This is a genomic window from Cellulomonas sp. PS-H5, from assembly GCF_019265565.1.
GTDB lineage: Bacteria > Actinomycetota > Actinomycetes > Actinomycetales > Cellulomonadaceae > Cellulomonas.
Map to the genome: position 1 here is coordinate 1 of NZ_JAHVCI010000038.1, position 41,904 is coordinate 41,904.

Below are 41,904 nucleotides of genomic sequence, written 5' to 3' on the forward strand. Positions count from 1 at the left end.
GGGCCGGCACCGCGCCCGCGAGCGCCGGCAGCAGCGCCGCCCAGCGGCGGGCCAGCGCGAGGACCCCGCGGTCGGTCGCCACGAGCAGCAGCACCGTGGCCGCCATCGCGGCGGCGTGGGCGGCGAGCATCAGCCCGCCGGCGCCGTGCGGCTCGGCGACCACGGCGTCGACCGGGACCCCGGCGCCGGACCCGACGAGGGCGGGCACCGCCGCCCCCGGCAGCACGGCCCCGTGCCCCGCGTGCGCCGCGCCCGGGAGCACGGCACCGGCGCCGGGCGCGAGCCAGGTGAGCGCCGCGTGCACCCCGAGCTGACCGGCCACCGCGGCCGGCAGCAGGACCCGCACGGTCAGGGGCCGGCGCGCGAGCGCCGCCGAACCGACCAGGACGAGCGACCCGATGAGGGCGAGCGCACCGCCGGACGGGGCGTGGCCGCCGCCGAGCACGTGCGCACCGGACCCGAGCGCGAGCACGGTCGCCGCGACGCCGAGCAGGCGCCCCACGACGAGCGCACGCTGCACGGACGGGTCCACGGCGCCGACGCTACGGCATCGCCGGGACGAAGGTCCCACCGGCGCCGGGTGACCGGCGCACCGGCGCGCGCGGGCCGGTCACCCGGCGGGTCGCCGGCGCCCGCCCGCCCGCGCGCGGCGGGTGTCAGACGGCCGGGTACCCGCCGTCGACCTGGTGCAGGCTGCCCGTGATGAACGACGCCTCGTCGCTCAGGAGGAAGGCCACGAGCGCGGCGACCTCGTCCGGCCGGCCGATCCGGCCGATCGGGTGCTTCGCCGTGATGGCGTCGATCTGGTCCTGCGGGAGCTGCGCCATCAGCGGCGTCCAGATGTTGCCCGGCGCGACCGCGTTGACCCGGACGCCGCGCGTTCCGTACTCGACGGCGGCGTTCTTGGTCAGGCCGTTGATCGCGTGCTTGGACGCGACGTAGGCGGAGTTGCCCGGCGCGGCGACGAGCGCGTGCATCGACGCCATGTTGACGACCGCGCCGCCGCCCGCGGCCTCGATGGCAGGCAGCTCGTACCGCAGGCCGTACAGCACGCCGTTGAGGTTGATGTCGATGACGCGGCGCCAGTCGGCGTCGAGGTCGAGCTCGCCGGTCGGCAGCTGGTTCCGGGCCGCGATGCCGGCGTTGTTCACCGCGAGGTGCAGGGCGCCGTAGGTCGCGACCGCGAACTCGACGGCGGCGCGCGAGCTCTCGGCGTCGGCGGTGTCCTGCTGGAACGCGGACGCGGTGCCGCCCGCCGCGACGATCTCGTCGGCCACCCGCTGCGCCGCCTCGAGCCGGATGTCGGTGAGCACGACCGACGCGCCCTCCGCGGCGAGCCGCTGCGCGACGGCCTCCCCGATCCCGCTGCCGCCACCCGTCACCAGGGCCACCTTGCCGTCGAACCGCGCCATCACGCGTCACTCCTCGCTCAGATCTCGTGGGCCGCGGCACGCGGCCCGTCCGAGTCAACACCGACCGACTGGTCGGCGATGGCCGTCCACGGTGTCGGGACGGTCACACCGGGACCGACGGCCCTTGACAGCGCCATCCGGGGTGCGGACTGCACGGGCCGGGCGCCACGGCGCGCAGCCCCGTAGCCTGCTCGTCGGGGACGGACGACATCCGGGAGGGCGCGTGACGACGGAGCCGCAGCGCGGCGCGACCACCGCCGGGACCCCGCGGCTCCCTCGCGCGCCCCGCCGGCCGACCGCCCGCGACCTGCGCCTCGTGGCGCTGTTCACGCTGCTCAACGCCGCCGCCTGCCTCCTCGGCCGGGCGAACCGGGTGCCCGACGCGGACGTCAGCCTGGTCTGGCCCGCCGCGGGGGTCTCGGTGCTCTGGCTGGTGGCGCGGGCCCGCCGGCCGTGGCCGTGGCTGGACCCGCTGCTGCTCGCGCTGTCGACCGGGGCGGTCGTGGCCGCGACCGGGTCGTCCGCGCCGTCGGCCGCGATCGGCGCGCTCGCCGCGACCGTGCAGGCCGTGGTGTGCGCGTGGGTGCTCGCCCGGCGCGCGCCGTACGTCTGGGCCGCGCGCGGCACCCAGCAGCTGCGGCGGGTGCCCGACCTCTGGTGGTTCGTGCTCGGCGCCGCGCTGAGCTCCGTGGTCTCGGCCCCGCTGGTCGAGCTGGCCGTGGTCCTCGGCGGCGAGCCGTGGACGTGGCGCACGGCGCTGCTCTGGTGCGCGCGGAACACCGTCGCGATCGTCGGCATCGGCACGCTCGGCTTCACCCTCGGCGCGTGGCTGCGCGGCCGCCGGTCGCGCACGGTGCCCGAACGCATCGAGTGGTGGACGGAGGGCAGAGGGGCCGACTACCTCGCGGCGCTGCTGCTCGCCCCGCTGCTCTACGTGGTGTGGTTCGTCGAGATCGACTGGCTCGCGGTGGTGTTCCCGCTGATCGGCCTCACGGTGTGGGCGGGCTCCCGGCTGCCGACGCGGTCGGTCGTGCTGCACACCACGCTGTGCGGCGTCGTCGCGATCCAGCTCACGCTCGCCGGGTCGGGCCCGTTCGCGGAGCTGCCCGACCCGACGGCCCAGGTCGCGATCGCCCAGCTCTACGTCGGGCTGGTCGCGGTGATCGGGCTCGCCCTCGCCATCGCCCGCGACGAGCGGGCGCTCCTGGTCGCGGACCTGCAGGCCGCCCGGGACCGCGCGCAGGAGCAGGCGACGCTGCTGGCGACGGTCGTGGACACCATGTCGGAGGGCGTCCGGGTGGTCGACGCAGCCGGTCGCGTGGTGGTGCGCAACCCCACCGCGGGCCTGCTGCTCACCGGCCGCACCGCGCCCGACGGTGCGGGCGACGCGGACCTGGCCCACCTCGCGCGCCTCGACGGCAGCCCGGTGCCGGACGCGGAGCTGCCGTTCCGCCGGGCGCTGGCGGGCGAGCAGGTGCGCGAGGCGGACCTGCTCGTGCGGGTGCCGGGTGCGACGGAGCCGCGCATCGTCACGTTCTCGGCCTCCCCCCTGCCCGCCGCGGCCGGCGGCGGCGCGGTCACGGTGCTGCGGGACGTCACGGCCGAGCGCACGGAGCTGCGCCGGGCGGCCCAGGTGCAGGCGAGCCTGCTGCCGTCGCGCACGCTCGACGTGCCGGGCCTGGACCTCGCGGCGCGGTTCGTGCCCGCGGGGTCGGTCGGCGGCGACTTCTACGACTGGCAGCCCGTCGCGGACGGCCTGGTGCTCACCCTCGCGGACGTGATGGGCAAGGGTCCGGCCGCGGCGATCCTGGCCGCCACCACCCGCTCGGTGCTGCACGCTCAGCTCGCGCTGCACGACGTGGCCGGCACGCTGGCGGCGACCGAGCGGGCGATGACGGCCGACCTCGCGAACGCCGGCGCGTTCGTCACGATGTTCCGCGCCTACGTCGACGCGGCGGACGGGCAGGTGTCGTACACGGACGCGGGGCACGGCCTGTCCCTGATCGTCGGCCCGGACGGCACGGCACGCCGGCTCTCGGCGACCGGCCTGCCCCTCGGGATCGCCCCCGGGCCCGACCGGGTGAGCGCCCGCGCCCGGCTGGCCCCGGGCGAGCTGCTGGTGACGTTCTCCGACGGCGTGCTCGACGCGCTCGGCGGGTCGCTCGACGACCTGGACCAGGTGGGGCGCGCGGTGCGCGGCACGCGCACCGCCGAGCAGGCCGCCGACGCGGTGCTGTCGCTGGTCGACCCCCGGCACCCCGAGGACGACCTCACGGTCGTCGCGCTGCGCCGCGCCGCCTGACCGGGACGACCCCGCCCACCCCGCCCGACACCGCCCGACACCGGAGGCCCCGTGGACCTGCTGCTCCTCGCCGACACCCACGTCCCGCGCCGCGCCCGCGACCTGCCCCCGGTGGTGTGGGACGCGGTCGACGCCGCCGACGTCGTGCTGCACGCGGGCGACTGGGTCGACGTGGCGCTCCTGGACGCCCTGGAGGCCCGGGCGCGGCGGCTCGTCGGCTGCTGGGGCAACAACGACGGGCCCGACCTGCGCGCCCGGCTGCCGGAGGTGGCCCGCGCGGAGCTCGGCGGGCTGCGGTTCGCGGTCGTGCACGAGACCGGGCAGGCGGCGGGACGGGAGGCGCGGTGCGCCGCGGCGTACCCCGACGCCGACGTGCTGGTGTTCGGCCACAGCCACATCCCGTGGGACACCGTCGCCCCCGGCGGGCTGCGCCTGCTGAACCCGGGCTCGCCGACCGACCGCCGCCGGCAGCCGGCGGGGACCTACCTGACGGCCCGGGCCGAGGGCGGGGCGCTGCACGACGTGGTGCTGCACCCGGTGCCGCGGCGCGCCTGAGCGCACGCGCCGCGCCGGGCGCCACCGCCGGGCGCCGCGAGTCAGCCCGCCCGGCGCACCGTCACGACCGTGATGTCGTCCGGCCGCTCGGCCGCTCCCGCCGCGAGGCGCAGCACCGCGTCGACCGCCGCGTCCGCGGACCCGGCGCCCCGGACGGCGTCGACCACCGGCGGCAGCCCCGCGAGCGTGCCGTCGACCAGGTCCAGCAGCCCGTCGGAGAACGTCAGCAGCAGGTCGCCCGGACCGAGGTGCACGACCCGCTGCTCGCGGGCCTCCTCGTCCAGGACGCCGAGCGGGAGCCCGGTCGCCGGCAGCCGCTCGTCGGACCCGTCGGCGCGGACGACGACGGTGAGCCCGTGGCCGGCGTCCGCGTAGCAGAGGTCGCCGGTCGCGGCGTCGAGGGAGGCGTGGAACGCGGTGGCGAACACCCCGGCGCCGGACAGGTCGGAGTGCAGGATCGCGCCGGCGTACAGCAGGGACTGCGCGACGTCGGCGCCGTGGGCGGAGCCGCGCAGCACCGCGCGGATCGAGGCCGCCATGATCCCGGCGCCCGCGCCCTTGCCCATGACGTCGACCAGGCTGAGGACGACGCCGCCAGGCGTGGCCGTCCAGTCGTAGAAGTCGCCGCCCACGGCCCGGCTCGGCAGGCAGGCGCCCGCGACCTCGTACCCCGGGACGTCCGGCGCGGACCGCGGCAGCAGCCCGGCCTGCACCTGGGCGGCGCGCTCGAGCTCGGAGTCGATCACGAGCTCCTTCTCGACCCATGCGGCGAGGTCGCGCAGCAGCGAGGCGCTGTCCGCGTCGAACTGCCGGGGCTGCTGGTCGGCGATGCACAGCGTGCCGACGCGGTAGCCGCCCGGCGCGACGAGCGGCTGCCCGGCGTAGAACCGGAGGCCGTCCGGGCCCACGACGAACGGCTTGTCCCGGAACCGCTCGTCCTGGGCGGCGTCGGGGACGACGAGCATCCGGTCCTGCTGGACCGTCGTGCCGCAGAACGACTCCTCGCGGGGGACGACCGGCTCGTCGAAGCCCACCATCGCCTTGTGCACGACGACCTGGCGGTCGACGAGCGAGACGATCGCGGTCGACACGCCGAACAGCTGGCGCGCGAGCCGGACGACGCGGTCGAACCGGTCCTCGGCGGGGGTCTCCAGGACGCCGAGGCGGTGCAGTGCCGCGACCCGGTCGTCCTCCAGGTGCGTGGTGTCGGTGGCCATCCCCACGACCGTACGTCACGGCCGCCGACCTGCGCACGGACGGCGGCGCTCAGGCCGAGCGGTCCCGGGCCAGCCGCCACGTGTTGCGCCCGCCCTCGCGCGCGAGGCTCAGGCTGTCCACCGCCCGCAGCACCAGGGCGATCCCCCGCCCGCTCTCGGCGAAGTCGTCCACCGGGGCCGGGTCGAGGTCGACCCGCACGGGCGCGCCGTCGTCGGTGAGCTCGGCCTCCAGCCGCGCCGGGTCCGCGCGCAGCAGCACGCTCGCCCGGACGGGACCGTCGCCGACCGGGACAGTGTGCCGCACGACGTTCGTCGCGATCTCGATGACCGCGGTCTCGAACCGCAGCCGGTCGAGGTCGGGCACCTCGGGCGCGGCGTCCCACAGGCGCGCCTCGCGCAGCTCGGCACCGCCATGGCGGGCGTGCGCCTGGTGCTGCCGTCCGAGGCCCGGGAGCGGCTCGACGCGGCCTGGTGAGCGTGCGCCGGTCGCGGGTCGGGTGCACGCGCGATCGGTAATGAGACTGAGTATCAGTTGTGTTAGCGTGACCGCGCTGATCATCCGACCCGCGACCGGAGAGGAGACGGCGGCGAGGGCACCCGTGCGCCCGCACGGGCCCCGCGACCGCCGGCCCCCCACATGACCCTTTCGACCCGTACCCGCCCCCGACTCGCCGGGGCGCTCGGCCTCGGCGTGGCCGCCGCGCTGCTCGCCGCCTGCGGCTCCGGCGACGCCGCCGCGGAGCCCTCCGCGACCACCGAGGAGACGGCCGCCCCCGCCGCCACCGAGGTCGCCACCGCGAAGCCCCGCCTCGCGCTCACCTACGACGGCGGCATCCAGGTGCTCGACGCCGACACGCTCGAGGTCGTCTCCGACATCGAGCTGGCGGGCTTCAACCGCCTGAACGCCGCCGGCGACGAGCGGCACGTCCTCGTGTCCACCACCGGCGGCTTCCAGGTGCTCGACGCCGGCACCTGGACCGAGCCGCACGGCGACCACACCCACTCGTTCACCGGCGACCCGGTCCTCACCGACGTGCTGTGGCCCGCCGAGAAGCCCGGCCACGCCGTCCGGCACGAGGGGCGGACCGCCCTGTTCGACGACGGCACCGGCCAGGTCACCGTCGTCGACTCCGACGCGCTCGCCGACCCGGAGGCCGCGACCCGCGAGTACACCACCCCGTCCGCGCACCACGGCGTCGCGGTCGAGCTGACCGACGGCACCCTCGTCGTGTCCGAGGGCGACGAGGACGCGCGCACCGGCGTGCGGGTGCTCGACGCGGAGAACACCGAGATCGCCGCGATCGACACCTGCCCCGGCGTGCACGGCGAGGCGGTCGCCGCCGACGAGGCCGTCGTCATCGGCTGCGAGGACGGGGCCGTGGTCTGGGCCGGCGGCGCGCTGACCAAGGTCACCGCCCCCGACGCCTACGGCCGCATCGGCAACCAGGCCGGCTCCGAGGCCTCCCCGTACGTGCTCGGCGACTACAAGTCCGACCCGGACGCCGACCTGGAGCGCCCGACCCGGGTCTCGCTGATCGACACCCGCGACGCGTCGATCCGCCTGGTCGACCTGCCGGCGTCCTACACGTTCCGCTCGCTCGCCCGCGGCGACGCCGGGGAGGCCCTGGTGCTCGGCACCGACGGCGCGCTCCACGTCATCGACCCGGAGTCCGGCACCGTCGTGCGGTCCGTCCCGGTGATCGACGCCTGGGAGGAGCCCGAGGAGTGGCAGCAGCCGCGCCCGGCGATCACGGTCCTGGACGGCTCGGCGTACATCACCGACCCGGCGACGAACAGCGTGCACGCGGTCGACGTCGAGACCGGCGAGGTCTGGCTGTCGGCCGAGCTCGAGGTGACGCCGAACGAGATCGCGGGCGTCTCGGGCGCCGTGGCGGAGCACGGGGCGCACGAGGACGAGCACGAGGACCACGACCACGCGCACGAGGACGAGCACGACCACGCGCACGACGAGGAGACCACCCAGGGCTGACCCCCTGGGCCACCCCTCGCACCCCCGGAGTGGAGCGTGCTGCCGGGACACGCCGCGCGTGTCGGGCAGGGCGCTCCACTCCGGCGCACCCCGACCCGGAAGGACGGAACCCCGTGGCCCGCAGCACGACCCGCCCCCGCCTCACCCGCACCCTCGCCGCCGCGGCCGCCGTCGCCCTCGCCGCCGGCCTCGCCGCCTGCTCCCCCGCCGACGCCGACGACCGGCACGACGTCGTCGCCGCGTTCTACCCGCTGCAGTTCGTGGCCGAGCGGGTCGGGGGCGAGCACGTCGCCGTCACCTCGCTGACCCCGCCCGGCGGCGAGTCGCACGACCTGGAGCTGTCGCCGAGCGCGGTGTCGGGCCTGGGTGCCGCCGACCTCGTCGTCTACCTGTCCGGGTTCCAGGCCGCGACCGACGCCGCCGTCGCCGCCACCTCCCCCGCGCACGTGGTCGACGCCGCCGAGGCCGCGGGGCTCGAGGTCGCGCCGGACGGCGTCGCGCCGGGCGCCGGCGACAGCCTCGACCCGCACTTCTGGCTCGACCCGACCCGGCTCGCCGACGTCGCGCACCAGGTGGCGGACGCGCTCGCGGAGGTCGACCCGGCGCACGCGGACGAGTTCGCCGCCGCGGCGGACGACCTGGTCGCCGACCTGGACGCCCTGGACGCCGAGCTCGCCGACGGGCTGGCCGCCTGCCGGGGCGCCACGCTCGTCGCGTCGCACGAGGCGTTCGGCTACCTCGCGCAGCGGTACGGGCTGCACCAGGTGGGGCTGAGCGGCATCGACCCCGAGGTCGAGCCGTCGCCCGCCCGCCTGCGCGACGTCGCCGCGACGGTCGAGGCCGAGGGCGTGCGGACGCTGTTCTTCGAGACGCTCACCAGCCCCAAGGTCACGCAGACGCTCGCCGACGACCTCGGCGTCGCCACGGCCGTGCTCGACCCGCTGGAGGGGCTGGCCGAGGACGACGAGCGGGACTACCTCGACGTCATGCGGGACAACCTGGCGGCGCTGACGGGCGGGCTGACCTGCGAGGCGTGAGCCCGGGACGACGGGCCACCCCCGCGTCCAGTGGAAGGTTGTGACCGACTCGCCGTCGGCGTGTCCGTCACGACCTTCCACCGACGGGGCTGTGCGCGCCCGTCAGTGCGAGCGCAGCGCGTCCACCAGGTCGGCCTTCTTCATGGACGACCGGCCCTCGATGCCGATCTCGGCCGCGCGCTTGCGCAGGTCCTCGACGGTCCAGTCCTCGTAGGACCCGGACTCGCCGCCCTTCTTCCCGACGGACGACCGCCCGCGCGCTGCCGCGGCGTTGGCGATGCGCGCGGACTTCTCCTTGCTGTTGCCCTCGTCGCGGAGCTCTTCGTAGAGCCCCTTGTCCTTCACGCTCGGGCCCGGGTCACGGCGCGGCATGGCGACCTCCTCGATCTGGACGACGTCCGACCCTGACGACCATCCCCCCTGCCCGCCGCGCCCGCATCCGGACGCCGATCACGCCGCGCGGTCCCCCAGCCACGGCGCCAGCACGTCGTCCGCACCGAGCCACGGGTGCAGGCCCCGCGCGTGCTCGTCGGCGGTCAGCAGCACGTCGTCGAACGCCGCCAGCAGGTCGGCCCGCACGTCCTCCACCCCCGTGAACACCAGGCGCGTCCCCGCCGCGCGCCGGCCCCAGGTGCCGAGCGCCCCGACGCTGAGCTGCCCGCCCGCGCCGTCCCACACGCACACCGAGTCCGGCCGGCTCGGCACCCAGAAGTGCCCGCGGCTGCGGTGCCGGCCCTGCCCGAGCCGGGCGACCTCGGCCACCAGCCGCTCGGGGTGCAGCGGCCGGTCGGCGCTCAGCTCGAGCGTCCACACCCCGTGCTCGGTCGGCGCACCCGGCACCGGCGCGGCGAGCCGCGGGTCGAGCCGCCGGTCACCGGCGCGCACGTCGTGCTGCCCGGCGAGCAGCGCCGCGACGTCCGCGGCGTACACCCCGTCCACCCGGCGACCGTCGGCCGCCCGCACGTGGTCGAGCAGGTCGGACGCGACCGGGTGCTCCGCCGGGTCGCCCGCCACCAGCACGACGTCGGCGTGCCCGACCTGGGCCGCGAGCGCCTCGCCGACCGCACGGCCGTCGTCCTGGGTCAGCGCGAGCCCGCGCTCGTCGAGCAGGTCGTCACCGAGCAGGTCGCGGGAGAACGTCGCGAGGTCGAGCGCCGCGACGACCCCGGCGAGGCGCAGCGACCGCAGCCCGCCCCCGCGGCGGACCGCCCAGCCGAGCGCGCGGGTCACGGGCAACGACTCCGCCGACACCGGGAGCGCGAGCAGCACGGCGTCCCAGCGCGGGTCGCGCGCGAGCCGCTCCAGCGTGGGTACCGCGTCCTCGCGCACCGAGCAGCTGAGGCAGGCGTGCTCGAGCGGGACCAGCACGTCCTCGACGACGCCGGACGCGTCCGCGACCACCCGGCGGATGCCCCCGCCGTCGGGTCCGTCGACGATGTCGTGCCGCAGCACGACGGTCCGGGGCCGGTCGACGACGACGCCGAACGCGACGGCGTCGCGGAGCAGCGGGTCGACGGTGGCGAGCACGAGCAGGGGCGTCAGGTCGCGTCGGGACATGCGGCTCAGCCTAGCGCTTGTCGCGAACGATTCTCATTACCTATGATGGCTCGCATGTCCGCTCACTGCCAGGTCCTCGGCACGTCGCCCGGGTTCGGCCACTCGATCTCCCACTCGCACCGGCGCACCAAGCGCCGGTTCGACCCGAACATCCAGCGCAAGCGCTACTGGGTCCCCTCGCTCGGCCGGCACGTGACGCTGACCGTCTCGGCCCGGGGCATCAAGACGGTCGACAAGCTCGGCATCGAGGTCGTCGTGGCCCGGATCCGCGCCCGCGGGGAGCGCCTCTGATGGCCCGGGCCGCCGACGTCCGCCCGATCATCAAGCTGCGCTCCACCGCGGGGACCGGCTTCACCTACGTCACCCGCAAGAACCGCCGCAACGACCCCGACCGCCTCGTGCTGAAGAAGTACGACCCCGTGGTGCGGCGGCACGTCGACTTCAAGGAAGAGCGCTGATGGCCAAGAAGAGCAAGATCGCGAGGAACGAGCAGCGCCGGGCCGTCGTGGCCCGGTACGCCGAGCGGCGCCTGGAGCTGAAGGCCGCCGCGGTGGACCCGCACCGGTCCGAGGCCGAGCGGGTCGCGGCGCGCACCGCGCTGCAGGCGCTCCCCCGCGACGCCAGCCCCACCCGCGTCCGCAACCGGGACGTCGCCGACGGCCGGCCCCGCGGGTACGTGGGGAAGTTCGGGCTGTCCCGCGTGCGGATGCGGCAGATGGCGCACCGCGGCGAGCTGCCCGGTGTCACGAAGTCCAGCTGGTGAAGGAGATCGGCATGAAGCAGGGCATCCACCCCGAGTACCGACCCGTGGTGTTCCGGGACGTCAGCGCGGACTTCGCGTTCCTGACCCGGTCGACGATCACGTCCGAGAAGACGGTCGAGTGGGAGGACGGGAGGACGTACCCCGTCGTCGACGTCGACGTCTCCTCCGCCTCGCACCCGTTCTACACGGGCAGGTCCCGCGTCCTGGACACCGCGGGCCGCGTCGAGAAGTTCCGGCAGCGCTACGGCCTGAGCACCCCCGAGGAGACCCGGTGAAGGTGCGCGCGTCGCTCGCGTCGCTCAAGAAGAAGGAGGGCTCGATCGTGGTGCGCCGCCACGGGAAGACCTTCGTGATCAACAAGAAGAACCCGCGCTGGAAGGCGAGGCAGGGCTGATGGCGGTCCCGAAGCGGAAGCTCTCCCGGAGCAACACCCGCGCACGACGATCCCAGTGGAAGGCGACCCCGGTGCCGCTGGTCACGGCACGCACCCCGGACGGTCGCGTGGTCGAGGTCCCGCGCCGCCTGCTCCGCGCGGTCGAGCGCGGCCTGGTCGACCCGTGCTGACCGCCCCCGGCCGTGAGGTCGTCACGCACGAGTGACGACCTCACCCCGGCCGCGTCGCCGCGCCGGCCGCGGGTACCGTGCCGGGCGTGAGCCCCGACGTCCCGAGCCTCGACATCGACACCCCGCAGGGGCCCGCGCGGGCGCACCTGCACCTGCCCGCCGGGGCCGCGCCCGGCGCGGACGGGCGGGTGCGCGTGCCCGGCGCGCTCGTGCTCGGGCACGGGGCCGGCGGCGGGGTCGACGCCCCGGACCTCCGCGCGGTGACGGCGGCCGCCACGGCGCTGGGCCTGGCGGTGGCGCTCGTCGAGCAGCCCTACCGCGTCGCCGGCAAGCGGGTAGGCCCCCGCGGCCCCGCGCTGGACGAGGCATGGGCCGCCGTCGTGGCGGACCTGCGGGCCCGCGCCCTGGACGCCCCGCTGGTCACGGGCGGCCGGTCGGCGGGCGCCCGCACCGCGTGCCGGACGGCGCTCGCCACCGGCGCCGCCGGCGTGCTCTGCCTGGCGTTCCCGACGCAGCCGCCGGGACGGCCGGACGCCCCGAGCCGGCTCCCCGAGCTCGACGCCGCGGGGGTTCCCGTGCTGGTCGTCCAGGGCACGACCGACCCCTACGGCACCCCGCCGACGTCGCCGACCCGCACGGTGGTCCCGGTCCCGGGCGACCACTCCCTGAAGAAGGCCCCGCCGGCGGTCGCCGCGGCGGTGACCGCCTGGCTCCCCACGGTCCTTCCCGGGCTCTGACGCCGAGGTCGAGGGTCTCCCGCCGGAGCCCCCGCGGAACCGCTCGACCTCGCCGGGAACCCTCGACCTCGCCGGCGCGGGTCAGCCGTCGAGGAAGGTCCGCACCGCCTCCGTCACCAGGGCGTGGTCGTCGGCCTGCGGCAGGCCCGAGACCGTCACCACGCCCACGACCCCGACTCCCTCGACGTGCACCGGGAACGCCCCGCCGTGCGCGGCGTACTCCTGCAGCGGCAGCTCGTGCACCGCGCCGAACGTCGTCCCCTTCGCGCGCGCCCGCAGCCCCTGCAGGTACGACGACGTGCCGAACCGCTCGACGACCCGGACCTTGCGCTGGATCCAGGAGTCGTTGTCCGCGACCGTCCCGGGCCGCGCGGCGTGGAACAGCTGCTGCGCGCCGCGCCGGATGTCGACGGTCACGGGCAGCCCGCGCTCGGTGGCCAGCCGGACCAGCAGCGTCCCGAGCTCCCACGCGTCGTCGTTGGTGAAGGTGGCGAAGCGCAGGTCGCGCTCCTGCCGCTCGACCTCGGCGATCAGGGCCCGGACCTCGGTGTCGTCGCTCATGGGCGCGATCCTGCCACCCGCCGGCGCCGGCGGGTGGCAGCGACCGCGCCGCCGGGCGTCAGCCCCGGCGCACCGCCCGCACGACCGTGTCCCGGATCGTGATCTCCCGGCCGTCCGGGTCGGTCGCCGTGCGGGGTCGCGCCTCCGCCACCGGCACCTCCCAGCCCGCGGGGTCGAGCGCCGCGACGACGTCCTCGGGGTCGAAGAACAGCTCCGGCAGGTCCGGGCGCCCGATGGTGGTGCGCAGGTCGCTCGCGTGGTGCGCGACGACCAGCAGCGTGCCGCCGGGGGCCACCGCGCGCGCCATCCGGGCGAACGCCACGGCCCGGACCTCCGGCGGCAGGTGCAGGAAGTGCGTCGTCACCAGGTCGTAGGCGCCGTCCCCGGCGTCCCAGGTCGCGATGTCGACCCGCTCCGTCCGGACCCGGTCGGCGACCTCCGGCCCCGCCTCCGCGGCGGCGGCCGTGACCCGGTCGAGCGCGGTCTGCGCGAGGTCGACCGCCGTGACCGCCCAGCCGCGGCCGGCCAGCCAGAGCGCGTCCCCGCCCTCGCCGCACGCGACGTCGAGCGCCCGCCCCGGCGCCAGGTCGGCGACCTCGTCGACCAGCTGCGGGTTCGGCCGGCCGCTCCACACCCGCGGCGCCGAGCGGTACCGGTCCTCCCAGAACTCCCGGTCGTGCCGCACCTCGCCCGGGTCCCCGCCGTGCCCGTGCGCGTGCCCGTGCGTGCCGGCGTCCTCGGCCCCGTCGTGCTGCTGCCCCATGCCCCGCTCCTCCTCGTCGTCCCCGCCGCGGGACCACCCCGCGGCGACCTCGTCGCGCGCGTTCACAGCCCGATCGCCCCGGCGCCCGCGCGGCGCGCGGCCACCTCGCGCTCCGCGCGCCCCGAGAACGGCGCCACCTGCTCCGCCCGGTACCGCGCCACGGCGGCGTCGGCGTCCTCGGCGGCGAGCTCGGCGACCAGCGCGGCCCCCGCGGTGAGCCCGGCCGCCGCGGCGACCTGCACCTGCGCCCGCAGGTCGGTGACGTTGCCCGCGACCCGGACCCCCGGCACGGTCGTCGAGCCGTCGGGCGCAGCGGCGACCCGGGTGCCGATCACGCGGTCGCCCATCGTCACCGGCTCGGTCGGCAGGCCCAGGCCCGCCAGCCCGTCGAGCCGGGCCCCCAGGCCGGTGGCGACGACCACGGCGTCGCACGCCAGCACCGTCCCGGTCGCCAGCCGCACGCCGGTCAGCACGTCGTCCGCCACCTCCAGCCCCGCCACGGGGCCCTCGACCACCCGCACGCCCAGCGCGGCGAGCCGCTCCCAGTCGTCGTCGGACAGCCCGTCCCCGCCAGGCCCGCCGGCGCGGCCCAGGAACAGCGTCACGTCGCCGGTCCAGCCGCGCCACAGCTGTGCCTGGTGCACCGCCACCGGCCCGGACCCGAGGACCGCGACGGCCCGGTCCCGGACCTCCCAGCCGTGGCAGAACGGGCAGTGCAGCACGTCCCGGCCCCAGCGTGCGGCGAGCCCGGGCACGTCCGGCAGCGCGTCGACGAGCCCGGTCGCGACGAGCACCCGGCGCGACCGGACGACGCGGCCGCCCGCGAGCGCCGCGCGGAACCCCTCTCCGTCGCGCCGGACGTCGACGACCCGGTCCTCGACGACCTCGGCGCCGTAGCCCTCGACCTCGGCCCGCCCGCGCGCCAGCAGCTCGGCCGGCGGCAGGCCGTCCAGCCCGAGGTAGGCGTGCATGTGCGCCGCGGGCGCGTTCCGGGGGGCACCGTCGTGCACCACGAGCACGCTGCGCCGCGCGCGGGCCAGGGTGAGCGCGCCGCCCAGCCCCGCCGCGCCGCCGCCGACCACCAGCACGTCGTACCGCTCCGTCACCATCGGGTCCTCCACCCTCTCGTCCGTGGTGACCACCGTGCGCGCGGCGCGACCGGCTTGACAAACATCGTTGCCGGATCGGCAAATGGGGGCATGGTCGAGTCCCGTCGCCCCCGCACCGTCCCGCCGACGCCGCCGCCCGCCGAGGACGCCCCCGCCGACCTGGAGCCCGTCCTCGAGGCCGTCGGCCCCCGGCTGCGCGACCTCCGGCAGCGCCGCGGCGCCACGCTGGCCGACCTGTCCCGCAGCACCGGGATCTCGGTCAGCACGCTGTCGCGCCTGGAGTCCGGGCAGCGCCGCCCCACCCTGGAGCTGCTGCTGCCGCTGGCCCGGGCGCACCAGGTCCCGCTCGACGAGCTGGTCGGCGCCCCCGAGACCGGCGACCCGCGGGTGCACCTGTCCCCCGTCGAGCGGCACGGGGTCACCTTCGTCCCGCTGAGCCGGCGGCAGGGCGGGTTGCAGGCCTACAAGCAGGTGTTCCCAGCGGGGCACAACCCGGGGCCCGTCGACCCCCGCACCCACGAGGGCTACGAGTGGATGTACGTGCTGTCCGGCCGGATGCGGCTGGTGCTCGGCGACCACGACCTGATGATCGAGCCGGGCGAGGCCGTCGAGTTCGACACCCGGATCCCGCACTGGTTCACCAACCCGGGGCCCGGCGCCGCCGAGGTGCTGACGCTCTGGGGGCCGCAGGGCGAGCGCATGCACGTCCGCGCCCGCTCGACCAGGAAGTCCTGACCGCTCCGGTCGAGGTCCCGCGTCAGGCCGCCGCGACCAGCGCCAGCACCGACGCCGCGACGCACAGCGGCGCGAGCCACAGCCCCTGCACCACGAACGCGCGCACCGGCACGTGCACCATCGCCTGCCGGCACCGGCGCCACCACAGCACGGTCGCGAGGGAGGCCCACGGGGTCAGCAGCGGGCCGACGCCCGTGCCGATCAGCACGGCCGCGAGCCGCCGGACGTCCTCGCCGGCGACCGGCTCGAGCAGCAGGTACGCGGGCAGGTTGTTCACCACGTTCGCGACGGCGGCGGACAGCCCGGCGACCCCGAGCAGCGCCCCCGCGTCCGCGCCGGCCGGCGCCGCGTCGAGGACCCAGTCGCCGAGGCCGCGCACGTGCAGGGTCTCGACGACCACGAACAGCGCGCCGACGACGAGGATCATCCGCCACGGCACCAGGTCGCGGGCCCGCCCGGGCACCGGCCGCCGCCGCACCGCGAACGCCACCAGCAGCACGGCCGCCGCCCCCAGCGCCACCGCCCACACCGGCAGCCCGGCGACGAACCCGACCGCCATCACCGCGACCGTGGCCCCGGTCGCGACCAGCAGCGCCCGGTCCGGCGGGACGTACCGCTCGCCCGGCTCGAACCGGCCCCGCAGGTCCCGCCGCCCGCGCACCGCGAGCACCGCGACGGTCACGACGACGGACGCGAGCGCGGGCGCCCACATCACGCCCAGGTAGCCGACGCCCTGCTCCGCGAACCGGTGGTCGGCCAGCAGGTTCGTGAGGTTGGAGACCGGGAGCAGCAGCGACGCGGTGTTCGCCAGCGCCACGACCGTCAGCACCAGCAGCAGCGGCGACGTGCGGGTGCGCCGGGCGAGGGTGATCGCCAGCGGCGTCAGCAGCACGGCCGTGGTGTCGAGCGACAGCAGCACGGTCGACGCGACCGCGATCGCGACCAGCAGCAGCCACAGCAGCCAGCGCCGGCCGCCGGAGGCGCGCGCGGCGGCGTCCGTCGCGACGTCGAACAGCCCGGCCGCCCCGCACAGCTCCGCCACGACGGTCAGCGCCGCGACGAAGAGCAGCACCGGGCCGACGCGCTCCGCGAGCGCCGCCGCGTCCGTCCGCGGCAGGGCGCCCGTGAGCACCGCGGCGGCGGCCGGCACCACGGCCACCGCCCACCACGGGACGGCACGCCGGAGCCTGGGCACGGCGGAACTCTAGGTCCCGGGCCTGTTCCCCGCGCGACGGCGGCCGCCGGGTGGGCGGCGCGGGCGGCCGCGCACCGCCGCCCGCGCCACCGCCGGGGTCAGTCCAGCAGCCCCTGCGCCAGCGCCGGGGCGAGCACGGGCGCGAGCGGCAGCCGCGGGATCAGCGTCGCCTGCACCGCGTGGTAGAGGTCGGCCTTGCCCTCCCAGACCGTGCGCGACACCCGGTTGTCGGTGCCGAGCTCATGCCACCAGGAGCCGCCCTCGTGGTCGAGCAGGTGCTCGGCGGCGTAGTCCCACCAGGTCGCGTACCAGTCGTCGAACCGCTGCTCGCCGGTGGCGGCGTGCAGGGCGGCGGCCGCGGCGATGCCCTCGGCGGCCACCCAGTGCATCCGCTCGCGCACGACCGGCTTCCCGGACCAGTCGACGGTGTAGACGAACCCGGGTGCGCCGTCGACCGACCAGCCCTCGCGGACGGACGCGTCGAACAGCGCCGTGGCGTCCTCGACCATCCAGGCGGGGGCGACGTCGCCGGCCGCGGTGAGCGAGGCCCGGGCGTGCAGGGTGAGCCGCGCCCACTCCAGCCAGTGCCCCACGGTCGCGCCGTACGGCCGGAACGGGTGCGCCGGGGAGTCGGCGTTGTACTCCAGGTCCGCGTTCCACCCGGCGTCGAAGTGCTCGGGGATCCGCCAGGCGTTGTCCCGCGCGAAGCCGTGCACCACGCGGGTGAGGATCCGCACGGCGCGGTCGAGCCACACCCGCTCGCCGGTCACGCCGTGCGCGGCGAGGTACGCCTCGACCGTGTGCATGTTGGCGTTGACGCCGCGGTAGGTGTCGAGCTCGGTGAACGTCCGGTCCCAGGACTCGACGGCCATCCCGGCCTCCTCGTCCCAGAACCGCCGCTCGGAGACGTCGAGCGCCTCGCGCAGCAGCGCCTGGGCGCCGGGCCGGCCCGCCGCGACCGCGGAGGACGTCGCGAGCACGACGAACGCGTGCGGGTACGCCGCCTTCGCGTCGTCGCGCGGAGTCGCGTCGGCGTCCACCTCGGCGTACCAGCCGCCGTGCTCGGCGTCCCGGAACAGCCCGTCGAGCGCGGCCAGGCCGTGGTCGACCAGCGCCGCGGAGCCCGGCCGCCCGAGCAGGTGGGCCAGCGCGTACACGTGCGTCATCCGGCAGGTGATCCACAGCTCGGCGGGCCCCGGCAGCGGCCGGCCCACGTCGTCCAGGCGGAGGAACCCGCCGGACGGGGCGGCGGCGGCCTTCCCGAAGGCGAGCAGGCGGTCGGTCTCGGTCTCGAGCCAGCGGGCGTGCGCGGGCGTCGTCAGCCACGTCATGGGTGTCACCCTAGTCACACCCGGCCCACGGCACCGCCGCGCTCCGGTGCCGCGCGGCACCCACGCCCGGCCCCGCGCGGACCGCCCCGCCAGGCGTCCCCGCAGCGCACGGCGCCGGGACCGACCACGCGGTCGCGAAGTGCACGAACGTGCAGGCCAGGCAGCGCGGGTCCGGTTCGTCCGGGTCGTCCTGGGCCTTTGACACCGCGCCCCTGACGCGACCAGAATCGTCGCGGATTTGACCGGTCAAAGTGGCTCCGTCGGACCCGCACCCCATCCGCACCCCGCCCCGCACGGACGCCACGAGGACCGCCGCATGCCCACCGCCGACGCCCCGCGCGCCGCCGCCGCGCCCGCAGCCGCCGCTGCGCGCGCCGCCGCGGGGGCACGCCCGGCTGCCGCGCGCGCACCGCGGGTGACCATCCGGGCGGTCGCGGAGCACGCCGGGGTCTCGCGGCAGACGGTGTCGAACGCGTTGAACGCCCCGGACCGGCTGTCGCCCGGCACCCTGGAGCGCGTCCGCCGCGCGGTGGCCGCGCTCGGCTACCGACCGGACCACGCCGCCCGGGCCCTGACCTCGCGCCGCTCGGGCCTCATCGGCATCCGGGTCGGGTCGACGGCGCACCGCACGGCGGCGCACCCCGACCGGCTGCTGCACGAGCTCGTCGCGGCGGCCCGGCCGTACGGCTACCGGTTCCTCGCGTTCGACGCCCCGTACGGGGACGACGCCGCGGAGATCGCCGCCTACGGCGAGCTGCTCGCCGCCGGCGACGTGGACGCCGTGGTCGTCGCGGACACCCACCCGGGGGACGCGCGACCGGCCTGGCTGGCGGACCGCGGCGCGGCGTTCGTCGCGCACGGCCGGCCGTGGGGCGACCCCGACGCCGCGCACCCGTGGGTCGACGTCGACGGCGCCCTCGGCGTGCGGCTCGTGGTCGAGCACCTGCGCGCCCGGGGCCACCGCCGGATCGGGTTCGTCGGCTGGCCCGCCGACGGCGCGGGCGGCGACGCCCGGCGGGCGGCCTGGAGCGCGGCGACAGCAGAGGCCGACGGCACCCGCGGACCCGAGGTCACGGCCCGCGAGGACGACCCCGACGCGGCCGCCGCGGTCGTCGCCCCGCTGCTCGGGCGGCCGGACGCCGCCCCGACCGCCCTGGTCTGCGCGTCGGACGCGCTGGCGCTCGGCGCGCTCACCGCGGTCGCGGACGCCGGCGCCACGCCCGGCCGGGACGTCGCGATCACCGGCTACGACGACTCCGACCTGGCCGCGTTCGCGCGCCCGGGGCTGACGAGCGTGCGGCAACCGATCAGACTGGTGGCGCAGACCCTCGTCGAGCAGGTGCTGGACCGGCTCGGCGTCGACCTCGGGCACCGGCCGGCCCCGGCCGGGCTGGTCCCGCCCGAGCTCGTCGTCCGGGCGTCCAGCGCCGGGCCCGCACCGTTCGACGCCGCCCCGGGCCCGGCCGGCGCCCGCGCCACCGCCGCATGACGCACGACCCCGCACCCCCCGCACCCGCACACCACGCCCCTGGGAGCTCCACCGTGGCAACCGCACCCGACCGCCCCACCGCGGTCCTCGACGGCCTCGACGCCGTCCTGTTCGACCTCGACGGGGTCCTCACCCCCACCGCCGTCGTGCACATGCACGCCTGGGCGCGGCTGTTCGCGCCGCTGCTCGACGCCCGCGGGGCCGCGCCGTACACCGACGCGGACTACTTCGCGCACATCGACGGCAAGCCACGCTACGAGGGCGTGCGGTCCCTCCTGGCGTCCCGCGGGATCGAGCTGCCCTGGGGCGACCCGACCGACTCCCCCGACACCGAGACGGTCTGCGGCCTCGGCAACCGGAAGAACGCCGTCTTCACCCAGGTGCTCGAGACCGAGGGCGTCACGCCCTACCCGGGCTCGGTCCGCCTGGTCGACGCGCTGCTCGCGCAGGGCCGGAAGGTCGCCGTGGTGTCGAGCAGCCGGAACGCGGTGCCCGTGCTGGCCGCCGCGGGCCTCACCGACCGGTTCCCGCTCGTCGTCGACGGCCTGGTGGCCGCGGCGCAGGGCCTGGCGGGCAAGCCGGACCCGGCGACGTACCTGTACGCCGCCGAGCAGCTCGGCGTCCCGCGCGAGCGCGCGGTCGTCGTCGAGGACGCCGAGTCCGGCGTCGCCTCCGGCCGTGCCGGGGCGTTCGGGCTCGTGATCGGCGTGGACCGCGGCGCGGGCGCCGACGTGCTGCGCGAGCAGGGGGCAGACCTGGTGGTGGACGACCTCGCGGAGCTCGTCACCCCGACCGACGACACCGACGAGCACGAGAGCACCCTGCCGTGAACCCCACCTCCCTGTTCACCCCGGACCCCCTGGACCGCAACCGGTTCCCGAAGGACGAGTGGCGGCTGCGCGACACGCGCCACGACGCGTCCGACCTGGGCCGGACCGAGACCCTGTTCGCCGTCGGCAACGGGTACCTCGGCATGCGCGGCAACGTCGAGGAGGGCCGGGACAGCCACAGCCACGGCACCTTCATCAACGGGTTCCACGAGACCTGGCCGATCCGGCACGCCGAGGAGGCGTACGGCTTCGCCCGCGTCGGCCAGACGATCGTCAACGTCCCGGACGCCAAGATCATGCGGCTCTACGTGGACGACGAGCCGCTGCTGCTGACGGTCGCGGACCTGCACTCCTACGAGCGCAGCCTCGACTTCCGCAGCGGCGTGCTCGAGCGTGCCCTGGTCTGGCAGACCCCGTCCGGCAAGCGCGTCCAGGTGCGCACCCGGCGCATGGTGTCGTTCGCCGAGCGGCACCTGGCCGTCATGACGTACGAGCTGACGATGCTCGACGCCGACGCCCCGGTCGTGCTCAGCAGCCAGATCCTCAACCGGCAGGACGGCCAGGACGAGTACCACGTCCGCGCCGCCGCGATGGGCGAGGGCTTCGACCCCCGCAAGTCCGAGACGCTGACCGCGCGCGTCCTCGAGCCGAAGACGCACTGGGGCTCCGAGGGCCGGTACGTCATGTCCTACCGGGCCGCCGCGTCCGGCATGACGCTCGCCGTGGCCGCCGACCACGCCATCGAGACGGACAACGCCTACGAGGAGCTGTCGCTCGTCGAGGAGGACCTGGCGAAGCACGTCTACCGGATCGACGCGAAGCAGGGCCAGACGGTCCGGATCACCAAGGTCGTCACCTACCACTCGTCCCGCGGCGTCCCCGCGCGCGAGCTCGCGGACCGCTGCCGCCGGACGCTCGACCGGGCCGAGGCGGCCGGCGTCGACCGGCTGTTCGCCGACCAGCGCGCCTGGCTCGACGACTTCTGGGCGCGCAGCGACGTCGAGGTCCCCGGGCAGCCCGACCTGCAGCAGGCGATCCGGTGGAACCTGTTCCAGCTCGCGCAGGCGACGGCGCGCGCCGAGGGCAACGGCATCGCCGCCAAGGGCCTCACCGGCTCCGGGTACAGCGGGCACTACTTCTGGGACACCGAGGTCTACGTCCTGCCGTTCCTGACCTACACCTCGCCGCGGATCGCGCGGAACGCGCTGCGGTTCCGCTACACGATGCTCGACGCCGCGCGCCGCCGCGCCGCCGAGCTGAACCAGAACGGCGCGCTGTTCCCGTGGCGCACGATCAACGGCGAGGAGGCCTCCGCCTACTACGCGGCCGGCACCGCGCAGTACCACATCGACGCCGACATCGCGCACGCCGTGCGGCAGTACGTCGCGGCGACCGGCGACGACGACTTCCTCGCCCGCGAGGCCGTCGACATCCTGGTGGAGACCGCGCGCATGTGGGCCGACCTGGGCTTCTGGCGCGGGACGAACGGCGACGCGTCGTTCCACATCCACGGCGTCACCGGCCCGGACGAGTACACGACCGTCGTGAACGACAACCTGTTCACCAACGTGATGGCCCGCGCCAACCTGCGCGGCGCCGTCGAGGCCGTGGACCGCCTGGCGCACGAGCACCCGGCCGAGCACGCCGCGCTCGTCGCCCGGCTGCACCTGACCCAGGACGAGCTGGACGAGTGGGCGCACGCCGCCGAGCGGATGCACATCCCGTACGACGAGCGCCTGGGCATCCACCCGCAGGACGCGAACTTCCTCGAGAAGGAGCTCTGGGACCTGGCCAACACCGACCCGGCCAAGCGCCCCCTGCTGCTCTACTACCACCCGCTGGTCATCTACCGGTTCCAGGTGCTCAAGCAGGCGGACGTCGTGCTGGCGCTGTTCCTGCAGGGCGACCAGTTCACCGCCGAGGAGAAGCTGGCCGACTTCGACTACTACGACCCGCTGACCACCGGCGACTCGACGCTGTCCGGCGTCGTGCAGTCGATCGTGGCGTCCGAGGTCGGGTACCAGGAGCTCGCGCTGCGCTACTTCACGTCGGCGCTGTACGTCGACCTGGCCGACCTGCACCACAACACCGCGGACGGCGTGCACGTCGCGTCGGCCGGCGGCGTGTGGAGCGCGCTGGCCTGCGGCTTCGGCGGCATGCGGGACCACGAGGGCGTCGTGTCCCTCGACCCGCGGCTGCCCGAGGTCTGGGACGGGCTGACGTTCCGGCTCACGCTGCGCGGCAGCCGGGTCCGGGTCGACGTCCGGCACACCGAGCTGCGGCTCACCGTCGAGGAGGGCGACGCCGCGGACCTGGTCGTGCGCGGCGAGCCGGTCAAGGTCACCGCGGGCGACCCCGTCGTGCTGCCGCTGGCGCCCGCGCCGCGGCTGATCGGCACCCCGACGGTCCGGGACATCGAGGGGACCCGCCGCGCCGACGGCACCCTGATGACCGCGAGCGTGCCGGACCACCCGACGGTGCTCACGCCGCCGCCGGTCTCGCACGACTGAGCGCGGCGCGGGGCGCTCGCGGGATCAGCCCGTGAGCGCCTCGCGGAGCTGCCGGAGGACCTCGACGTCCTCCGGCTCGTAGCGGAAGTCGGTGACCCGGGCGGCCGGCGCGCGGCGCGGCAGGGCGGGCACCGGACACTCGGCGCCGGGCGCCGCGACGGCATCGGCACCGGTCCCGGTGGGCCCGCCGGGGGCGTCGTCGGCACCGCGCGGCTCGCCGTCCGCGAGCGCCGTGCGGACCAGCCGTCGGACCAGCGCCAGGTTGAGGTCCGGCCCCGCCACCACCACGAGCGTGCCGTGGCCGCCGAGCCGGTGCGCGAGCAGCGTCCGCGCCGGCGACTCGACCAGCAGGCTGCTGCTGTCCCCGGCGAGGTCGCCCCCGTCCCGGGCGACCGCGGCGGCGAGGGCCGCGACCAGCGCCGCGATGCCCGGCTCGGGCGCCGCCACCCCGGGGGCGGCGGCGCCGTCCGGCGCGAGCCAGGAGGCCGCGGCCCCGGGCGGCAGCGCGCGGGTGAGGGTGTCGAGCACCTGCGCGGCGTCCACGCGCACCTCCTGGGTCGTCGGCGGAGCCGGTTCAGCTCTCGATCTCGATGCCGGCCTGGGTCAGGTCGCGCAGCCGCCGACGGGCGAGCGCGAGGTTGCCCCGCTGCCGGTCGAGCACCAGGTACGAGAACAGGCCGGCGTAGCGCGGGTCGTCGCTCAGGGTGATGAGGTGCAGCTCGTCCGACAGCGAGATGAGGATGTCGTCGATGGACTGCCCGCCGCCCAGCTGGTCGATCGCGCGTATCTGCGCGCGCACCACCTCGGTGGCGACGGCCGCGGCGAGCTCGATGTCGAACGGCTTCACGACGGTGGACATGATCGTCATGCCGCTCGTGTAGTCGACGCCCGCGAGCGCGATCGCGCCGTCCAGCGCCATCACCTGGGCCGTTGCTTCCTCCATGCTGATCATGCGTCACTCCTCGTCGTCCGGTGGAACGGGAGCGACGCTGCCACCGGGAGGCACCACCCCAATCGCCGTTCCGCGCCCCCGAACGCGATTCGGGGGCGCGGCGCCGGGTCCGGCTCCGCCTAGAGCTCGACGGACCCGCCGAGAGCGCGCAGCGTGCGCCGCGCGAGCGCGAGGTTGCCGCGCCGGCGGTCGAGGGCGAGGTAGCCGAACACGCCCTGGAGGCGCGGGTGGTCGCACACCAGCGTCAGGTGCAGCTCGTCCTCCAGCGTGACGAGGATGTCCTCGACCGCGCCGCCGCGGCCCATCTGCTCGACCGCGCGCAGCTTGGCGCGGACGAACTCGGTGGCGACGGCCGCGGCGAGCTCGATGTCGTACGGCACCGAGGTGGCGGACGCGAGCACGAGCCCGTTGGTGTGGTCGACGAACGCGAACGCGATCGCGCCGTCGAGGTCCATCAGGTCCTGGGCGACGTCCTGGAGCGTGGGCACGGGGGCCTCCTCGGCTGCGGCCGGCCGGGGGTCCGGCCGCGGGTCGGTGGTCGCGGACGGCGGGGGCCGACGCGCGGTGCGCCGCACGCTACCGACATTCCGACTCGATGTCAGCAACGCTCTGACCAGCAGAGCAAATGCGGGCAATCGATCCCAGATCCGCATTTGTGCGCACTTTCGTGACATATCGCGCGCCGCGCCCAGGCCCGGCGGGCCGCCCGCCGAGGCAGGACCGAGGTCCCCGGGACTCCGGTCCCAGACTTTGTGAAACTTTTCTCGATACCGTTCTGGTCGTGAGGTCGACGGAGCCCTCCGCACCCCAACCCACCACCCTCGGGAGAGTCCCCGTGACCACCACGACGACGAGCACCGACACCGCCGCGGCCATCGACCAGCTGGTCGCCGGCGCGACCAAGGCGCTGGCCGAGTACGCCCGCTTCACCCAGGAGGACGTGGACCGCCTGGTCAAGAAGGCCGCCGTCGCGGCGCTGGACCAGCACGGGCAGCTCGCCGAGCTGGCCGTCGAGGAGACCGGCCGCGGCGTCTTCGAGGACAAGGCCGTCAAGAACATCTTCGCCTGCGAGCACGTCACCAACTCGATGGCGGCGCTCAAGACCGTGGGCGTCATCTCCCGCGACGAGATCAACGGCATCACCGAGATCGCCGAGCCGGTCGGCGTCATCTGCGCCATGACCCCGGTGACCAACCCGACGTCGACGGCCATCTTCAAGGCGCTCATCGCGCTGAAGACCCGCAACCCGATCATCTTCGCGTTCCACCCGAACGCGCAGAAGTCGTCCGTGGCGGCCGCCCGCGTCGTGCGGGACGCCGCGATCGCCGCCGGCGCCCCCGAGCACTGCATCCAGTGGGTCGAGACCCCCTCGATGGAGGCCACCGGCCTGCTGATGAACCACCCCGGCGTCTCGACGATCCTCGCGACCGGCGGCAACGCGATGGTCCGGGCCGCGTACTCCTGCGGCAAGCCGGCCCTCGGCGTCGGCGCGGGCAACGTCCCCGCCTACATCGAGAAGACCGCCAAGCTCAAGCGGGCCGTCAACGACGTGGTGCTGTCCAAGTCCTTCGACAACGGCATGATCTGCGCCTCCGAGCAGGCCGTCATCCTGGACGACGAGATCTACGACGCCGCGCTGGCCGAGTTCGCCGTGCTGCACGCGTACCGCGCCACCAAGAAGGAGAAGGCGCTCCTCGAGAAGTTCATCTTCGGGGTCGAGGCCAAGGGCAAGAACTGCGGCGACGCCAAGCTGAACCCGACCGTCGTCGGCAAGTCCCCGCAGTGGATCGCCGAGCAGGCCGGCTTCACCGTCCCCGCCGACACCTCGATCATCCTGGCCGAGGTCGGCTCGGTCGGCCCGAACGAGCCGCTGACCCGCGAGAAGCTCTGCCCGGTCCTCGCCGTGCTGCGCGCCACCTCGACCGAGCAGGGCATCCAGCTCGCCGAGCAGATGGTCGAGTTCGACGGCCTCGGCCACTCCGCCGCGATCCACACCCAGGACGAGGCGCTCACCGAGGAGTACGGCAACCGGGTCAAGGCGATCCGCGTCATCGCGAACGCGCCCTCCTCGCTCGGCGGCATCGGCGACATCTACAACGCGTTCATCCCGTCGCTGACCCTGGGCTGCGGCTCCTACGGCCACAACTCGGTGTCGAACAACGTCTCGGCGATCAACCTCGTCAACATCAAGCGCGTGGGCCGGAGGAACAACAACTTGCAGTGGTTCAAGGTCCCGGCCAAGACGTACTTCGAGCCGAACGCCATCCGCTACCTGTCCGACATGGCCGACGTCGAGCGCGTCACCATCGTCACCGACGCCACGATGACGACCCTCGGCTTCGTCGACCGGGTCCTCGACGTCCTGCACCGCCGCGGCAACAACGTGTCCGTGCAGATCATCGACCAGGTCGAGCCCGAGCCCAGCGTCAAGACCGTCCAGGCGGGCGCCGCGCAGATGCGCCACTTCCGCCCCGACACGATCATCGCCCTCGGCGGCGGGTCGCCCATGGACGCCGCGAAGGTCATGTGGCTGCTGTACGAGCACCCGGAGATCGTCTTCTCCGACCTCAAGCAGAAGTTCTTCGACGTCCGCAAGCGCGCGTTCAAGTTCCCGACCCTGGGCGAGCTCGCCAAGCTGGTGTGCATCCCGACCACCTCGGGCACCGGCGCGGAGGTCACCCCGTTCGCCGTCATCTCCGACCCCGACGCGGGCAAGAAGTACCCGCTGGCGGACTACGCGCTGACCCCGACGGTCGCGATCATCGACCCGGTCCTCACCTCGAAGATGCCGCGCTCGCTGGCCGCCGACTCCGGGTTCGACGCCCTGACCCACGCCACCGAGGCGTTCGTCGCCGTCTACGCGAACGACTTCACCGACGGCATGGCGCTGCAGGCGATCCGCCTGATCTTCGACAACCTGGCGCAGTCCGTGAACGGCGACCCGGCCGACCCGGCCACCAAGGACGCCCGCGAGAAGATGCACAACGCGGGCACCATCGCCGGCATGGCGTTCGGCAACGCGTTCCTCGGGATCGTGCACGCGATGGCGCACGTCATCGGCTCGACGTTCCACCTGGTGCACGGCCGGACCAACGCCACGCTGCTGCCGCACGTGATCCGGTACAACGGCCAGATCCCGACCAAGCTCACCAGCTGGCCGAAGTACGAGCACTACGTGGCCCCGGAGCGGTTCCAGCAGATCGCCCAGATGCTGGGCCTGCCGGCCGAGACCCCGGAGCAGGGCGTCGAGTCCTACGCCCTGGCGATCGAGGCGCTGCGCGCCAAGGTCGGCATCCCGTCGTCCTTCCAGGCGCAGGGCGTCGACGAGCAGGACTTCCTGTCCCGGCTCGACGAGGTCGCCATGGGTGCGTACGAGGACCAGTGCGCGCCCGCCAACCCCCGCATGCCGATGCGGGCGGACATGAAGGACATCATGACCGCGGCCTACTACGGCACCTCCGTCGCGGAGGTGCGGGGCCGCCGCGAGCAGCAGCAGGGCGCCGAGAGCGCGCCCGCCGGGGCGGGGGCCCCGGCGGAGGCCGACGCCTGAGCGTCCCTCCGACCTGACCCAGGTCGCTGCTCGCCCGAGCGCCCCGCCCGCGACCACCCGTCGCGGGCGGGGCGTTCCTCTGCGTCCGCTCCCAGGTACGGCTGGCACACTGGGCGGTCCACCGACGAGGAGGCCCGCCGATGACCACCCGCCGCACCGCACGTCCCGCCCGCCGCGCCGCGGCCGCCCTGCCGCTCGCGCTCGCCGCCGCGCTCGCGCTCGGCGCCTGCTCCCAGGCCGAGGAGATCGCGTCCCAGGCGCAGTCGGTCGCCGACTCGGCCAGCGAGGCCGCCGGCAACCTGCGCGACCTCGCCGACCAGGTCCGCGAGCGCGTCGAGTCCGCGCAGTCCGCCGTCGACGACGCCCGGGCGCGGCTCCAGGACCTCGACGCGAGCGCGCGCGAGGCCGCGCAGGGCGCGGTCGACCAGTCCTCCACCGCGATCGACGACGCCACCGCGGCGCTCGAGCAGGCCCAGGCCGACGGCACCGCCGCGACCCAGGAGCAGCTCGACTCCGCGCGCTCCGCGCTCGACTCGGCCCGCAGCGCGCTCGACTCGGCGTCCTCGCAGGTCGACGCCACGACGGCCGACGCCCTCGACAAGCTCGCGCAGCAGGTCGAGCAGCTGTCCCAGCAGGTGCAGGAGACCGAGCAGGGCTGAGACCGGCCGCCTGCCGGGGCCGGGTGGCGACCGGGTGACACCCCCACCGGGAAGTCACCCGGGCGAGTCGGCCCCGACGGCTTGAGCCGGCGCGCGTGGTGCCGATCACACAGGCATGACCACGCACCACACGCGCACCCGGACCCGGCACCACGTGCCGTGGTGGGTCGCGTGCGCGTGGGGGTCGCTGGTGCTGCTGGTCCTCGCGGGCCTGGCGGCGGCGTCCGGCGTGCTCTGACGCCCTCGGCACGCACGCGCGGCCGTCGTCACAGGTCGGGAACTCCCTCTGTCGTCTCCGTACCCGCGTCTCTAGGCTCGACGCATGCGCACCGTCACCGCCACGCACGCGTCCCGCCACCTGCCCGGGATGCTCGACGCGGTCGCGCACGGCGAGACGTTCACGATCACGCGGTCCGGCCGGGCGGTGGCCGAGGTCCGATCGGCGGGCAGCACGTCGACGGCCGGCGCGCTGCGTCGGGCGCTCGCCGGCCTACCTCCGCTGGACGACCACCTCGAGGCGGACATCGGCACGGCGACCCGGCTGCTCACCCACGACCCCGTGCCGTGGCGCGACGTCTGATCCTGGACACCGGGGCGCTCATCGCGTTCGAGCGCGGTCGCGCGGGACCGCAGGTCGTCGCGGACGAGGACGACCTGGCGATCGCGGCGGTCACGGTCGCCGAGTTCCGGGTCGGGATCGAGCTGGCGGCCACGGCGGACCGCGCGGAGCGTCGCCGCCGCGTGCTCGCCGCGATCACGGCGACCACCACCGTCCTCGACTACACCGCGCGCACCGCTGTCGAGCACGCACGACTCCTCGCCCACGTGCGCCGGACCGGCGCACCGCGCGGCGCGCACGACCTCATCATCGCGGCGCAGGCGGCCGAGCACGGCCGGGTCGTCGTGACCCCCGACCGGCGGGCGCGCTTCGCCGAGCTCCCTGGCGTCCGCGCCGCCACCCTGTGACGGGCGACCGGTCCGCGGGCACCCGGGCGCCCGGACCGCGGGCCGGACTACCCTCCTCGCGTCCCCTCACGACAGGACCGCGATGACCGGCACGCCCTCCCCCGCCCGCCCCATGACGCCCGGCCGCTGGCGCGACGCCGCCCGGGCCGCCGGGCTGCTCGGCGCGGACGGCGTGCCGCGGCCGACCATCTTCGCCGAGATGTCCGCGCTCGCCGCGCGGACCGGCGCGCTGAACCTCGGGCAGGGGTTCCCGGACGTCGACGGCCCGGAGTCCGTGAAGCGGGTCGCCGCCGAGGCGATCGCCGCCGGGGTGAACCAGTACCCGCCCGGCCCCGGCGTCCCGGAGCTGCGCCGCGCCGTCGCCGAGCACCAGGCGCGGCACTACGGCCTGGCCCCCGACCCGGACACCGAGGTGCTCATCACCACCGGCGCAACCGAGGCGCTGGCGGCCGCGGTGCTCGCGCTGACCGAGCCGGGCGACGAGGTGCTGACCCTCGAGCCGTTCTACGACTCGTACGCCGCGGTGATCGGGCTGGCCGGTGCGCGGCACACCACCGCCCCGCTCGCGGCGACCCCGGACGGGTTCCGGCTGGACGCCGACGCGCTGCGCGCCGCGGTCACCGACCGCACCCGGGTCATCCTGCTCAACACCCCGCACAACCCGACCGGCGCGGTGCTGACCCGCGAGGAGCTCGCGGTGGTCGCGGAGGTCGCCGAGCGGCACGACTGCGTGGTCGTCACGGACGAGGTCTACGAGCACCTCACCTACGACGGCGTCCCGCACGTCCCGTTCGCCACCCTGCCGGGGGCTGCGGAGCGGACGCTCACGATCTCGTCGGCGGGCAAGACGTTCTCGTTCACCGGCTGGAAGATCGGCTGGGTCACCGGGCCGGCGGGGCTGGTGGACGCGGTGCGCGCGGTGAAGCAGTTCCTCACCTACGTGTCGGGCGCGCCGTTCCAGCCCGCGATCGCGCACGCGCTGGACCTGGAGACGACGGACTCCCCCGACGCCGGCTACGTGCGCGGGCTCGCCGCCTCGCTCGCCGGGCGCCGCGACCTGCTGAGCGCCGGGCTGACCGCCGCCGGGTTCGACGTCGTGCGCCCGCAGGGCACGTACTTCGTCGTCGCGGACGCCGCGCGGCTGCTCGCGGGCCCGCTGGCGCGGCACGGCCTGCGCGACGCCGCGGACCTGTGCCGGGCGCTGCCGGGGCTCGTGGGCGTGGTGGGCGTGCCGGTCGGGGCGTTCACGCACGACGGCTCGGCCGCCGACCGTGCGCTCCGCACGGCGGTGCGGTTCACCTACGTCAAGCAGGAGGCGGTGCTGCGCGAGGCGGCGGAGCGCCTGGCGGCCCTGGCGGGCTGACCCGGGCGGCGCGCGGCTCGATCCCCTCCCGATTCTCGCGGGACCACCCGATCGATCGGGGTGCGGCGCGAGGATCGGGTGGGGTCCGGGGACGGAAGAGCCCGGCCCGCCGGCGCTCAGCGGGTGTCGACCGCCGAGCCCAGGCCGCCCTCGGTCCAGCCGCCGCGGCGGTAGGCCGGCGTCGCCAGCGCGAGGACCAGCAGCGCGCCGCCCGCGCCCGCGAGCATGACGGTCGCCATCGCCCAGGCCGACTCGCCGAGCACGCCGACCAGCGGCGCGACGACGCCCGACACGCCGGCCTGCAGCGCGCCGATGAACGCCGCCGCGGTGCCGGCGCGCTCGCCGTGCCGCGACAGCGCGATCGCCGAGGCGTTCGGCGGCGTGAAGTTGACCAGCGACATGGTCAGGAACAGCACGACGAGCAGCGCGGGCAGCCCGCCCGCCCCGGTCAGCGCGAGGACCAGCAGCGTCAGCACCAGGACGAACGACGCCGGCAGCGCGACTCGGATGATCTGGATGGGCGCGTACCGGCGGACCAGCGCGGCGTTCACCTGCGCGCCGCCGACCAGGCCGATGCCGTTGATCGCGAACACCAGCGCGAACTGCCCGGCGGTCAGGCCGAACCCCTCGCGGAGCACGAACGGGGACCCGACGACGTAGCTCATCAGCACCGCCAGCCCGAGGCCGGGCAGCAGCGCCAGCGCGACGAAGTGCCGGTCCCGGAGCAGCACCCGGTACCCGCTCCACACGCCGCGGGCGGACGACAGCCGCCGCTCGCGGGGCAGGGTCTCGGGCAGCCGGAGCAGCACGACCACCCAGAGCCCCGCGCCGTAGATCGCGAGCGCCACGAACACCGCGCGCCAGCCCCACTGGCCGGCGATCAGCCCGCCGACGCTCGGGGCGAACAGCGGGGCCACGCCGATGACCAGCATCAGGCGGGACAGCAGCCGCGACGCGTCCGGGCCGACGAACCGGTCCCGGATCACCGCCATCGCGACCACCGACGCCGACGCGTTGAAGAACCCCTGCACCATGCGCAGCCCGATGAGCGGGATGATCGCCGGCGCGATCGCGCACAGCAGGGACGTGACGACGTGCAGCGCGACGCCGATCAGCACGGGCAGCCGGCGGCCGAACCGGTCGGACAGCGGGCCGATGACCAGCTGCCCGGCGGCGCCGCCGACCAGCATCATCGTCATCGTCAGCTGGGCGGCGGCCGCGCTGGTGTCCAGGTCGCGCGCCACGTCGGGCAGCGACGGCAGGTAGATGTCGGTGGTGATAGCGGGCAGCGCGGTCATCACGCCCAGCAGCAGGACGTACTTGGCGCTGGGCCGGAACGCGGGCGCGGAGGCCGGGGCGGCCGCCGGCGCCGCCGCGGTCGTCGAGGGTCGGGCGGGGGTCGGGACGGGTTCGCCGGTGCTCATCTCGTGCTGCATCGTCGCACGCGCCACGGCCCGGGGCGAATCGATTCGATCCCCGTGCAGGTCACCGTCGCACGGGCCCGTGCACCCGGCGGGTCAGTCCTCCGGGCCCAGCTCCTGGAACACCGTCAGCTGCAGGCCCGCCGCGCCCTCGAGGCGCGCGTTGAGCGAGCGCCACGGCGTCTCGGTCGGCGGCGCGACCAGCTCGGCGCCGCCCTCGTCGACCAGCCGGGCGGTCGTCGCCCGGGTGTCGGCCACCTCGAAGGCGACCCGCACGTGCCGGGCGACCTGGCGGCCGACCTCGACGTCGTCGATCAGCCGCTTCTGCGCGGGGTTCGCGATCTCGAGCGTCGCGCGGCCGGCGTCGAGGATCGCGACGTGCGCACCGTCGCCACCCTCGTAGGCCTCGAGCTGCTCGAGCCCGAGCACGTCGCGGTAGAACGCCAGCGCCGCGTCGTAGTCCTCGGCCTCGACGACGAGCCGGAGCTGGCGCACGGGACGCCCGCCGTCCGCGCCCCCGGCCTCCGGCCCCGCCACCGTCACGCCGTCCGGATCCGGACCGGCGCCAGCGCCCCGATCCCCTCGAGCTCGCGCTCGGGCAACGGCTCCAGCAGCATCCCGGGCGCGTCCAGCAGCAGCCGCGCGGTCGCCGGGTCGGTCAGCACCGTGCTCGGGTCGGCGATGTCGGTGAGCCGCGCCGCCACGTTGACAGACGGCCCGAACACGTCGCCGAACCGGGAGAGCACCCGGCCCCACACGACCCCGACGCGCACGGGCGTGACGCCCCGGGCGCCCTCCGCCAGACCCCCGGCGCCGCGCTCCCGCTCGACGTCCAGGTCCCCGCCGAGCACCCGTGCGAGCTCCAGGGCCACCTTCGCCCCGGTCCGCACGTCGTCGGCCACGAACAGCACCGCGTCCCCGATGGTCTTGACCACGCGGCCGCCGCACTGGGTGACCACGTCCCGCGCCGCGGTCTCGAACCGCTGCACGAAGTCGGACAGGTCGGTGGAGCCCAGGCCGGCGGTGCGGCGGGTGAACGACACCATGTCGGCGAACCCGACGGCCCGCGCGAGCGGCAGCGCGGCGGGGTCGGCCTCCGCCGCCCCCGTCTCGCCGTCCGCGGCGAACTCGACGGCGTACCGCGCCGCGATCGACGCCAGGTGCCGGCGGTAGGAGTGCAGCAGCTGCGCCTCCAGGACGGGCGCGAGCCGCGGCAGCTCCTCGAGGACGGCGCGCCGGGCGGCCGGGTCGTCGAGGTCGCGGCGAGTCGCCATGTCCTCGACCAGGGCCTCGACCTGCCAGAGCGCAAGCCGGTCGCTGGTGTGCCCGAGCGCCCGGGTCAGCGAGATCATCGTGCGGCTGCCGACGTGGTCGTCGCGGAGCAGCGCCGCGACGCGCTCGACCGCCTCGGCGTCCCGGCCGGTGAACGCGACGTCGTCGGCGTCCGGGTGCGGCAGCCCGAGCGTCCGCCAGTACAGCCGCACCAGCTCCAGGTCGAGGCCCGAGCGCGCGGCGAGGTCCCGCAGGGACAGCGTCCGCGGGCCGCCGAGCAGCGCCGCGTCCAGCGCGGCCGCCCGCACCCCGTCCTGCACCTCGTCCGTCACGACTGCGACCCTAGTTCACCGACCGGGCGCACGTGACGCACGTCACCGGCGAGCAGCACCCGCTCGGTCCCGCCGAGGTCCCGGACCACCAGGGCCCCGTCCCGGTCGATCCGCTCGGCCGTCCCGCGGAGCTCCGAGCCGTCCGGCAGCGTGGCGCGGACCGTCCGCCCCAGCGTGAGGCACGCGGCCGCCACGTCCGCGTCCAGGCCCGCCGCCGCGACGTCGCCGCCGCGGTCCTGCCAGCGCTCGAGCACCGCGACGACCTCGCCGACCACGGCGAGCAGCAGCGCGGTCCGGTCGACGCCCGGTGCTCCCGCGACCCGCAGCGACGTCGCGCTCGGCACCGGCAGCTCCTCCGGCACCTGGTCGACGTTGATCCCGATGCCGAGCACCACGGCGTCACCCGCCGGGGCCACCTCGGCGAGCACGCCGACGGCCTTGCGGTGCGTCCCCCAGCCGGGCAGGTCGACCCCGTCCGCGGCCGGCAGCAGCACGTCGTTCGGCCACTTCACCCCGGCCACGAGCCCCGTGGTCGCCCGCACGGCGCGCGCCACCGCCAGCCCCGTCAGCAGCGGCAGCCAGCCCCACCGGTCGCGCGGCACGCCCGGGCGCACCGCGAGCGACAGCGTGAGCGCGGCGCCCGGCGGGGTCGTCCACGCGTGGTCGGCCCGCCCCCGGCCGGCCTGCTGGTGCTCGGCGACGAGCAGCCCCCCGTCCGCCCAGGCGGGGTCCGCGGCGACCCGCGCGAGCAGCTCGGTGCTGGTCGAGCCCGCCGCGGGCAGCACCTCGCACCGGCGGAGCGGCCCGGCGGGGTGCAGCAGCGCGGCGCGCACCTCGGCGACGCGCAGCGGCGCGCGGGCCGGTCCGTCCGGGTTCGTCTCGTCCACGGGTCCATCCTCGCCCGGCGCGCTCGCGGGGGCGTTGTGGCATTCGCACGACCCGGCGCGCGGGAGTCCGTGCCCGTCGCCCAGGTGTGCCGCGCCGTCCGGCCACTAGCCTCGTGCGGGTGACCGACCAGCTCCCGGCGGACCAGACCGCCGCCACGCCCGCCGCCCCCCGGCCCGCCGGCACCGCCGCCAAGGTGGCCGACCTCGCGGACCGGCACCGCCGCGCCGTCGCGGAGCCCGAGCAGACCGCGGCCGAGAAGCAGCACGCCCGCGGCAAGCGCACCGCCCGCGAGCGCATCGAGGCCCTGCTCGACCCGGGCTCCTTCACCGAGCTCGACGCGTTCGTCCGGCACCGCTCGACCAACTTCGGCCTCGACAAGAAGCGCGTCCCGGGCGACGGCGTCGTCGTCGGGCACGGCACGGTCGACGGCCGGCCGATCGCGGTCTACTCCCAGGACTTCACGGTGTTCGGCGGCAGCCTCGGCGAGGTGCACGGCCAGAAGATCACCAAGGTGATGGACCTCGCGCTGCGGACCGGCATGCCGCTCGTCGGCATCAGCGACGGCGGCGGCGCGCGCATCCAGGAGGGCGTCGCGGGCCTCACCCAGTTCGCGGAGATCTTCCGGCGCAACGTCGCCGCGTCCGGCGTGATCCCGCAGATCAGCCTCATCCTCGGCCCCTCGGCCGGCGGCGCGGTGTACTCCCCCGCGCTCACCGACTTCATCGTCATGGCCGACGGCACGTCGAACATGTTCATCACCGGCCCGGACGTGATCCGCGCGGTCACGGGCGAGGACGTCGGCTTCGAGGAGCTCGGCGGCGCGACCACGCACAACACCCGGTCGGGCGTCGCGCACTACCTGGCCTCGGACGAGGACGACGCGCTCGACTACGTGCGCTCGCTGCTGTCGTACCTCCCGCAGAACAACCTCACCGACCCGCCGGCCTACCCGCAGGAGGCCGAGCTGGAGGTCACCGACGAGGACCTCGAGCTCGACACGCTCGTCCCGGACTCGGACAACCAGCCGTACGACATGCGCACCGTCGTCGAGCACGTGCTGGACGACGGCGACCTGCTCGAGGTGCAGCCGCTGTTCGCGCGGAACGTGCTGGTCGGCTTCGGCCGGGTCGAGGGGCACGCGGTCGGGATCGTCGCCAACCAGCCGCTCACGATGGCCGGCACGCTCGACATCGACGCGGCGGAGAAGGCGGCCCGGTTCGTCCGGACCTGCGACGCGTTCAGCATCCCGGTGCTGACGTTCGTCGACGTCCCGGGCTTCCTGCCCGGCACCGACCAGGAGTGGAACGGCATCATCCGCCGCGGCGCGAAGCTCATCTACGCGTACGCGGAGGCGACCGTCCCGCTCGTCACCGTCATCACCCGCAAGGCGTACGGTGGCGCCTACATCGTCATGGGGTCGAAGCAGCTCGGCGCCGACGTGAACCTGGCGTGGCCCACGGCGCAGATCGCGGTCATGGGCGCCGGCGGTGCGGTGAACATCCTGCAGCGCGGGGCGCTCAAGCAGGTGGCCGAGGCCGGCGGGGACGTCGAGGCCGAGCGCGCCCGGCTCACCCGCGAGTACGAGGAGGCCATCGTGAACCCGTGGGACGCCGCGGACCGCGGCTACGTGGACGCGGTCATCGCGCCCGCCGAGACCCGGTCGCAGATCGTGCGCGCGCTGCGCGTGCTGCGGACCAAGCGCGCCGCGCTGCCGCCCAAGAAGCACGGGAACATCCCGCTGTGACCGGCGACCCGCTGCTGCCCGGCCCCGACGACCACGGGGGTCACGACCACGGCGCCCACGACCACGCCGGCGGCGCCCACGGCCCCGAGCCCCTGCCCGGCGTCGACACCGGCGCCATGCACGGCGTGGTGGACGAGCTCGCCGCGGCGCTGCACGAGTACGTGGACACCGCCGCCGGCGTGCGCGCCGAGTTCGGCGCTTCCGAGGCCGACGAGGACCCGCGGGTGCTCGCGCTCGAGTCCCGCGTCTCCGCGCTGAACGCCCGGCTGTACGACCTGCTGCACGAGAGCCTCGGCATGCACTCCGAGCTCACCGGCATGACCTGGGAGGACGACGCCGCGCCGTCCGAGGCGCCCGCCGCCGACGAGGACACCGACGAGTTCCACCTCGGTTTCGTCGTCAGCGTCCCGGCCGCCCCGCACGACCAGTCGATCGACGCCGTGCTCGGCATCGTCGACAACGGGGGCGCCGAGATCGTCGAGCGCCTGCTGGACAGCGGCTTCACCGTCGAGGGCTGGGGGGCGTCCCGCGGGGCGCCCGTCACGTTCGACGACGACGAGGACGGCGGGGACGAGGCGTGAGCGCGGGCGACGCCGCGGCGCTCCCGCACGTCCAGGTCGTCCGCGGCACGCCGGACGACGTCGAGCTCGCCGCCCTCGTCGCGGGGCTGGTCGCCGCGTCGGTGCCCGGTGACGACGACGGGGTCGAGGAGGCGCTGCCGCGCGCGGGCTGGGCGGACCGCGCCCGCACGCTGCCCGGCGCGCGCGGGGCGTGGCGCACCGGGCCGGACGCCTGGCGGCGCAGCCTGCGCTGACGCGCCGGAAAAGCCCGGGCGCCCCGGCGCGGCGCGGGTAGGGTCGACCGGGTGAGCACTGCACCCGACACCACCGGGGCGCCGCAGCGCCCCGCGACCCCGATCGACGCCGTCGCCGACGCCTACGTCGCCACGACCGCCGCCCTCGACCCGTTCGGCGCGACCGCGCTGGGCGTCCCGGGCCACGACCACGAGGTCACCGACCTGTCCCCCGCCGGGCACGACGCGCGCGCCGACGCGGCCCGCGCCACGCTCGCGCAGCTGGACGGCCTCGCCCCCGCGGACGAGGTGGACGCGATCACGCTCGCCGCGATGCGCGAGCGCCTCGGCCTGGACCTGGAGCTGCACGACGCCGGCGAGTGGCTCGCCGACCTCAACGTCATCGCCTCGCCCGTCCAGGGCATGCGGGACGTCTTCGACATCATGGCGACCGACGGCCCCGAGGCCTGGGCGACGACCGCCCAGCGGCTCGCGGGGCTGCCGCGCGCGGGCGCGGGCTACGTCGAGTCGCTGCGCCTGGCCGCGTCGCGCGGGCAGGTCCCCGCGATCCGGCAGGTGCGCGAGGCGATCGCGCAGGCGGAGGACCTGGCCGACCCGTCGTCCTCGTTCTTCACCTCCTTCGTCCAGGGCCCGGAGGCCGCGGCCGCGATCGAGGCCGGGGGCGACGCGCTGCGCGCCGACCTGGAGCGCGGGGCCGAGGCGGCCCGGCAGACCTACGCCGACCTGGTGACGTTCCTGCGCGACGAGCTCGCCCCGCAGGCGCCCGCCGAGGACGCCGCCGGCCGCGAGCGCTACGCGCTGTGGTCCCGGTACTTCCTGGGCGCGACCGTCGACCTGGACGAGACCTACCAGTGGGGGCTCGAGGAGCTCGCGCGGGTCGTCGCCGAGCAGGAGGCCGTCGCCGCCGAGATCGCCGGCCCCGGCGCCACCGTCGAGCAGGCCGTGGCCGCGCTCGACGCCGACCCGTCGCGCCGGCTCGAGGGCACCGACGCGCTGCAGCGCTGGATGCAGGAGACCTCCGACGCCGCGGTCGCCGCGCTCGACGGCGTGCACTTCACGATCCCGGACGCCATCCGCACCCTGGAGTGCCGGATCGCCCCGACCCAGAACGGCGGGATCTACTACACCGGCCCGTCCGACGACTTCAGCCGGCCCGGCCGGATGTGGTGGTCGGTGCCGCCGGAGGTCACCACGTTCAACACCTGGCGCGAGAAGACCACCGTCTTCCACGAGGGCGTCCCGGGCCACCACCTGCAGGTCGGCCAGGCCGTCTACAACCGCGCGCAGCTCAACTCCTGGCGCCGGCTGGCGTGCTGGGTGTCGGGCCACGGCGAGGGCTGGGCGCTGTACGCCGAGCGGCTCATGGCCGACCTCGGCCACCTGGACGACCCGGGCGACCGGCTCGGCATGCTCGACGGGCAGCGGATGCGCGCCGCCCGCGTCGTGCTGGACCTCGGCGTGCACCTGGGCCTCGAGGCGCCCGAGCGCTGGGGCGGCGGCTCCTGGGACGCCGACAAGGCGTGGGAGTTCCTCCGCGCCAACGTCAACATGCCGGAGCAGTTCATCCGGTTCGAGCTCAACCGCTACCTGGGCTGGCCCGGCCAGGCGCCCTCGTACAAGATCGGCCAGCGGATCTGGGAGCAGATCCGGGACGGCGCCCGCGACTCCGCGCAGGCCCGCGGCGAGGCGTTCGACCTGCGGGCGTTCCACGCCCGCGCGCTCGGCATGGGCGCGCTGCCGCTCGACGTGCTGCGGACCGCGCTGGCCTGACCGGTGCGGGACGACGAGGGCCCCCGGACCTGCGCGGTCCGGGGGCCCTCGTACGTGCGGGGTGTGCGGCGCGTCGCGCGCGACGCCGCGCGGCTCAGGACGCCAGGAGCGACGGGCCGTACTTCAGCAGGATCGCGGCCACGAACAGCACGAGCACGGCGATCGTCACGTACCAGTCCGTGCCGGAGGCCACGAACCCGCGCGCCCAGGGGCCGGCGCGACCGGGGAGCCGCAGGTGGCCGTCCCGGACGTTCCACCGGGTGAGGCCCGCCCAGACCAGCGTCGTGGTCACGGTGATGAGCAGGCACCAGGGGCACAGCGCCTTGATGACGAAGTACGACTGCAGGAACAGCCACCACGCGAACACCAGCGCGACCGTGTAGAGCGCCTGGGTGCCGAGCATGTACCAGCGCGGGAACCGCACCCCGGCGATGCCCGCGATCGAGATCGCGATCACCACGGACTCGAACGCGATGCCGAGGAACGCGTTCGGGAAGCCGAGCACCTCCGCCTGCGGGGACAGCGCCACGGTGCTGCACGAGATCACCGAGCTGAGGTCGCAGGACAGGGCCGCGGTCGGGTCCTTCGCCAGGTGCCACGCCTCGATCGACAGCACGAACGACGTGAACAGCCCGATGACGCCGGAGACGGCCATCTCGATCGCGGTCCGGCGGCGCCAGGCCGCGCGAGCCGGGGAGTCGGGGTCGTCGTCCACGGGGTCGTGGTCGAGCAGGTCGGTCGGGTCGGCTGCTGCGCCGCTCGGGCGCGTGGCCCGCGCGCTGTCCTCGGTCACGCCCGTCATCGTCGCATCCCCTCCTGGGAGTTCCCCGGACATCATCGGCACGCGGGCGGTGCCGCCCGAGGGACGTACGTCCCCGACCTGGCCGTACGCTCGCCGGGTGACGACCCTCGTGCTCGCCTCCGCCTCCCCCGCCCGGCTCGCGACCCTGCGCGCGGCCGGGATCGAGCCGACCGTCGCGGTGTCGGCCGTCGACGAGCCCGCGGTGCTGGCCGCGGCCGGCGACGTGCCGCCCGCCGAGGCGGTGCTGCTGCTGGCCCGCGCCAAGGCCCGGGACGTCGCGCCGGGGCACGCGGGGTCGCTGGTGCTGGGGTGCGACTCGATGCTCGAGCTCGACGGGCAGGTGCTCGGCAAGCCCGCCGACGCCGCGGACGCCGCCGCGCGGTGGCGGGCGATGCGCGGGCGCAGCGGGCGGCTGCACACGGGGCACTGGCTCGTGGACGGGCGGGCCGGCGGCGACGGTGCGGGCGTCGGCGGGGACGGCGGCGACGGGGCGGGCGACGGCGGGGACGGCGGCGCCGTGGGCAGGGACGGCGACGACGTGCGCGCGGGCCGCGAGTCGGGCGCGACGTCGACCACCGTCGTGCACTTCGCGGACGTCACCGACGCCGAGATCGACGCCTACGTCGCCACCGGCGAGCCCTTGTGGGTCGCGGGCGCGTTCACCATCGACGGCCTCGGCGGCGCGTACATCACGGGCGTCGAGGGCGACCACCACGGCGTCGTCGGCCTGAGCCTGCCGCTGCTGCGCGAGCTCCTGGCCGCGCGCGGCGTCCCGCTGCACACCCTCTGGACCCGCCTCCCGTCCTGACGCCCCGCCCGCTGACCACGCGCCGGCCGCGCGGGCCGCGCGCCGCCTCGGACGCGAGCGGGTAGCCGACACGTCGAGGGGGTAGTCCGCGACTGCTCGCTCGACGTGTCGGCTACCCGGTCGGCGCGGCGGCCCGCGGGGTGGGCGGGCCGCCCGCACGGGCGGTCGGCGGGCCTCGCGGGTTTGTCGGGGCCGGACAAGGGCGCGCCGGGCCGCGCACCCGGCGCCGCGCGTCCGCTGTGGAACCCTCCAACGGCGCGGGGACCTCGTTGGCCGGTTCGGCGATCTTCGCGGCGCGACCGGCCGCGGGCGTGAACGCCGGAGGCACCCCGCGTTACGGTGAGCCGTGCCCCGCATCTCGAAGGTCCTCGTCGCCAACCGCGGCGAGATCGCCGTCCGCATCGCCCGCGCCTGCCGCGACGCCGGCCTCGCCTCCGTCGCCGTCTACGCGGACCCCGACCGCGAGGCGCTGCACGTGCGCGTCGCCGACGAGGCCTACGCCCTGGACGGCGCCCGCGCCGCCGAGACGTACCTGGACATCGCCAAGCTGCTCGACGTCGCCCGCCGCTCCGGCGCGGACGCCGTGCACCCGGGCTACGGGTTCCTCTCGGAGAACGCCGAGTTCGCGCAGGCCGTCCTGGACGCCGGGCTGGTCTGGGTCGGCCCGCCGCCCGCCGCGATCCGCGACCTCGGCGACAAGGTGAGCGCGCGGCACATCGCGCAGCGCGCCGGCGCCCCGCTCGTCGCGGGCACCCCCGACCCGGTGTCCGGCGCCGAGGAGGTGCACGCGTTCGTCCGCGAGCACGGGCTGCCGGTCGCCATCAAGGCGGCGTTCGGCGGCGGCGGCCGCGGCCTCAAGGTCGCCCGCACCTCCGAGGAGATCGACGAGCTGTACGACTCCGCGGTCCGCGAGGCCGTCGCGGCGTTCGGCCGCGGCGAGTGCTTCGTCGAGCGGTACCTGGACCGGCCGCGGCACGTCGAGACCCAGTGCCTCGCCGACGAGCACGGCACCGTGGTCGTCGTGTCGACCCGCGACTGCTCGCTGCAGCGCCGGCACCAGAAGCTCGTCGAGGAGGCCCCCGCGCCGTACCTCTCCGACGCGCAGCGCGCCCAGCTGGTCGACGCCTCGGTCGCCATCCTCAAGGAGGCCGGCTACGTCGGCGCCGGCACCTGCGAGTTCCTCGTCGCCGCCGACGGGACGATCTCGTTCCTCGAGGTGAACACCCGCCTGCAGGTCGAGCACCCGGTCTCCGAGGAGATCAGCGGCATCGACCTGGTCCGCGAGCAGCTGCGCATCGCCGACGGCGAGCCCCTCGGCTACACCGAAGTGGAGACCCGCGGCCACTCCTTCGAGTTCCGGCTGAACGGCGAGGACCCGGCCGCCGGGTTCCTGCCGGCGCCCGGCAAGATCTCGACGCTGCGGTTCCCCGCGGGCCCGGGCGTCCGGGTCGACTCCGGCGTGGTCGAGGGCGACACCGTGTCGGGCGCCTTCGACTCGATGATCGCCAAGCTGGTCGTCACCGGCGCGACCCGGCAGCAGGCCGCCGAGCGCGCCCGCCGGGCCCTGGCCGAGCTGGAGATCGCCGGCATCCCGACGGTCGTGCCGTTCCACCGCGCCGTCATGGCCGAGCCGGCCTTCGTCCCGACCGACCCGGAGCAGCCGTTCGCGGTGCACACCCGGTGGATCGAGACCGAGTTCGCCGACCGGCTGCCCACGCTCACGGGCACGCCCGCCGTCACCGCCAGCGGGCCCGACGAGGACGGCGAGCCCACCGAGCTCGAGCGCGTGGTCGTCGAGGTCGGCGGCAAGCGCCTCGAGGTCGTGCTCCCGGCCGCGCTCGCCCTGCGCGCCGGTCGCGGCCGCGCCGCCGCCGCGGGCCCCCGCCGCTCGGCCCCCCGCCGCGCC

46 protein-coding genes are annotated in these 41,904 nt (G+C 75.9%); 27 read left to right on the forward strand and 19 right to left on the reverse strand.

Features of this window, described 5'->3' with window-relative positions; genetic code table 11:
- Together J5O08_RS14095 and J5O08_RS14100 are read right to left on the reverse strand one after the other, a co-directional pair.
- A partial coding sequence (locus J5O08_RS14095; RefSeq protein WP_218707520.1) for a hypothetical protein occupies positions 1-532 on the reverse strand: 532 nt, incomplete at its 3' end.
- Positions 533-656: 124 nt separating this feature from the next.
- Positions 657-1,412: an SDR family NAD(P)-dependent oxidoreductase gene (locus tag J5O08_RS14100; RefSeq protein ID WP_217614918.1), complete on the reverse strand. Its 756-nt coding sequence runs from the start codon at positions 1,410-1,412 to the stop codon at positions 657-659.
- Positions 1,413-1,635: 223 nt separating this feature from the next.
- On the opposite strand from J5O08_RS14100, the gene J5O08_RS14105 reads away from it, so the two are divergent.
- Both J5O08_RS14105 and J5O08_RS14110 read left to right on the forward strand, forming a co-directional pair.
- Entirely contained in the window at positions 1,636-3,714 is a 2,079-nt protein-coding gene (locus J5O08_RS14105; RefSeq protein ID WP_218707521.1) for a SpoIIE family protein phosphatase, read from the forward strand.
- 51 nt (positions 3,715-3,765) lie between these two features.
- A complete protein-coding gene (locus tag J5O08_RS14110; protein ID WP_218707522.1) occupies positions 3,766-4,269 on the forward strand; it encodes a metallophosphoesterase in 504 nt (167 codons plus the stop codon).
- Between the two features lie 41 nt (positions 4,270-4,310).
- On the opposite strand, the gene J5O08_RS14115 is transcribed toward J5O08_RS14110, so the two are convergent.
- Both J5O08_RS14115 and J5O08_RS21865 read right to left on the reverse strand, forming a co-directional pair.
- Positions 4,311-5,486 (reverse strand): PP2C family protein-serine/threonine phosphatase, encoded by a 1,176-nt coding sequence (locus J5O08_RS14115; RefSeq protein ID WP_218707523.1) that lies wholly within the window; start codon positions 5,484-5,486, stop codon positions 4,311-4,313.
- 49 nt (positions 5,487-5,535) lie between these two features.
- The gene (locus J5O08_RS21865) at positions 5,536-6,045 is read right to left on the reverse strand and encodes an ATP-binding protein (protein ID WP_255589888.1); all 510 of its coding nucleotides are present in this window, start codon (positions 6,043-6,045) and stop codon (positions 5,536-5,538) included.
- Positions 6,046-6,123: 78 nt separating this feature from the next.
- Between J5O08_RS21865 and aztD the strand changes: the two genes are divergently transcribed.
- Together aztD and J5O08_RS14130 are read left to right on the forward strand one after the other, a co-directional pair.
- Positions 6,124-7,476 (forward strand): zinc metallochaperone AztD, encoded by a 1,353-nt coding sequence (gene aztD, locus J5O08_RS14125; RefSeq protein ID WP_218707525.1) that lies wholly within the window; start codon positions 6,124-6,126, stop codon positions 7,474-7,476.
- Between the two features lie 113 nt (positions 7,477-7,589).
- Positions 7,590-8,513 (forward strand): metal ABC transporter substrate-binding protein, encoded by a 924-nt coding sequence (locus J5O08_RS14130; protein WP_218707526.1) that lies wholly within the window; start codon positions 7,590-7,592, stop codon positions 8,511-8,513.
- A 102-nt stretch (positions 8,514-8,615) separates the two neighbouring features.
- Here the strand turns inward: J5O08_RS14130 and J5O08_RS14135 are convergent, their stop codons facing one another.
- On the reverse strand, positions 8,616-8,885 hold the full coding sequence (locus J5O08_RS14135) for a Rho termination factor N-terminal domain-containing protein (RefSeq protein WP_147795912.1): 270 nt from the start codon (positions 8,883-8,885) through the stop codon (positions 8,616-8,618).
- Between the two features lie 78 nt (positions 8,886-8,963).
- Positions 8,964-10,070 carry a GTP-binding protein gene (locus J5O08_RS14140; protein ID WP_218707527.1) on the reverse strand — a complete coding sequence of 369 codons (1,107 nt, stop codon included), beginning with the start codon at positions 10,068-10,070 and terminating at the stop codon, positions 8,964-8,966.
- 54 nt (positions 10,071-10,124) lie between these two features.
- On the opposite strand from J5O08_RS14140, the gene rpmB reads away from it, so the two are divergent.
- The 7 genes from rpmB (at position 10,125) to J5O08_RS14175 (ending at position 12,134) form a co-directional block, all read left to right on the forward strand.
- Positions 10,125-10,361: a 50S ribosomal protein L28 gene (rpmB, locus tag J5O08_RS14145; protein ID WP_218707529.1), complete on the forward strand. Its 237-nt coding sequence runs from the start codon at positions 10,125-10,127 to the stop codon at positions 10,359-10,361.
- Positions 10,361-10,528, forward strand: a complete 168-nt coding sequence (rpmG, locus tag J5O08_RS14150; protein WP_203668967.1) for a 50S ribosomal protein L33 — start codon at positions 10,361-10,363, stop codon at positions 10,526-10,528. The genes rpmB and rpmG overlap by 1 nt, the downstream gene beginning before the upstream one ends.
- Positions 10,528-10,833, forward strand: coding sequence for a 30S ribosomal protein S14 (gene rpsN / locus J5O08_RS14155; protein ID WP_218707531.1), 306 nt, complete (start codon positions 10,528-10,530; stop codon positions 10,831-10,833). Before rpmG ends, rpsN begins: the two co-directional genes overlap by 1 nt.
- Positions 10,834-10,844: 11 nt before the next feature.
- Entirely contained in the window at positions 10,845-11,108 is a 264-nt protein-coding gene (locus J5O08_RS14160) for a type B 50S ribosomal protein L31 (protein WP_218707534.1), read from the forward strand.
- Positions 11,105-11,227, forward strand: a complete 123-nt coding sequence (gene ykgO / locus J5O08_RS14165; RefSeq protein ID WP_034227039.1) for a type B 50S ribosomal protein L36 — start codon at positions 11,105-11,107, stop codon at positions 11,225-11,227. Before J5O08_RS14160 ends, ykgO begins: the two co-directional genes overlap by 4 nt.
- Positions 11,227-11,397 (forward strand): 50S ribosomal protein L32, encoded by a 171-nt coding sequence (gene rpmF / locus J5O08_RS14170; RefSeq protein WP_218707536.1) that lies wholly within the window; start codon positions 11,227-11,229, stop codon positions 11,395-11,397. Before ykgO ends, rpmF begins: the two co-directional genes overlap by 1 nt.
- An 86-nt stretch (positions 11,398-11,483) precedes the next feature.
- Positions 11,484-12,134: an alpha/beta family hydrolase gene (locus J5O08_RS14175; RefSeq protein ID WP_308281626.1), complete on the forward strand. Its 651-nt coding sequence runs from the start codon at positions 11,484-11,486 to the stop codon at positions 12,132-12,134.
- 81 nt (positions 12,135-12,215) lie between these two features.
- On the opposite strand, the gene J5O08_RS14180 is transcribed toward J5O08_RS14175, so the two are convergent.
- From J5O08_RS14180 to J5O08_RS14190, 3 genes are read right to left on the reverse strand one after another with little or no spacing between them, the layout of a single operon-like run.
- Positions 12,216-12,695, reverse strand: coding sequence for a heme-degrading domain-containing protein (locus J5O08_RS14180; protein WP_147795906.1), 480 nt, complete (start codon positions 12,693-12,695; stop codon positions 12,216-12,218).
- Positions 12,696-12,753: 58 nt separating this feature from the next.
- A complete protein-coding gene (locus J5O08_RS14185) occupies positions 12,754-13,524 on the reverse strand; it encodes a class I SAM-dependent methyltransferase (protein ID WP_308281627.1) in 771 nt (256 codons plus the stop codon).
- On the reverse strand, positions 13,521-14,567 hold the full coding sequence (locus J5O08_RS14190) for an NAD(P)/FAD-dependent oxidoreductase (RefSeq protein WP_218707539.1): 1,047 nt from the start codon (positions 14,565-14,567) through the stop codon (positions 13,521-13,523). Before J5O08_RS14190 ends, J5O08_RS14185 begins: the two co-directional genes overlap by 4 nt.
- Before the next feature lie 90 nt (positions 14,568-14,657).
- Here J5O08_RS14190 and J5O08_RS14195 point away from each other — a divergent pair, with 90 nt between their 5' ends.
- A complete protein-coding gene (locus J5O08_RS14195; protein WP_218707540.1) occupies positions 14,658-15,302 on the forward strand; it encodes a helix-turn-helix domain-containing protein in 645 nt (214 codons plus the stop codon).
- Positions 15,303-15,324: 22 nt separating this feature from the next.
- On the opposite strand, the gene J5O08_RS14200 is transcribed toward J5O08_RS14195, so the two are convergent.
- Positions 15,325-16,497, reverse strand: a complete 1,173-nt coding sequence (locus J5O08_RS14200) for an SLC13 family permease (protein WP_218707541.1) — start codon at positions 16,495-16,497, stop codon at positions 15,325-15,327.
- A gap of 98 nt (positions 16,498-16,595) precedes the next feature.
- A complete protein-coding gene (locus J5O08_RS14205) occupies positions 16,596-17,828 on the reverse strand; it encodes an AGE family epimerase/isomerase (RefSeq protein WP_218707542.1) in 1,233 nt (410 codons plus the stop codon).
- Positions 17,829-18,144: 316 nt separating this feature from the next.
- Between J5O08_RS14205 and J5O08_RS14210 the strand changes: the two genes are divergently transcribed.
- Genes J5O08_RS14210 through J5O08_RS14220 form a run of 3 tightly spaced genes read left to right on the forward strand, consistent with a single transcriptional unit; the run spans position 18,145 to position 22,657 of the window.
- Positions 18,145-19,317, forward strand: coding sequence for a LacI family DNA-binding transcriptional regulator (locus J5O08_RS14210; RefSeq protein ID WP_218707543.1), 1,173 nt, complete (start codon positions 18,145-18,147; stop codon positions 19,315-19,317).
- A 53-nt stretch (positions 19,318-19,370) separates the two neighbouring features.
- A complete protein-coding gene (locus tag J5O08_RS14215; protein WP_308281628.1) occupies positions 19,371-20,147 on the forward strand; it encodes an HAD-IA family hydrolase in 777 nt (258 codons plus the stop codon).
- Entirely contained in the window at positions 20,144-22,657 is a 2,514-nt protein-coding gene (locus tag J5O08_RS14220; RefSeq protein WP_308281629.1) for a glycosyl hydrolase family 65 protein, read from the forward strand. The genes J5O08_RS14215 and J5O08_RS14220 overlap by 4 nt, the downstream gene beginning before the upstream one ends.
- A gap of 24 nt (positions 22,658-22,681) precedes the next feature.
- On the opposite strand, the gene J5O08_RS14225 is transcribed toward J5O08_RS14220, so the two are convergent.
- The 3 genes from J5O08_RS14225 to J5O08_RS14235 all read right to left on the reverse strand — a co-directional run bounded on the left by J5O08_RS14225 (position 22,682) and on the right by J5O08_RS14235 (position 24,097).
- The gene (locus tag J5O08_RS14225; RefSeq protein WP_218707545.1) at positions 22,682-23,200 is read right to left on the reverse strand and encodes a hypothetical protein; all 519 of its coding nucleotides are present in this window, start codon (positions 23,198-23,200) and stop codon (positions 22,682-22,684) included.
- Positions 23,201-23,231: 31 nt separating this feature from the next.
- Complete coding sequence (locus tag J5O08_RS14230; protein WP_218707546.1) at positions 23,232-23,609, reverse strand: hypothetical protein; 378 nt, start codon at positions 23,607-23,609, stop codon at positions 23,232-23,234.
- Between the two features lie 119 nt (positions 23,610-23,728).
- Positions 23,729-24,097: a hypothetical protein gene (locus tag J5O08_RS14235; protein ID WP_308160922.1), complete on the reverse strand. Its 369-nt coding sequence runs from the start codon at positions 24,095-24,097 to the stop codon at positions 23,729-23,731.
- Positions 24,098-24,444: 347 nt separating this feature from the next.
- Between J5O08_RS14235 and adhE the strand changes: the two genes are divergently transcribed.
- From adhE to J5O08_RS14265, 6 genes are all read left to right on the forward strand, one after another.
- On the forward strand, positions 24,445-27,159 hold the full coding sequence (adhE, locus tag J5O08_RS14240) for a bifunctional acetaldehyde-CoA/alcohol dehydrogenase (protein WP_218707547.1): 2,715 nt from the start codon (positions 24,445-24,447) through the stop codon (positions 27,157-27,159).
- Positions 27,160-27,299: 140 nt separating this feature from the next.
- A complete protein-coding gene (locus tag J5O08_RS14245; RefSeq protein WP_218707548.1) occupies positions 27,300-27,818 on the forward strand; it encodes a hypothetical protein in 519 nt (172 codons plus the stop codon).
- Positions 27,819-27,933: 115 nt separating this feature from the next.
- A complete protein-coding gene (locus J5O08_RS14250; RefSeq protein ID WP_147795895.1) occupies positions 27,934-28,056 on the forward strand; it encodes a molybdopterin oxidoreductase in 123 nt (40 codons plus the stop codon).
- An 84-nt stretch (positions 28,057-28,140) separates the two neighbouring features.
- Positions 28,141-28,398 (forward strand): type II toxin-antitoxin system Phd/YefM family antitoxin, encoded by a 258-nt coding sequence (locus J5O08_RS14255; protein WP_218707550.1) that lies wholly within the window; start codon positions 28,141-28,143, stop codon positions 28,396-28,398.
- The gene (locus tag J5O08_RS14260) at positions 28,383-28,784 is read left to right on the forward strand and encodes a PIN domain-containing protein (RefSeq protein WP_218707551.1); all 402 of its coding nucleotides are present in this window, start codon (positions 28,383-28,385) and stop codon (positions 28,782-28,784) included. Before J5O08_RS14255 ends, J5O08_RS14260 begins: the two co-directional genes overlap by 16 nt.
- 82 nt (positions 28,785-28,866) lie before the next feature.
- Complete coding sequence (locus J5O08_RS14265) at positions 28,867-30,147, forward strand: aminotransferase class I/II-fold pyridoxal phosphate-dependent enzyme (protein ID WP_255589892.1); 1,281 nt, start codon at positions 28,867-28,869, stop codon at positions 30,145-30,147.
- Positions 30,148-30,263: 116 nt separating this feature from the next.
- On the opposite strand, the gene J5O08_RS14270 is transcribed toward J5O08_RS14265, so the two are convergent.
- The 4 genes from J5O08_RS14270 to J5O08_RS14285 all read right to left on the reverse strand — a co-directional run bounded on the left by J5O08_RS14270 (position 30,264) and on the right by J5O08_RS14285 (position 34,059).
- Positions 30,264-31,571 carry a multidrug effflux MFS transporter gene (locus J5O08_RS14270; RefSeq protein ID WP_255589893.1) on the reverse strand — a complete coding sequence of 436 codons (1,308 nt, stop codon included), beginning with the start codon at positions 31,569-31,571 and terminating at the stop codon, positions 30,264-30,266.
- Between the two features lie 93 nt (positions 31,572-31,664).
- Positions 31,665-32,111, reverse strand: coding sequence for a VOC family protein (locus J5O08_RS14275; RefSeq protein WP_308281630.1), 447 nt, complete (start codon positions 32,109-32,111; stop codon positions 31,665-31,667).
- Positions 32,108-33,172: an adenylate/guanylate cyclase domain-containing protein gene (locus tag J5O08_RS14280; protein ID WP_218707552.1), complete on the reverse strand. Its 1,065-nt coding sequence runs from the start codon at positions 33,170-33,172 to the stop codon at positions 32,108-32,110. Before J5O08_RS14280 ends, J5O08_RS14275 begins: the two co-directional genes overlap by 4 nt.
- Complete coding sequence (locus tag J5O08_RS14285) at positions 33,169-34,059, reverse strand: biotin--[acetyl-CoA-carboxylase] ligase (protein WP_218707553.1); 891 nt, start codon at positions 34,057-34,059, stop codon at positions 33,169-33,171. Before J5O08_RS14285 ends, J5O08_RS14280 begins: the two co-directional genes overlap by 4 nt.
- Positions 34,060-34,178: 119 nt before the next feature.
- On the opposite strand from J5O08_RS14285, the gene J5O08_RS14290 reads away from it, so the two are divergent.
- The 4 genes from J5O08_RS14290 to J5O08_RS14305 are packed head-to-tail and all read left to right on the forward strand — an operon-like array spanning position 34,179 to position 38,388.
- Positions 34,179-35,804: an acyl-CoA carboxylase subunit beta gene (locus tag J5O08_RS14290; RefSeq protein ID WP_147795889.1), complete on the forward strand. Its 1,626-nt coding sequence runs from the start codon at positions 34,179-34,181 to the stop codon at positions 35,802-35,804.
- Complete coding sequence (locus J5O08_RS14295; protein ID WP_308160921.1) at positions 35,801-36,385, forward strand: hypothetical protein; 585 nt, start codon at positions 35,801-35,803, stop codon at positions 36,383-36,385. The genes J5O08_RS14290 and J5O08_RS14295 overlap by 4 nt, the downstream gene beginning before the upstream one ends.
- Positions 36,382-36,618: an acyl-CoA carboxylase epsilon subunit gene (locus tag J5O08_RS14300; RefSeq protein ID WP_218707554.1), complete on the forward strand. Its 237-nt coding sequence runs from the start codon at positions 36,382-36,384 to the stop codon at positions 36,616-36,618. Before J5O08_RS14295 ends, J5O08_RS14300 begins: the two co-directional genes overlap by 4 nt.
- 51 nt (positions 36,619-36,669) lie before the next feature.
- Positions 36,670-38,388 carry a DUF885 domain-containing protein gene (locus J5O08_RS14305; protein WP_218707555.1) on the forward strand — a complete coding sequence of 573 codons (1,719 nt, stop codon included), beginning with the start codon at positions 36,670-36,672 and terminating at the stop codon, positions 38,386-38,388.
- Positions 38,389-38,482: 94 nt separating this feature from the next.
- Here the strand turns inward: J5O08_RS14305 and J5O08_RS14310 are convergent, their stop codons facing one another.
- A complete protein-coding gene (locus tag J5O08_RS14310) occupies positions 38,483-39,190 on the reverse strand; it encodes a vitamin K epoxide reductase family protein (protein ID WP_158372975.1) in 708 nt (235 codons plus the stop codon).
- A gap of 97 nt (positions 39,191-39,287) precedes the next feature.
- On the opposite strand from J5O08_RS14310, the gene J5O08_RS14315 reads away from it, so the two are divergent.
- Positions 39,288-39,998 carry a nucleoside triphosphate pyrophosphatase gene (locus J5O08_RS14315; protein WP_218707556.1) on the forward strand — a complete coding sequence of 237 codons (711 nt, stop codon included), beginning with the start codon at positions 39,288-39,290 and terminating at the stop codon, positions 39,996-39,998.
- 346 nt (positions 39,999-40,344) lie between these two features.
- The coding region (locus J5O08_RS14320; protein ID WP_218707557.1) for an acetyl/propionyl/methylcrotonyl-CoA carboxylase subunit alpha at positions 40,345-41,904 on the forward strand (1,560 nt) is incomplete at its 3' end.

Excerpts from the sequence above, each read along its gene's own strand:
- J5O08_RS14100 (WP_217614918.1), bottom strand. The coding sequence starts at position 1,412 with ATGGCGCGGTTCGACGGCAAGGTGGCCCTGGTGACGGGTGGCGGCAGC.
- J5O08_RS14115 (WP_218707523.1), bottom strand. The coding sequence starts at position 5,486 with ATGGCCACCGACACCACGCACCTGGAGGACGACCGGGTCGCGGCACTG.
- J5O08_RS21865 (WP_255589888.1), bottom strand. The coding sequence starts at position 6,045 with ATGATCAGCGCGGTCACGCTAACACAACTGATACTCAGTCTCATTACC.
- aztD (WP_218707525.1), top strand. The coding sequence starts at position 6,124 with ATGACCCTTTCGACCCGTACCCGCCCCCGACTCGCCGGGGCGCTCGGC.
- J5O08_RS14135 (WP_147795912.1), bottom strand. The coding sequence starts at position 8,885 with ATGCCGCGCCGTGACCCGGGCCCGAGCGTGAAGGACAAGGGGCTCTAC.
- J5O08_RS14140 (WP_218707527.1), bottom strand. The coding sequence starts at position 10,070 with ATGTCCCGACGCGACCTGACGCCCCTGCTCGTGCTCGCCACCGTCGAC.
- rpmB (WP_218707529.1), top strand. The coding sequence starts at position 10,125 with ATGTCCGCTCACTGCCAGGTCCTCGGCACGTCGCCCGGGTTCGGCCAC.
- rpmG (WP_203668967.1), top strand. The coding sequence starts at position 10,361 with ATGGCCCGGGCCGCCGACGTCCGCCCGATCATCAAGCTGCGCTCCACC.
- rpsN (WP_218707531.1), top strand. The coding sequence starts at position 10,528 with ATGGCCAAGAAGAGCAAGATCGCGAGGAACGAGCAGCGCCGGGCCGTC.
- J5O08_RS14160 (WP_218707534.1), top strand. The coding sequence starts at position 10,845 with ATGAAGCAGGGCATCCACCCCGAGTACCGACCCGTGGTGTTCCGGGAC.
- rpmF (WP_218707536.1), top strand. The coding sequence starts at position 11,227 with ATGGCGGTCCCGAAGCGGAAGCTCTCCCGGAGCAACACCCGCGCACGA.
- J5O08_RS14180 (WP_147795906.1), bottom strand. The coding sequence starts at position 12,695 with ATGAGCGACGACACCGAGGTCCGGGCCCTGATCGCCGAGGTCGAGCGG.
- J5O08_RS14190 (WP_218707539.1), bottom strand. The coding sequence starts at position 14,567 with ATGGTGACGGAGCGGTACGACGTGCTGGTGGTCGGCGGCGGCGCGGCG.
- J5O08_RS14195 (WP_218707540.1), top strand. The coding sequence starts at position 14,658 with ATGGTCGAGTCCCGTCGCCCCCGCACCGTCCCGCCGACGCCGCCGCCC.
- J5O08_RS14205 (WP_218707542.1), bottom strand. The coding sequence starts at position 17,828 with ATGACGTGGCTGACGACGCCCGCGCACGCCCGCTGGCTCGAGACCGAG.
- J5O08_RS14210 (WP_218707543.1), top strand. The coding sequence starts at position 18,145 with ATGCCCACCGCCGACGCCCCGCGCGCCGCCGCCGCGCCCGCAGCCGCC.
- J5O08_RS14230 (WP_218707546.1), bottom strand. The coding sequence starts at position 23,609 with ATGATCAGCATGGAGGAAGCAACGGCCCAGGTGATGGCGCTGGACGGC.
- J5O08_RS14245 (WP_218707548.1), top strand. The coding sequence starts at position 27,300 with ATGACCACCCGCCGCACCGCACGTCCCGCCCGCCGCGCCGCGGCCGCC.
- J5O08_RS14250 (WP_147795895.1), top strand. The coding sequence starts at position 27,934 with ATGACCACGCACCACACGCGCACCCGGACCCGGCACCACGTGCCGTGG.
- J5O08_RS14255 (WP_218707550.1), top strand. The coding sequence starts at position 28,141 with ATGCGCACCGTCACCGCCACGCACGCGTCCCGCCACCTGCCCGGGATG.
- J5O08_RS14265 (WP_255589892.1), top strand. The coding sequence starts at position 28,867 with ATGACCGGCACGCCCTCCCCCGCCCGCCCCATGACGCCCGGCCGCTGG.
- J5O08_RS14270 (WP_255589893.1), bottom strand. The coding sequence starts at position 31,571 with ATGAGCACCGGCGAACCCGTCCCGACCCCCGCCCGACCCTCGACGACC.
- J5O08_RS14310 (WP_158372975.1), bottom strand. The coding sequence starts at position 39,190 with ATGACGGGCGTGACCGAGGACAGCGCGCGGGCCACGCGCCCGAGCGGC.